Annotated in this window: 47 protein-coding genes and 1 pseudogene (1 of these 48 running past the window's edge); 22 read left to right on the forward strand and 26 right to left on the reverse strand. The window is 70.4% G+C overall.

All coding sequences use genetic code 11. From position 1 onward, the window contains the following. Positions 1 to 246 precede the first annotated feature (246 nt). Positions 247 to 672 carry a hypothetical protein gene (locus tag ACY34J_RS22010; protein ID WP_462728239.1) on the forward strand — a complete coding sequence of 142 codons (426 nt, stop codon included), beginning with the start codon at positions 247 to 249 and terminating at the stop codon, positions 670 to 672. A 71-nt stretch (positions 673 to 743) separates the two neighbouring features. Here ACY34J_RS22010 and ACY34J_RS22015 read toward each other — a convergent pair whose 3' ends face one another. After that, complete coding sequence (locus ACY34J_RS22015) at positions 744 to 1391, reverse strand: hypothetical protein (RefSeq protein WP_462728240.1); 648 nt, start codon at positions 1389 to 1391, stop codon at positions 744 to 746. A gap of 430 nt (positions 1392 to 1821) precedes the next feature. On the opposite strand from ACY34J_RS22015, the gene ACY34J_RS22020 reads away from it, so the two are divergent. Continuing rightward, positions 1822 to 2814 (forward strand): GNAT family N-acetyltransferase, encoded by a 993-nt coding sequence (locus tag ACY34J_RS22020; RefSeq protein ID WP_462728241.1) that lies wholly within the window; start codon positions 1822 to 1824, stop codon positions 2812 to 2814. 431 nt (positions 2815 to 3245) lie between these two features. Here ACY34J_RS22020 and ACY34J_RS22025 read toward each other — a convergent pair whose 3' ends face one another. Beyond that, positions 3246 to 3677, reverse strand: coding sequence for an ATP-binding protein (locus ACY34J_RS22025; protein ID WP_462728242.1), 432 nt, complete (start codon positions 3675 to 3677; stop codon positions 3246 to 3248). A 268-nt stretch (positions 3678 to 3945) separates the two neighbouring features. On the opposite strand from ACY34J_RS22025, the gene ACY34J_RS22030 reads away from it, so the two are divergent. Then, positions 3946 to 4218 (forward strand): GlsB/YeaQ/YmgE family stress response membrane protein, encoded by a 273-nt coding sequence (locus ACY34J_RS22030; RefSeq protein ID WP_462728243.1) that lies wholly within the window; start codon positions 3946 to 3948, stop codon positions 4216 to 4218. A gap of 93 nt (positions 4219 to 4311) precedes the next feature. Here ACY34J_RS22030 and ACY34J_RS22035 read toward each other — a convergent pair whose 3' ends face one another. The 5 genes from ACY34J_RS22035 to iolC form a co-directional block, all read right to left on the reverse strand. After that, on the reverse strand, positions 4312 to 5805 hold the full coding sequence (locus ACY34J_RS22035; RefSeq protein WP_462728244.1) for a CoA-acylating methylmalonate-semialdehyde dehydrogenase: 1494 nt from the start codon (positions 5803 to 5805) through the stop codon (positions 4312 to 4314). Between the two features lie 95 nt (positions 5806 to 5900). Then, complete coding sequence (iolD, locus tag ACY34J_RS22040) at positions 5901 to 7820, reverse strand: 3D-(3,5/4)-trihydroxycyclohexane-1,2-dione acylhydrolase (decyclizing) (RefSeq protein WP_462728245.1); 1920 nt, start codon at positions 7818 to 7820, stop codon at positions 5901 to 5903. A 15-nt stretch (positions 7821 to 7835) separates the two neighbouring features. After that, entirely contained in the window at positions 7836 to 8702 is an 867-nt protein-coding gene (gene iolB / locus ACY34J_RS22045) for a 5-deoxy-glucuronate isomerase (protein WP_462728246.1), read from the reverse strand. A 128-nt stretch (positions 8703 to 8830) separates the two neighbouring features. Next, positions 8831 to 9718, reverse strand: coding sequence for a Cgl0159 family (beta/alpha)8-fold protein (locus ACY34J_RS22050; protein WP_462728247.1), 888 nt, complete (start codon positions 9716 to 9718; stop codon positions 8831 to 8833). A gap of 37 nt (positions 9719 to 9755) precedes the next feature. Further along, a complete protein-coding gene (iolC, locus tag ACY34J_RS22055) occupies positions 9756 to 10796 on the reverse strand; it encodes a 5-dehydro-2-deoxygluconokinase (RefSeq protein ID WP_462728248.1) in 1041 nt (346 codons plus the stop codon). A gap of 226 nt (positions 10797 to 11022) precedes the next feature. On the opposite strand from iolC, the gene ACY34J_RS22060 reads away from it, so the two are divergent. The 4 genes from ACY34J_RS22060 to ACY34J_RS22075 all read left to right on the forward strand — a co-directional run bounded on the left by ACY34J_RS22060 (position 11023) and on the right by ACY34J_RS22075 (position 14595). After that, the gene (locus ACY34J_RS22060) at positions 11023 to 11943 is read left to right on the forward strand and encodes a sugar phosphate isomerase/epimerase family protein (protein WP_462728249.1); all 921 of its coding nucleotides are present in this window, start codon (positions 11023 to 11025) and stop codon (positions 11941 to 11943) included. 39 nt (positions 11944 to 11982) lie between these two features. After that, positions 11983 to 13002 carry a Gfo/Idh/MocA family protein gene (locus tag ACY34J_RS22065; RefSeq protein WP_462728250.1) on the forward strand — a complete coding sequence of 340 codons (1020 nt, stop codon included), beginning with the start codon at positions 11983 to 11985 and terminating at the stop codon, positions 13000 to 13002. Positions 13003 to 13192: 190 nt separating this feature from the next. Further along, positions 13193 to 14212, forward strand: coding sequence for a Gfo/Idh/MocA family protein (locus ACY34J_RS22070; protein WP_462728251.1), 1020 nt, complete (start codon positions 13193 to 13195; stop codon positions 14210 to 14212). Between the two features lie 176 nt (positions 14213 to 14388). Continuing rightward, positions 14389 to 14595: a helix-turn-helix transcriptional regulator gene (locus ACY34J_RS22075; protein ID WP_462728252.1), complete on the forward strand. Its 207-nt coding sequence runs from the start codon at positions 14389 to 14391 to the stop codon at positions 14593 to 14595. A gap of 36 nt (positions 14596 to 14631) precedes the next feature. Here ACY34J_RS22075 and ACY34J_RS22080 read toward each other — a convergent pair whose 3' ends face one another. Next, positions 14632 to 16932 carry an MMPL family transporter gene (locus ACY34J_RS22080; protein WP_462728253.1) on the reverse strand — a complete coding sequence of 767 codons (2301 nt, stop codon included), beginning with the start codon at positions 16930 to 16932 and terminating at the stop codon, positions 14632 to 14634. 197 nt (positions 16933 to 17129) lie between these two features. On the opposite strand from ACY34J_RS22080, the gene ACY34J_RS22085 reads away from it, so the two are divergent. The 3 genes from ACY34J_RS22085 to ACY34J_RS22095 all read left to right on the forward strand — a co-directional run bounded on the left by ACY34J_RS22085 (position 17130) and on the right by ACY34J_RS22095 (position 20533). Further along, on the forward strand, positions 17130 to 17756 hold the full coding sequence (locus ACY34J_RS22085; protein WP_462728254.1) for a TetR/AcrR family transcriptional regulator: 627 nt from the start codon (positions 17130 to 17132) through the stop codon (positions 17754 to 17756). A 142-nt stretch (positions 17757 to 17898) separates the two neighbouring features. Continuing rightward, positions 17899 to 18141: a heavy-metal-associated domain-containing protein gene (locus ACY34J_RS22090; RefSeq protein WP_462728255.1), complete on the forward strand. Its 243-nt coding sequence runs from the start codon at positions 17899 to 17901 to the stop codon at positions 18139 to 18141. A 52-nt stretch (positions 18142 to 18193) separates the two neighbouring features. Continuing rightward, positions 18194 to 20533, forward strand: a complete 2340-nt coding sequence (locus ACY34J_RS22095; RefSeq protein WP_462728256.1) for a heavy metal translocating P-type ATPase — start codon at positions 18194 to 18196, stop codon at positions 20531 to 20533. 560 nt (positions 20534 to 21093) lie between these two features. Here ACY34J_RS22095 and ACY34J_RS22100 read toward each other — a convergent pair. Together ACY34J_RS22100 and recD2 are read right to left on the reverse strand one after the other, a co-directional pair. Beyond that, on the reverse strand, positions 21094 to 22383 hold the full coding sequence (locus tag ACY34J_RS22100; protein ID WP_462728257.1) for a citrate synthase: 1290 nt from the start codon (positions 22381 to 22383) through the stop codon (positions 21094 to 21096). A 157-nt stretch (positions 22384 to 22540) separates the two neighbouring features. Beyond that, positions 22541 to 24781 (reverse strand): SF1B family DNA helicase RecD2, encoded by a 2241-nt coding sequence (gene recD2 / locus ACY34J_RS22105; RefSeq protein WP_462728258.1) that lies wholly within the window; start codon positions 24779 to 24781, stop codon positions 22541 to 22543. 100 nt (positions 24782 to 24881) lie between these two features. On the opposite strand from recD2, the gene ACY34J_RS22110 reads away from it, so the two are divergent. The 3 genes from ACY34J_RS22110 (at position 24882) to ACY34J_RS22120 (ending at position 27450) form a co-directional block, all read left to right on the forward strand. Continuing rightward, positions 24882 to 25820: a ribokinase gene (locus ACY34J_RS22110; protein ID WP_462728259.1), complete on the forward strand. Its 939-nt coding sequence runs from the start codon at positions 24882 to 24884 to the stop codon at positions 25818 to 25820. A 26-nt stretch (positions 25821 to 25846) separates the two neighbouring features. After that, complete coding sequence (locus tag ACY34J_RS22115) at positions 25847 to 26266, forward strand: hypothetical protein (protein ID WP_462728260.1); 420 nt, start codon at positions 25847 to 25849, stop codon at positions 26264 to 26266. Between the two features lie 386 nt (positions 26267 to 26652). After that, positions 26653 to 27450 carry a sugar phosphate isomerase/epimerase family protein gene (locus ACY34J_RS22120; RefSeq protein ID WP_462728261.1) on the forward strand — a complete coding sequence of 266 codons (798 nt, stop codon included), beginning with the start codon at positions 26653 to 26655 and terminating at the stop codon, positions 27448 to 27450. Here the strand turns inward: ACY34J_RS22120 and ACY34J_RS22125 are convergent. The 7 genes and pseudogenes from ACY34J_RS22125 to ACY34J_RS22155 form a co-directional block, all read right to left on the reverse strand. Beyond that, positions 27344 to 27920: pseudogene (locus ACY34J_RS22125) on the reverse strand (EamA family transporter); the annotation flags it as partial. The gene ACY34J_RS22120 and the pseudogene ACY34J_RS22125 overlap by 107 nt on opposite strands. A gap of 156 nt (positions 27921 to 28076) precedes the next feature. After that, on the reverse strand, positions 28077 to 29198 hold the full coding sequence (gene tgmC / locus ACY34J_RS22130; protein WP_462728262.1) for an ATP-grasp peptide maturase system methyltransferase: 1122 nt from the start codon (positions 29196 to 29198) through the stop codon (positions 28077 to 28079). Then, positions 29191 to 30177 (reverse strand): ATP-grasp ribosomal peptide maturase, encoded by a 987-nt coding sequence (gene tgmB / locus ACY34J_RS22135; protein WP_462728263.1) that lies wholly within the window; start codon positions 30175 to 30177, stop codon positions 29191 to 29193. Before tgmB ends, tgmC begins: the two co-directional genes overlap by 8 nt. Positions 30178 to 30188: 11 nt before the next feature. Then, a complete protein-coding gene (gene tgmA / locus ACY34J_RS22140) occupies positions 30189 to 30461 on the reverse strand; it encodes a putative ATP-grasp-modified RiPP (protein ID WP_462728264.1) in 273 nt (90 codons plus the stop codon). A 530-nt stretch (positions 30462 to 30991) separates the two neighbouring features. Beyond that, complete coding sequence (locus tag ACY34J_RS22145) at positions 30992 to 31267, reverse strand: DUF7848 domain-containing protein (protein WP_462728265.1); 276 nt, start codon at positions 31265 to 31267, stop codon at positions 30992 to 30994. After that, positions 31264 to 31749 carry a recombinase family protein gene (locus tag ACY34J_RS22150; RefSeq protein ID WP_462728266.1) on the reverse strand — a complete coding sequence of 162 codons (486 nt, stop codon included), beginning with the start codon at positions 31747 to 31749 and terminating at the stop codon, positions 31264 to 31266. The genes ACY34J_RS22145 and ACY34J_RS22150 overlap by 4 nt, the downstream gene beginning before the upstream one ends. A 94-nt stretch (positions 31750 to 31843) precedes the next feature. After that, positions 31844 to 33046 carry a helix-turn-helix domain-containing protein gene (locus ACY34J_RS22155; RefSeq protein WP_462728285.1) on the reverse strand — a complete coding sequence of 401 codons (1203 nt, stop codon included), beginning with the start codon at positions 33044 to 33046 and terminating at the stop codon, positions 31844 to 31846. A 421-nt stretch (positions 33047 to 33467) separates the two neighbouring features. Between ACY34J_RS22155 and ACY34J_RS22160 the strand changes: the two genes are divergently transcribed. Beyond that, positions 33468 to 35333 (forward strand): glycoside hydrolase family 3 protein, encoded by a 1866-nt coding sequence (locus ACY34J_RS22160; RefSeq protein ID WP_462728267.1) that lies wholly within the window; start codon positions 33468 to 33470, stop codon positions 35331 to 35333. An 89-nt stretch (positions 35334 to 35422) separates the two neighbouring features. Here the strand turns inward: ACY34J_RS22160 and ACY34J_RS22165 are convergent, their stop codons facing one another. From ACY34J_RS22165 to speB, 4 genes are all read right to left on the reverse strand, one after another. Then, the gene (locus tag ACY34J_RS22165) at positions 35423 to 36850 is read right to left on the reverse strand and encodes a S28 family serine protease (protein ID WP_462728268.1); all 1428 of its coding nucleotides are present in this window, start codon (positions 36848 to 36850) and stop codon (positions 35423 to 35425) included. 96 nt (positions 36851 to 36946) lie between these two features. After that, complete coding sequence (locus ACY34J_RS22170; protein ID WP_462761972.1) at positions 36947 to 37324, reverse strand: hypothetical protein; 378 nt, start codon at positions 37322 to 37324, stop codon at positions 36947 to 36949. A 140-nt stretch (positions 37325 to 37464) separates the two neighbouring features. Further along, positions 37465 to 41373: an ABC transporter ATP-binding protein gene (locus ACY34J_RS22175; RefSeq protein WP_462728270.1), complete on the reverse strand. Its 3909-nt coding sequence runs from the start codon at positions 41371 to 41373 to the stop codon at positions 37465 to 37467. Positions 41374 to 41687: 314 nt separating this feature from the next. Continuing rightward, the gene (gene speB / locus ACY34J_RS22180; protein WP_462728271.1) at positions 41688 to 42662 is read right to left on the reverse strand and encodes an agmatinase; all 975 of its coding nucleotides are present in this window, start codon (positions 42660 to 42662) and stop codon (positions 41688 to 41690) included. Between the two features lie 152 nt (positions 42663 to 42814). On the opposite strand from speB, the gene ACY34J_RS22185 reads away from it, so the two are divergent. Further along, on the forward strand, positions 42815 to 43609 hold the full coding sequence (locus ACY34J_RS22185; RefSeq protein WP_462728272.1) for a phosphatase: 795 nt from the start codon (positions 42815 to 42817) through the stop codon (positions 43607 to 43609). 76 nt (positions 43610 to 43685) lie between these two features. Here ACY34J_RS22185 and ACY34J_RS22190 read toward each other — a convergent pair whose 3' ends face one another. From ACY34J_RS22190 to ACY34J_RS22200, 3 genes are all read right to left on the reverse strand, one after another. Further along, positions 43686 to 44573 carry an acyl-CoA thioesterase gene (locus ACY34J_RS22190; RefSeq protein WP_462728273.1) on the reverse strand — a complete coding sequence of 296 codons (888 nt, stop codon included), beginning with the start codon at positions 44571 to 44573 and terminating at the stop codon, positions 43686 to 43688. Between the two features lie 29 nt (positions 44574 to 44602). Further along, positions 44603 to 45760, reverse strand: a complete 1158-nt coding sequence (locus tag ACY34J_RS22195; RefSeq protein WP_462728274.1) for an acyl-CoA dehydrogenase family protein — start codon at positions 45758 to 45760, stop codon at positions 44603 to 44605. A 163-nt stretch (positions 45761 to 45923) separates the two neighbouring features. Beyond that, a complete protein-coding gene (locus tag ACY34J_RS22200; RefSeq protein WP_462728275.1) occupies positions 45924 to 46550 on the reverse strand; it encodes an SACE_7040 family transcriptional regulator in 627 nt (208 codons plus the stop codon). 87 nt (positions 46551 to 46637) lie between these two features. On the opposite strand from ACY34J_RS22200, the gene ACY34J_RS22205 reads away from it, so the two are divergent. The 6 genes from ACY34J_RS22205 to glmS all read left to right on the forward strand — a co-directional run bounded on the left by ACY34J_RS22205 (position 46638) and on the right by glmS (position 54766). Next, positions 46638 to 48269: a carboxyl transferase domain-containing protein gene (locus ACY34J_RS22205; RefSeq protein WP_462728276.1), complete on the forward strand. Its 1632-nt coding sequence runs from the start codon at positions 46638 to 46640 to the stop codon at positions 48267 to 48269. 14 nt (positions 48270 to 48283) lie between these two features. Continuing rightward, positions 48284 to 50389 carry an acetyl/propionyl/methylcrotonyl-CoA carboxylase subunit alpha gene (locus ACY34J_RS22210; protein WP_462728277.1) on the forward strand — a complete coding sequence of 702 codons (2106 nt, stop codon included), beginning with the start codon at positions 48284 to 48286 and terminating at the stop codon, positions 50387 to 50389. Next, on the forward strand, positions 50389 to 51345 hold the full coding sequence (locus ACY34J_RS22215; RefSeq protein WP_462728278.1) for a hydroxymethylglutaryl-CoA lyase: 957 nt from the start codon (positions 50389 to 50391) through the stop codon (positions 51343 to 51345). The genes ACY34J_RS22210 and ACY34J_RS22215 overlap by 1 nt, the downstream gene beginning before the upstream one ends. A gap of 2 nt (positions 51346 to 51347) precedes the next feature. Next, positions 51348 to 52514 (forward strand): acyl-CoA dehydrogenase family protein, encoded by a 1167-nt coding sequence (locus ACY34J_RS22220; protein ID WP_462728279.1) that lies wholly within the window; start codon positions 51348 to 51350, stop codon positions 52512 to 52514. A gap of 123 nt (positions 52515 to 52637) precedes the next feature. Beyond that, positions 52638 to 52913 carry a hypothetical protein gene (locus tag ACY34J_RS22225; protein ID WP_462728280.1) on the forward strand — a complete coding sequence of 92 codons (276 nt, stop codon included), beginning with the start codon at positions 52638 to 52640 and terminating at the stop codon, positions 52911 to 52913. 38 nt (positions 52914 to 52951) lie between these two features. Next, positions 52952 to 54766 (forward strand): glutamine--fructose-6-phosphate transaminase (isomerizing), encoded by a 1815-nt coding sequence (gene glmS, locus ACY34J_RS22230; protein ID WP_462728281.1) that lies wholly within the window; start codon positions 52952 to 52954, stop codon positions 54764 to 54766. Here glmS and ACY34J_RS22235 read toward each other — a convergent pair. Both ACY34J_RS22235 and ACY34J_RS22240 read right to left on the reverse strand, forming a co-directional pair. Then, entirely contained in the window at positions 54753 to 54941 is a 189-nt protein-coding gene (locus ACY34J_RS22235) for a hypothetical protein (RefSeq protein WP_462728286.1), read from the reverse strand. The genes glmS and ACY34J_RS22235 overlap by 14 nt on opposite strands. Positions 54942 to 55313: 372 nt before the next feature. After that, positions 55314 to 55835, reverse strand: coding sequence for a universal stress protein (locus ACY34J_RS22240; RefSeq protein WP_462728282.1), 522 nt, complete (start codon positions 55833 to 55835; stop codon positions 55314 to 55316). Between the two features lie 835 nt (positions 55836 to 56670). Between ACY34J_RS22240 and ACY34J_RS22245 the strand changes: the two genes are divergently transcribed. Beyond that, positions 56671 to 57671, forward strand: partial view of a helix-turn-helix domain-containing protein gene (locus tag ACY34J_RS22245; protein WP_462728283.1) — the 5' portion only. The gene runs 247 nt beyond the window's last position; only the first 1001 of its 1248 coding nucleotides appear in the window; it begins with the start codon at positions 56671 to 56673; the stop codon falls past the right edge of the window.

Consider the following 57671-nt stretch of genomic DNA (forward strand, 5'->3'; position numbering starts at 1 on the left):
GGTCTCCTGCCGCACCCAGCACCAGGACACCAAGACCGCCACCGGCACGGGAGACCGCGAACGCAAGGTCACCAACACCGCAACTGTCAGGGGAGGCGGCGACACCACGACGCACACCGCCACCGACACCGCCACCATCAAGCACAAAGGACACTGAAACGGCCACCGGAGCTTCTACGAGTACGTAGCGGCGGACCGCAGCAGGTCCTGAGGATCACCAGGGACCGCTGATTCTCCGTACGACGCATGAATGACGAAGGCCACCCGCACGGTGCGGGTGGCCTTCGTCATAGGGCGAGTCCCAGCGTCACTACCGAGCCCGTCGAGATCGCCGATGCCACGGTCCTGGCCCACTGCGTACGCGGCCAACCGGCCATCGAAGCCCAGCACTTCGTTCGCGAAGTCACCATCGGCGAAGACGCCTCCCGGACCCGCACCGGCAGCCTGCCCCATCAGGTCCATCGGAGCGGGCCGTACCCACACCTACCCGCAGGCCACCAGCAGCTGCTGACGATGTCCGAGTCCCACGCCCGGTACATCGGGGAGCAGTGCGAGGGGAACCCGGCCGCGGACGCGGACGGCTCGCCGTGCTTCAAAGCGGCGCTGGATGTGACGGCGGGTGTGACGCTGCTGGACCCGAAGCTGATCACAGACAAGACGAAGAGGGGCTGACGGCCCGGGACACGACAGTTCCCCCGCCCGGACGATTCCGGTGCGGGGGCGCTGTGCTGGGTCCGTTGGGCCTACGGGCACGACTCCTCGAACTTCACGGCGTTCAGCGTCACCGGCTGCCCGCTCAGCTTCGCGCCGGCCGCGGGATCCTGAGAGCACACCTTCCAATTGGATTCCACCACCACCCACCGGCCCATGCCGGTGGCGTCCTTCACCGTGAGGCTCGTGTTCGACGCCAACGCCTGGCGGGCCACCTTCACCGCCTTGCCCTGGAAGTCCGGCATGGTGCCGTCGGCTTCCTTCTGCGGCTCGGCGTCCTTCGCGGGGCAGGTCTCCTCCAGCTTCACCGCACCCAGGCCGACCTTGACGTCGGTGCCGTGCCGGCCGGGCTTCGGGATCTGGGAGCAGACCTTCCAGTCGCGGTCGAGGATCTGGTTGCGGCCTCTGCCGAGCGCGTCGTGGCTGGTGAGGTAGTAGAACCCGGCGGCCTGCGCGGTGTCTTGGGCGGACTGGAGGCCCTTGCCGACGAGGTTGGGCAGGTCACCACGCTTGCCGGCCGATGTGTCGCTGTTGCCGGGGTCGTCCTGCCCGCTGGCTGTTGCGTCCTGTGCCGGTGCGGGCTTGCCGCTCGCGGGTGTGCCGCTGCTCGGCTCGCAGGCGGCCAGTGCGAGGACTGCGGCCGCGGTACATGCGGCGGAGGTAAAGGCTCGGATGCGCATAGAGCAGATGATGTCCTGTCTGATTGGGTGATGTCTGGGTTGGGAGGTTTCGTGACCGGAATGTGACGGCCTTTCGGCGGCGCGAAGAGGCCCGCCGCGGATCGTGCGGCGGGCCCCAGTCGGTGGGTCAGGAGCCGCACCATGTGTGGGCCGGCCGTCTCACGATCCCGTAGGTCGCCGACCACATCGCCGCCTCTGCCGGGCTGAAGCTCATCCCGAACACGGACAGTGCCCGCCGGGGGCGCGGCTGCGCAGGGCGTGGACGGGATCGCACACATCCGGTTCGACTGACGGCGACCGACGGACCCGGCGGTCTGGTCGCGCGGCCCCCATACTGGCGCGCATGCCGTGGGCAGGCGGCTAGAGTCGAGCAACTCTCAGTCCATGGCGATAAGTTGAGGCGAACAGGTCGGCGGGAGGGGGAACGGGGATGTTCGATGACAAGGCGGAGGAGCTCCAGATCATCCGCGCGCGCGAAGACCACCTGGAACACATCGCGGCGCTGGCCGCGTCACGGAGCCTGGAGCGTACGGACCCGCTGCAGGCCGGCCACGAAGGGTTCCTCGTTTCGGACTTCACCGTGCAGACCTACCGTGCGCGGCTGAACACCGCCGAGCACTTCTACGTGGCGGTCAAGGGCACCAACGTCCTGGGCTTTCTGCTGGCCTACAGCGATCAGCGCCTCGAAGCCGACGAGTGGCTCAACCGCCGGATCAAGACTGCCCTGGGCAGTTTCCTGGTGATCAAGCAGATCTGTGTGTCGCGGGACGCGGCCCGGCAGGGCGTGGCGTCGCGGCTGTACTACCACGTGCTGGACCAGTGGAACGAGAGCCCGGTGATCGCCGCGGTCGTCGCGGAGCCGCCCAACGAGGCGTCCACGAGGTTCCACCGCCGACTGGGCTTCGAGGAGCTGACCTGGCTGGTCCCGCCGGACGGCCGGCTGCGTGTGGTGTGGGTGCGGCGCAAGCCCCGCGAGGCACTGCTGTACTCCCAGTACGGCATCGCCGTGGATCTCTACAAGCACGAGGACAACACCAACTGGCAGAAGTTGAACAACTTCTTCTACATCACCGCGGCCCTCGCCGCTGCCATCGCCTTCGCGTTCGGCAAGGACGGGGCGGCGTCGGAGCAGATGGCCCGCGGGCTGGCCGTGATCATCGGCGTCATCGGATTCGGGACGGCCGTGGCCTTCTCCCAGATGCTCCGTTTCGGACGCCGCTATCTGCAGGCCCGTAAGAAGGCGGTCATGGAGCTGGAGGAGCACTTGGCCTGGCACGGTGGCCAGCGGATCGTCAGCAGGGACGTCGGCGAGGCGGGCAACGGGTGGCTGCAGGCCTCCCCGACCGGAATGTTCATGGTGCTACTCCCCGCGCTGGTCGCGGTGTGCTGGCTGGTCGTCATCGCCGTGGTGACCAACGGCTAGGGCTGTGACCGGGGCGGTCAGACCACCGCTGACAGTGGTCGGCCGCCCCACGTGTCGGCCCACGTAGGTGCTCAGGAGGCAGCCTCACCCCAACCCGCGACGTCGAGTCCACCGCCGCCACGTTCGGACTCCAGCTCACGCCGCTGTCCAGCATCTGGCCGCTGCCACCTGCGGACTGACCGGCCGTCACGTTACGACGACGAGGAGCGCGCTGGCTGGCCGAGGTCCGCCGAGGGGTGGCGACTTCAGCCCCGCGCCGGGAACGCCAGTGCGGGGCCGCCGCCTGGCATGACTCCAGGCCTGTTGGGCGGCTGAACGGTTGACCGGACGCACGGGCTTGGCCGGCTCGTTGGCGATGAAGTAGATACGACCGGCCAGCACGGGCTCCCCCTTCCCGGGCCATACAGGCACCGGCCGGCGACAGCGTCGCGTCAGGACTGGCGTCGCAAGGTGACGACCAAGGTCACCACGGCGCCCATCGCTCCGGCCGCGCCCGCCGCGATCTCCAGACGGTCGGTCAGTTGGCGCGTCAGCCACAGCCCCCGGCCGCCCTCACCGCTCAGCACGCCCGGTGGCTCCGGCGGGATGACGTCTTCGCTGAACCCGGGGCCGTTGTCGGTGACCCGGCAGCGCAGTGCGCCGCCGCTGCGGTAGAGCAGCAGCCGGCCTTCGCCGCCCCCGTGCTCGATGGCGTTGCATGCGACCTCGTGGACGGCGAGGACGAAGTCGCTGCGGCGGGGCTCCTCGAGCCCTGCCTGGGCCGCGCACTCCGTGATGCGCAGCCGCAGCTTGGGTACGTCCTCACCGGCGAACAGCAGCTCCAGGAGCCTCTCCTCCGGCAGATCCGCCACCTCCGCGTTCATGCCTTCGTCACCTTGACCTCCGTCAGAAATCAACCGCCCGGCATGTGCCGCTGCCCCATGCCTCTGCAGCCGGCGAAGGAATGCGATCCGTACAGGACGCTACTCCGCGTCACACATCACCACCAGGAGTCACCGCAATTGGGCAGACTCGCACAGAAGTTGATCGAAGAAACCGTGGAGACGATCGAAGGCGTCCTCTCAGTGTTCGTACGTGGCGTCCAGCAGCACAATTCCGCATGGACTGCCGCCACCTGGGGAGGACCTCGTCATGGGCATCATCAGCTGGATCACCCTGGGCCTCATAGCCGGGGTCATCGCCAAAGTCCTTTTGCCGGGACGGGACCCGGGTGGCCTCGTCGGCACCACCTTCATCGGCGTGGCCGGGGCGTTCATCGGCGGCTGGCTGTCGGCGACGTTCCTCGACCGGCCGATCAACCGCGACTTCTACGACCCGAAGACGTGGCTCGCCGCCATCGCGGGCGCGCTGGTCCTGCTGATCGCCTATCGCCTGCTGTTCGGCAACTCCCGCGAGCGCCGCTGACGCGAGGTCCGGGGAAGCCCACCGCACCCACGAAAGAGCCGTCGGCCGTGCCCTTGGCACGGCCGACGGCTCTCTCAGGTGCGGGCCACTGGCTCAGTGGTTCTTGGGGAAGCCCAGGTCCACGCCGGCGTCGCTCGGGTCCGGCCACCGCGTGGTGACGACCTTGCCGCGCGTGTAGAAGTGCACGCCGTCGTTGCCGTAGATGTGGTGGTCGCCGAAGAGCGAGTCCTTCCAGCCACCGAAGGAGTGGTAGCCCACCGGCACCGGAATCGGCACGTTCACGCCGACCATGCCCGCCTGCACCTCCAGCTGGAAGCGCCGCGCGGCCCCGCCGTCCCGGGTGAAGATCGCGGTGCCGTTGCCGAACGGCGACTCGTTGATCAGCCGCACGCCGTCCTCGTACGTCTCCGCACGCAGCACACACAGCACCGGGCCGAAGATCTCGTCCCGGTACGCGTCCGAGTCCGTCGAGACCTTGTCGAGCAGCGAGAGACCGATCCAGTGGCCGTCCTCGTAGCCCTCGACGGTGAAGCCGGTACCGTCGAGCACGACCTCGGCGCCCTGGGCGGCCGCGCCGGTGACGTACGAGGCGACCTTGTCGCGGTGCGCCTTGGTGATCAGCGGGCCCATCTCGGACGCCGGGTCGTCGCCGGGGCCGATCTTGATCTTCTCGGCGCGTTCGCGGATCTTCTCCACGAGCTCGTCCCCGGTGTCCCCGACCGCGACGACCGCGGAGATCGCCATGCAGCGCTCACCGGCCGAGCCGTAGGCGGCGGACACCGCAGCGTCCGCGGCCGCGTCCAGGTCGGCGTCGGGCAGCACCAGCATGTGGTTCTTGGCGCCGCCCAGGGCCTGTACGCGCTTGCCGTGCGCCGAGGCGGTCTGGTGGATGTAGCGGGCGATCGGGGTCGAGCCGACGAAGCTGACGGCGGCGACGTCGGGGTGCTCCAGCAGCCGGTCGACCGCGACCTTGTCACCGTTGACCACGTTCAGGACGCCCTCCGGGAGGCCCGCCTCGGCCGCCAGCTCGGCCAGCTTGATCGCGGCCGACGGGTCCTTCTCGCTCGGCTTGAGCACAAAGGTGTTGCCGCAGGCGATGGCCAGCGGGAACATCCACATCGGCACCATGGCCGGGAAGTTGAACGGCGTGATGCCCGCGACTACGCCGAGCGGCTGGCGGATCGCGGCCACGTCCACGCGGTTGGAGACCTGGGTGGACAGCTCGCCCTTGAGCTGCTGCGGGATGCCACAGGCCAGCTCGACGATCTCCAGGCCGCGGGCTACCTCGCCGAGCGCGTCGGAGTGCACCTTGCCGTGCTCGGCGGTGATCAGCCGGGCGAGCTCGTCGCGGTGCGCGTCGATCAGCTCGCGGTACTTGAACAGCACCGAGGTGCGCATCGCGAGCGAGGAGGTGCCCCAGGTCTGGTACGCGGCCTTGGCCGCGGCGACCGCACGGTCGACCTCCTCCACGCCGGCCAGGGCGACCCGAGTGGTCTGCGCGCCGGTCGCGGGATCGGTGACGGGCCCATAGTTGCCGGACGCTCCTTCAACGGCCTTGCCGTCGATCCAGTGGTCGATGGTCTTCATTCCTGCGTGGCCTTTCTCAACTGGAGGACTCGGGATCCGGCAGGCACTTCCGCGCCGTCGGCACGGTCCGGTGGCCCGGTCCGTGCGCGGCAGCGCTAGAGGTGGCGGCGCCGCCCGGCCGCCTGGCGGTCGTACTCCTCCCGCGCCTTGACGGCTGCCGGCCGGGTGGCGGTCTGGGCTACCGGAACATCCCACCACGCCTGGGCGGCAGGCGCGCCGGACACTGTGTCGGCTGTTTCGGTCTCCACATAGACACATGTGGGGCGGTCGGAGGCACGGGCTGTCGCCAGCGCTTCCCGCAGCTCACGTACGGTCGCGGCGCGGATCACGGCCATGCCCAGGCTGGCGGCGTTGGCGGCGAGGTCGACCGGCAGCGGGGCGCCGGTGTACGTGCCGTCCTCGGACCGGAAGCGGTAGGCGGTGCCGAAGCGCTCCGCGCCGACCTGCTCGGAGAGCCCGCCGATGGAGGCGTAGCCGTGGTTCTGGATCAGCACCATCGTGAAGTTGATGCCCTCCTGGACCGCGGTGACGATCTCGGTCGGCATCATCAGATACGTGCCGTCGCCGACGAGGGACCATACGGGGCGGTCGGGGGCGGCGAGCCGGACGCCGATGGCGGCGGGGATCTCGTAGCCCATGCAGGAGTAGCCGTACTCGAGGTGGTACTGGCGGGGCGAGCGGGCCCGCCACAGCTTGTGGAGGTCGCCGGGGAGCGAGCCGGCCGCGTTGATGATCACGTCCTCGTCGCCGACCACCGCGTCCAGGGCGCCGAGCACCTGGGCCTGGGAGGGGCGGGCGTCCTCGTCCTCCGCGGCGTACGCGCGCTCGACCACCTCCTCCCAGCGGGCCTTGCCGGTGCGGTACTCCGCTTCGTAGGTCTCGTCCACCCGGTGCCCGGCAAGGCCCTGGTGCAGCGCTTCGAGCCCGGCTCGCGCGTCGGCGACGAGCGCGAGGCCGCCCATCTTGTGGGCGTCGAACGGGGTGATGTTGAGGTTGACGAAGCGCACCCCGGGCGCGGCGAAGAGGGTGGCGGAGGCGGTGGTGAAGTCGGTGTAGCGGGTGCCGATTCCGATGACCAGGTCGGCGGTGCGCGCGAGGTCGTCGGCGACCTCCGTGCCGGTGTGCCCGATGCCGCCGACGTCGCAGGGGTGGTCGTAAGGCAGCGAGCCCTTGCCTGCCTGGGTGGAGGCGACGGGGATGCCGGTCGCGTCGACGAGCGCCTTGAGCGCGTCCTCGGCCTCGCTGTGGTGGATGCCGCCACCGGCGATGATCAGGGGCCGGGCGGCGGAGCGTACGGCGTGGACGGCGTCGTCGAGCGCGGAGGCGTCGGGCGCGGGGCGGCGTACGTGCCAGACCCGGTCGGCGAAGAACTCCTCAGGCCAGTCGTACGCCTCGGCCTGGACGTCCTGGGGCAGGGCGAGGGTGACGGCGCCGGTTTCGACGGGGTCGGCGAGAACGCGTACGGCCTGCAGCGCGGCGGGGATCAGCGCCTCGGGCCGGGTGACCCGGTCGAACCAGCGGGAGACGGGGCGCAGGCAGTCGTTGACGGAGATATCGCCCGCGTACGGGACTTCGAGCTGCTGCAGTACCGGGTCGGCGGGGCGGGTGGCGAAGGTGTCCCCCGGCAGCAGGAGGACGGGCAGCCGGTTGACGGTGGCGAGGGCGGCGCCGGTGACGAGGTTGGTGGCGCCGGGGCCGATGGAGGTGGTGACGGCGTGGGTGGACAGCCGGCCCGACTGCCGGGCGTAGGCGACGGCGGCGTGCACCATGGCCTGCTCGTTGCGGCCCTGGAGGTACGGCATGGTCTGCCGCCCGGACTCCAGCAGCGCCTGGCCGAGCCCGGCCACATTGCCGTGGCCGAAGATGCCCCAGCAGGCGCCCACCAGCCGGTGCCGCCGGCCGTCCCGCTCGGTGTACTGGTGGGCCAGGAACTCCACCAGCGCCTGGGCGACGGTGAGCCGGCGGGTGGGGCTGCCTTCGCTGGTCAGGCTGGTCGGGCTGGTCGGGCGGCTCATCGGGACCTCTCAGGGTTAGAGCGGGAGGCGGGGGTCGACGGGCTGGTCGGACCAGATGGAGCGGATCCAGGCATGCTCGGGGTGGTCGCAGATCAGCCACTCCCGTTTCTCCCCCGGTCCGGCCATGACGTTGAGGTAGTACATGCCGTGGCCGGGGGCGGCGATGGACGGGCCGTGCCAGCCGTTCGGGATGACGACGGCGTCGCCGGTGCGCACCTCGGCGAGGACGTCGGTCTCCCTGCCCGGGCCGGAGGGGCTCACGCGCTGGTAGCCGAAGCCCTGGGTGCCGTGGGACTGGGCGATCTCGAAGTAGTAGATCTCCTCCAGCTCGGACTCCTCGCCGGGGCGGCACTCGTCGTGCTTGTGCGGCGGGTAGGAGGACCAGTTGCCGCCGGGGGTGAGGACTTCCACCGCGATGAGCTTGTCGCATTCGAACGCGTCTGCCGCGGCGAAGTTATTGACCTGGCGTGAGCACATTCCGGCTCCGCGCAGCTCGACGGGGACGGCGGAGGCGGCCCCGTAGCGGGCGGGCAGGCGGCGCTCGCAGCGGGCGCCGGTCAGCGCGAAGCGGCCGCCCTCGCGGGAGGCGAGGGAGACCTGGGCGTCGCGCGGGACGTAGGCGAAGTCCGTCACCCCGGCGAAGACATTCTCCCGGCCGCGGAGGGCGAAGGTCTCTCCCCCGGTCGCCACGGTGCAGGCGCCGGACAGCGGCAGCACGATCCACTCACTGTCGCGGCTGTCGAAGCTGTGCCAGCCGCCGGGCGGCAGGTCGAGCACGCGCAGGCTGCAGTAGCCCCAGCCGGCCCGCTGGGGGTCGATGTGCAGGGTGTACGGTCCCTTGCCTGCGCTTCCGGCCGGGAAGTGGAAGCTGTTGGCGGTCATGGGTGGAAGTCTCCTGGGTCGGAGTGGCTGTTCGGGGCGGCGGGCGGAGCGACTTGTTCAACGGAGCGACTTGTTCAGCGGAGCGACTTGTTCAACGGACCTGCCAGAGGGCCTGTTCGGGAACCTGTTCACAGGAGCGAGACGGCGGTGTCGACGGCCGCGGCCACATCCCCGTCGGCCGGGTAGAGCAGTGACCGGCCGACGACCAGGCCCTGCACGGTCGGCAGCCGCAGCGCCTTGCGCCACTTCTCGTATGCCCCGGCCTGGTCTTCGGCAGAGGTGCCGACGTCGCCGCCGAGCAGCACCGCGGGCAGGGTGGAGGTCTCCATGACGGCGGCCATGTCGTCCGGGTTCTCGGTGACCGGAACCTTCAGCCAGGTGTAGGCGGAGGTGCCGGCGAGGCCGGAGGCGATGGCGACGGACTTGGTGACCGCCGCGCGGCTGAGGTCGTTGGTCACCCTCCCCTCCACCCGGCGGGATATGAACGGCTCGACGAAGACCGGCAGCCGGCGGGCGGCCATGTCGTCGATGGCGCGGGCCGTGGACATCAGGGTGGCGAGCGAGCCGGGGTCGTCGTAGTCGATGCGCAGCAGCAGCTTGCCCGCGTCGAAGCCGAGCCGCTCGATGTCCTCGGCCCGGTGGCCGGTGAACCGGTCGTCCATTTCGAAGGACGCGCCGGCGAGTCCGCCGCGGTTCATCGAGCCCATGACGACCTTGTCGTCGAGGGCACCGAGCAGCAGCAGGTCGTCGAGTATGTCGGCGGTGGCGAGCACGCCGTCCACTCCGGGCCGGGACAGCGCCAGGCACAGCCGCTCCAACAAGTCGACGCGGTTGGCCATGGCCAGTTCCTGGCCGCCGACGGCCAGGGCGCCGCGCGCTGGGTGGTCGGCCGCGACGATCATCAGCCGGCCGCTGTCGCCGATCAGGGGGCGGCGGATGCGACGGGCCGCGGCCTCGGCGATGGCCTCGGGGTGCCGGGTCCGCACCCGCACGATGTCGGAGATACGGATGCTCAAGAGTGGCTCTCTCTCGGGTTCGTGGGCCGCGGTGGGGTCACGGGCGCGCGAGGGACTCCGCGCCTCGGGCGAGGGCCTGCTCGACCTCGGCCTGGGTGGGCATCGCGGAGGAACAGGCGAGGCGGGAGGCGACGATGGCGCCCGCGGCGTTGGCGTAACGCATGGTGCGTTCCAGGTTCCAGCCGGCGAGCAGGCCGTGGCACAGCGAGCCACCGAACGCGTCGCCGGCGCCGAGTCCGTTGACGACCTCGACCGGTACGGGCGGCACTTCGGCGGTGCTGCCGTCGCGGTGCACGGCGAGGACGCCTTTGGGGCCCTGCTTGACGACGGCGAGTTCCACACCCGCGTCGAGCAGGGCGTGGGCGCAGTCCTTGGGCTCGCGGACGCCCGTGGCGACCTCGCACTCGTCGAGGTTGCCGACCGCGACCGTCGCGTGCGCGAGCGCCGCCTCGTAGTACGGGCGGGCGGCGGCCATGGCGGCGGTTCCGGTGCGGCCGCCAGCGCCGGACGCGCCGCCTTCCCCGCCCCAGAACATGGGACGCCAGTCGAGGTCGAAGACCGTGATCCCGGGGCCGCCGTCGGGCCTGGGCCGACGCGCCTGCGTCCGTGCCGCCACGGCGGCCAGCGTGCTGCCGCGGCTGGGCTCCTCGCACAGACCGGTGCCGGTCACCCAGAAGACGCGGGCGGTGCGGATGGCGTCCAGATCGAGTTCGTCCGCCGCGATCTCCAGGTCCGGTGCCTTGGGCTGCCGGTAGAAGTACAGGGGGAAGTCGTCGGGCGGGAAGATCTCGCAGAAGGTGACCGGGGTGGGGTACCGCGGCACCGCGGTGACCCAGCGGTCGTCCACGCCGAACTCGCGCAGCGCCTGATGGATGTAGTCGCCGAACGGGTCCTGGCCGGTGCGGCTGACGACCGCGGTGCGGCGGCCGAGCCGGGCGGCGGCCACCGCGACGTTCGTGGCGGAGCCGCCGAGGAACTTGCCGAAGGACTCGACCTTCGCCAGCGGTACACCGGTCTGCAGCGGATAGATGTCCACCCCGATCCGGCCCATCGTGATCAGGTCGTACGGCTCGCTCATACGCGCCCCTTCGGATTCGGCTCTGGCACAGGTCTAGTCGGGCCCGCGGAACCCTGTCAATAGTTTGTCCTAACATATTGACTTGTCTTGAAACGAGGGAGTGACGTTAAGTCCTAATGTCAGGACACAGTCTTGACACCCCTTGGGAGGGGCATGAAAGCTACCGAGCAGCCCCGACGTATGCCCTTGCCCGGTCACTGCCGACCGGCGAGAGGAGAGCCGCCGCATGACCGCCGTCACGCCCTCATCTCCCAGCCTGCACCGCATCAGGGTCGGATCCGCACCGGACTCCTGGGGGGTGTGGTTCCCGGACGACCCCGAGCAGGTGCCCTGGGAGCGCTTCCTGGACGAGGTCGCCCGGGCCGGGTACTCCTGGATCGAGCTGGGCCCCTACGGGTACCTCCCCACCGATCCGGCACGCCTGACCGAGGAGGTCTCCCGCCGGAACCTGAAGGTCTCGGCCGGCACCGTCTTCACCGCGCTGCACCGCGGCCCGGCCGTCTGGGACGCCACCTGGCGGCATGTCGCCGAGGTCGCGGGGCTCGCCCAGGCCTTGGGCGCCCGTCATCTCGTCGTCATCCCGGCCTTCTGGCGCGATGACAAGACGGCCGAGCTGATCGAGAGCCCGGAGCTGACGCCTGGCCAGTGGCGCGATCTGACAACCGGCATGGAGCGGCTGGGTCGGCAGGTGCGCGAGCAGTTCGGCCTCGACATCGTCGTCCACCCGCACGCGGACACCCACATCGACGGTGAGGAGAACGTCGCGCGGTTCCTCGACGCCACCGACCCCGGCCTGGTCAGCCTCTGCCTGGACACGGGGCACTACGCCTACTGCGGCGGCGACAGCGTCAAGCTCATCGAGACCTACGGCGAGCGGATCGGCTACCTCCATCTCAAGCAGGTGGACCCGGAGATCCTTGCCGACGTGGTCAAGAACGGCACGCCCTTCGGGCCGGCCGTGCGCCAGGGGGTGATGTGTGAGCCACCGAAGGGGGTACCCGCGCTGGAGCCCGTCCTGGTCGCGGCACAGAATCTCGGCGTCGACCTGTTCGCGATCGTGGAGCAGGACATGTACCCCTGCCCACCCGACCGGCCCTTCCCGATCGCCGAGCGGACCCGGCGCTTCCTGCGCTCCTGCGGAGCCTGACCCCGCCTGACGTCAACGACGGAAGAGGAGAGACACACCATGACGCAGCAGGGGACGCTCGGGGTCGCGGTCATCGGGACCGGGAAGATGGGCGCCGACCACGTACGCCGGATCAACGAGGTCATCAGCGGGGCCCGGGTGACCGCGGTCGTCGACATCGACGCGGAGCGCGCCAAGCACATCGCCGACGGCATCGAGGGCTGCAGGGCCCACACCGACCCGGCAGCGGCCATGGCCGCCGATGACGTCGACGCGGTACTCATCGCCTCGCCCGGCCCGGCTCACGAGGGCGCGCTGCTCCAGGCGTTCGAACACGATCTGCCGGTGCTGTGCGAGAAGCCGCTCACTCCGGACTCCGCGTCCGCGCTCCGGGTGCTGGGGGCCGAACAGAAGCTGGGCCACCGCCGGGTGCAGGTCGGCTTCATGCGCCGCTATGACTCCGAGTACATGAGGCTCAAGTCGCTGCTCGCGAGCGGCGAGCTCGGCCGGCCCCTGATGCTGCACTGCCGTCACCGCAACGCCTCGGTGCACCACTACTTCACCAACGAGATGCTCATCAACGACTCTGTGGTGCACGAGATGGACTGCGCCCGCTGGCTGCTGGAGCAGGAGATCACCGCGGTCACCGTGCTCCGCCCGAGCCCCAACTCCGGCGCGCCGCACGGCCTCAGCGACCCGCAGCTGGTCCTGTTCGAGACCGATGGCGGGGTGATCGTCGATGTCGAGATGTTCGCCACCTGCGGCTTCGGCTATCAGGTGCAGGCCGAGGCGGTCTGCGAGAACGGCACCGCGCGCATCGGCGAGGCACACGGCCTGATGACCAACACCGCGGGCCGCTGGGGTGGCGAGATCGCACCCGACTTCGTGGCCCGATTCGAGGAGGCGTACGACCGTGAGGTGCAGCGCTGGGTGAACGCGACCCTGCGGGGCGAGGTCGAGGGGCCCAGCGCCTGGGACGGCTACGCCGCGGCCGCCGTCTGCGAGGCCGGCGTACGGGCCCAGGCCACTGGCGAGCGCACCGCCGTCAGCATGATCGAGCGGCCTGCCTTCTACAGCTGAGCGCCCGCCGAGCCGATGAGCTGTTACGCAAGCCTGCGGGCCCGTGCCGTCCGCGGGTCGCCTTCCCACCCGCCTGCCCTGTAGAGCCGCGGATGGATGGGCGAATCCCCGGCGCGAGCGCCGGGCCGGCGGCTTGGACGCCCACGCTCGTACCCAACAACCGTCCACCCACTCATCAAGGGAACCGCTGATGCGTATCGGATTTCTCGGCGCGGGCCGGATCGGTGCCTTCCATGCCGCCGCCCTGGCGGGCATGGACGGCGTCGATGAGCTGCTGATCGGCGACGCCGACCGCGGGCGCGCAGCCGAGCTCGCTCAGCGGATCGGCGCCCGGGCGGCGGAGTCGGTGGACGCCGTGTTCACAGCGGGGGTTGACGCGATCCTGATCGCCACCGCCACCGCCTCGCACGCCGAACTCATCACCCGCGCGGCGCGCGCCGGGCTGCCCACGTACTGCGAGAAGCCCATCGCCCTCGATCTGGCCGGCACGGTGCGCGCGCTGCGGGAGGCCGAGGCCGCCGGGACGCTGCTGCAGATCGGCTTCCAGCGGCGCTTCGACGCCGGGTACCGGGCGGCCAAGGAGGCGTACCGCTCCGGGCGGCTCGGCCGGGTGCACACCATCCGGGCCATCACCTCCGACGCCGCGCCGCCGCCCCCGGAATTCGTCCCGCTGTCCGGCGGGCTGATCCGGGACTGCCTGGTGCATGACTTCGACGCCGTGCGCTGGCTGACCGGGCGGGAGGTCGTCGAGGTCTTCGCGACCGGCTCGGTCGGCGGAGCGGCGTTCTTCCGCGAGGCAGGCGACGTGGACACCGCCGCCGCCCTGCTGACCCTGGACGACGGCACCCTCGTCACCGCCACCGCCACCCGCTACAACGGCGCCGGCTATGACGTGCGCATGGAACTGTCCGGCGAGCGCGACCAGTTCGTCGTCGGCCTGGACGACCGTACGCCCTTCACCTCCGCCGAGCCCGGCGGGCCCGCAGCCCCAGCCCGCCCCTGGACCGGCTTTCTGGATCGGTTCGACGGCGCGTACCGGGCGGAACTCGAGGCCTTTGTACGGGCCGCGCGGGGCGATACTCCAAACCCCTGCTCCGGCCATGAGGCGTTGTACGCCCTGCTGGTCGCCGAGGCCTGCGAGCTGTCCCGGACCGAGCACCGGGCCGTACAGCTCAGCGAGATCACCAAGCGGATCGCCGAAATCGTCTGACTCTCGCCACAGTTGTCACCGCCCTGCGAGTTCCGCGTCACAGACCTTCAACAGGGCCTTCCTCCTCTCGCTGTATGTCGTTGTCCGGACACAGGGTGAAGATCACCAGCGGAAGTGCCGCAGCCGTCCCGTCGGTCCCCCAGCCGACGCTGCGGTCCCGCGAGGAGGTGCGAGAGATGACTCACCGGAAGCTGTGGTCGTACAAGGAGATCGCCGCGCACATCCGCGTGCAGACCGCCACCGTCCGTTCGTATCGGAAGCACGGGCTGTTGCCACCCCCCGACCTGATGGAGGGTGGCAAGCCCTACTGGTTCGCTGACACCATCCGTGCGTGGGTCGCCAGCCGGCCGAGGAACCGCGGCCGCCAGGAACCCCTGCCTTAGTGACCAGAGTTGGCGTGAGGCAGCCCCCCGGCTGCCTCAGGTGGTGCGGGCAGCGCCCACCGGGTCCCGTTCCATGTCCTTGGGGCGGGACTCGGTGCCGCCTGCCGACGGGCTCTCCCCCTCGCTCAGCCCGATACGGCCGTGCAGCCGGCGCAGCGGTCCCGGCGCCCACCAGGTGGCGCGCCCGGTGAGCCGCATCACCGCGGGTACCAGCAGACTCCGGACGACCATCGCGTCCATGAGGACAGCCAAGGCAATCCCCAGGCCCAGCATCTTGGTGTTGGTCACCCGCGAGGTGCCTATGGCCACCATGACGACGGCCAGGATGACCGCGGCAGCGGTGATCAGCCCGCCGGTCCGCTGGAGGCCGAAGACCACCGCACCCCGGTGATCGCCGGTCCGGTCGTACTCCTCCTTGATCCGGGAGAGCAGGAAGACGCCGTAGTCCATGGACAGTCCGAAGGCGACGCAGAACATCAGCACGGGAAGCGTGGTCTCGATGTCGCCGGTGGAGGTGAAGCCCAGCGGCCCGGACAGATGCCCGTCCTGGAAGACCCATACCACGGCGCCGAACATCGCCGTAAGGCTGAGCGCGTTGAGCACGACGGCCTGAAGCGGTATCAGCACACTCCCGGTGAGCAGGAAGACCAGCAACAGGGTGACGACCACGATGATCGCGGCGGCCCACGGCAGCCGCTCGCCGATGGCGTCCTTGGAGTCCACCAGGACAGCGGCCGTGCCCGTGACCGAGGTCTTGAAGGGCGCCGGCTCGGACCGTATCTCCCGCACCAGGTCCTGGCTCGCGGCGTCCACCGCCTCCCCTCGTGGCAGCACGCCGATGTGGGCGATCTCTCCGTTCGACCGGGCCGCTTCAGCCGGTCCGGGCTCCCCGATGAGCTGCCCGCGGACGTACTGCCCGGTCGGGCCGTCCACCCTCAGCACGTCGGGGAGCCGGGAGATCCGGCTGCTGTAGTCCGCGAGCTCCGAGGCCGACGGCCCGCCCTCGGTGAGGACTTGCACCGCCCCGCCGGGGCTGCCCGGGAAACCGTCCCGGATGTGCTGCTGGACGACATGGGACTCGGCCGTCGAGGGCAGCTGCCGGTCGTCGGCCGTGCCGAACCGTACGCCGAGGAAAGGCAGCCCGAGCAGCACCAGACCAGCGGTGGTGGCGACAGCGAAGACGGGCGCCCGCCGCATCACCAGCCGGGTGGCCCGGGCCCAGCGCGATCCGTGCTCTTCCGCCGATGCCGAGGGGAAGTCTCCCGGAACGGTGCGCCGCCCCCGCGAGAACAGCTTGCGCAGATCCAGCGCATTCACGCGCTCACCGAGCAGCACCAGTGCGGCGGGCAGGATGACGAGCGCGGCAGCCGCGGCCAGCAGCACCACGGCGATGCCGGCATAGGCGAAAGAGCGCAGGAAGTACTGCGGGAAGACGAGCATCGCGGCGAGCGAGACGGCAACGGTGAGCGCGGAGAACAGAACCGTACGCCCCGCGGTGCGCAGGGTCGTCCCTACGGCTGCCCCTGGCAGCGCCCCGCCGGCCAGCTCCTCGCGGAACCTCCGCACGATGAACAGGGCATAGTCGATGGCCAGTCCCAGGCCCAGCGCGGTGGTGAGGTTCTGCGCGAAGACGGAGACATCGGTGAACTCGGTGAGCCCGCGGAGCACGGCGTTGGTGCCGAGGATCGCCACGATGCCGATGCCCAGCGGCAGCAGCGCGGCGACCGCGCTGCCGAAGACCATGACGAGCAGCACCAAAGTGACCGGGAGGGCGATCAACTCCGCCCGCATCAGGTCTTCCTGAATGGTCGTCTGCAACTCGTCCCGCACCGCCACCGGACCGCCGAGCGAGACCTCCACCGGGCCGTGCCGCCCGCGGAACTTCGGCCCGATACGGTCCAGGACCCGCGACTGCGCCTGCTCGTCGCCCTCGATCCGCGCGGTGATCAACGCCTCATGGCCGTCCTTCGCCCGCAGCGCCGGCGAGCGGGTGCCCCAGTAGGAGCCGACACCGCTGACCGACTTCTCCCGCTCCAGATTCCGGGCGAGCCGGCCGGCCTCCGCGGCCACGGCCGGATCGTCGACCTTCGCGTCGCCGCTGTCGACGAGAAGCATCAGATTCGGCTGAGCGGCCGGGAAGGCGCGCTCCAGCGCCTTGGTGGCATACGACGATTCGGCGTCCGGCGCCTGCCACCCCCCGCTGCCCATCCGGTCGGCCACACCGCTCCCGGCGACCACGGCCAGCGCGGTGAACAGCAGAGCAAGCAGCAGCGACAGCCGTGGCCGGGCGGTAACCGCCCTGGTCCAGCCCCCCATCGGCTGGTTGACAGCAGGCATGGCGCAGGTGTCCCCTTCCCCCTGGTTGCCAATAAACTGGCAAACACGAGCGACCACTCGCGTCTCCAGGGCTAAAGAATGCGAGCGAGCACTCGTGTTTGTCAACGCCCTTTGAGATCTTGGGGATACGCGTGCCGGACACCAAGCCAGCAGAGCCCGAGAAGCCTCGCCGCAGGCAGGCGCGAGGAGAGCGCCGCATGGCGCAGTTGCTCGAGGCCGCGGCCCGCGTGTTCTGCAAGGCCGGCTACACCGCGGCCAGCACCAACGCCATCGCCCGCGAGGCCGGCGTCTCCCCCGGCACGCTGTACCAGTTCTTCCCCAACAAGGAGGCCCTCGCCGTCGAGCTGGGGCGGCGCCTCACCGAGCAGATGCGGCAAACGCACGGCCAGGTCTTCACGTTCACGGACGCCTCACTGCCGCTGGCCGAGACACTGGAGGCAATCCTCGACCCACTGATCGAGTTCAACTGCCACCACCCCGCGCTCCTCGCCCTGATCCACAGCTCCGACGTGCCCGGAAAGTTCGTGGAGGAGCACGACGCACTGCACGCCTCCCTGCTGGACCGCGTCGAGAACCTGATCTCCCTCTACGCCCCCGGACTGCCCGACGCCCACCGCGCCCGTGTCGCGAGGATGAGTTTCGCCCTCTTCAAGGCCGGCCTGGAGCTGGTTCTCGCTCACGAGGGCGAGGAACGGGAGGCCTACATCGCCGAATTGAAGGCCTCGCTCCACCGCTACCTCGCCCCTCTCGCCGACACCGAGGCCGCACCCTCCTCCCCGCAAGGCCCCCGAGGGTCACCGGCATCAGCCGAGAATTCACACTGAACGCCTACGTGGCGGCCGGCCGTACGTAGCGCTGAAAGCGACGGGCAGCGCGTAATGGAATACCCCCTAGGGGTACTGTGTTGTCCATACGTACGTCACCACGAACGCGAAGACGTGAACAGCCCACAAGGAGAGAGCGCTCATGACCGCCGAGACGACGACCGAGACCAGCGGGTCGACCATCACCTACCGGGTGAGCGGGATGTCGTGTTCCCACTGCGAGAACGCGATCTCCCAGGAGGTCTCCGCCCTCCCCGGCGTCAGCTCCGTCCAGGCCGTGGCCGCCACCGGCCTGGTCACCATCACCTCCATGGCCTCGCTGGACGAGGAGGCCGTCCGCGCCGCCATCGACGAAGCGGGCTTCGAGCTCCAGGGCCGGGCCTGACGCTCGAGCGGTCCCCTGACACTCACCCGACGCTCCGAAGCCAGAGGTAGACATGACCGATACGGCCACTGGGACCGAGGCACGACGCCCGGCCACGGCGCAGGTGGACCTTGCCGTCGGCGGTATGACCTGCGCCTCCTGCGCTGCCCGCATCGAGAAGAAGCTCAACCGGATGGACGGCGTGACCGCCACCGTCAACTTCGCCACGGAGAAGGCCCGAGTGTCGTACGGCGACGGGGTCGAGGTCGCCGATCTCATCGCCACCATCGAGCGGACGGGCTACACCGCTGAGCCGCCCCCGGTGCGCGCGCCTCAGTCCTCCATCGAGGCCGAGGCCGAGTCCGAGTCCGAGTCCGGGACCGAGGCCGGGACCGATGGTGAGCCGGGGACAGCGCCGGACGGTGACGAAGGGGCCGAGCTGCGCGCGCTGCGCCGACGGCTGCTCGTCTCGCTCGTGCTGTCCGTGCCGGTGGCGCTGATGGCGATGGTTCCGCCGCTGCAGTTCGACTCCTGGCAGTGGCTGTCCCTGTTCCTCGCGGTCCCCGTCGTGGTGTGGGGCGGACTGCCCTTCCACCGGGCCGCCTGGACGGGCGTCCGGCACGGCGCCGCCACCATGGACACCCTGGTCTCGGTCGGCACACTGGCGGCCTTCGGCTGGTCGCTGTGGGCGCTGTTCCTCGGCCACGCCGGGACGCCCGGGATGCGGCACGAATTCGCCCTCACCGCAGCCCCGGCCGACCCGGCCTCGACGATCTATCTCGAGGTCGCGGCCGGAGTGACCACCTTCATCCTGCTCGGCCGCTATCTGGAGACGCGGTCCCGGCGCCGGGCGGGCGCGGCCCTGCGGGCACTGATGGAACTCGGCGCCAAGGACGTGGCCGTGCTCCACCCTGATGGGCACGAGGAGCGTATTCCGGTGGCGCGCCTGGCGATCGGGGACCGCTTCGTCGTCCGTCCCGGCGAGAAGATCGCCACGGACGGCACGGTCGTCGAAGGCAGCTCGGCTGTGGACGTCTCGATGCTCACCGGCGAGTCCGTTCCGGTCGACGTCAGCGTCGGCGACGGGGTGACGGGCGCGACGGTGAACACCTCGGGCCGGCTGGTCGTCGAGGCCACCCGGGTCGGCGCGGACACCCGGCTGGCACGGATAGCGCGGCTCGTGGAGGACGCGCAGAACGGCAAGGCCGAGGTGCAGCGGCTCGCCGACCGGATCTCCGGGGTCTTCGTGCCCGTGGTGCTGCTGCTCGCCATCGGCACCCTGGTCGGCTGGCTGCTGGTGACGGGGGATGCGACGGCCGCGTTCACCGCCGCGGTGGCCGTACTGATCATCGCCTGCCCCTGCGCCCTGGGGCTGGCGACGCCGACGGCGCTGATGGTCGGTACGGGCCGCGGCGCCCAGCTCGGCATTCTGATCAAGGGCCCGGAGGTGCTGGAGTCCACCCGCCGGGTCGACACCGTCGTCCTCGACAAGACCGGCACGGTGACCACCGGGACAATGGCCCTGCAGCGTGCCGTCACGGGCGACGGGGTTTCCGAGCGCGACCTGCTGCGGCTCGCCGGCTCCCTTGAGCACGCCTCCGAGCACCCCATCGCCCAGGCGATCACGACCGGCGCGCGGGAACGGGTGGGCTCGCTTCCCGTCCCCGAGAGCTTCGAGAACGCAGCCGGACTCGGCGTCCGGGGTGTCGTCGGCGGACACAAGGTCCTCGTCGGGCGCGAGAAGCTGCTCGCCGAGTACGACGTCGTGCTGCCGGACCGGCTCGCGGAGGCCAAGGCCGCGGCGGAGGCGGAGGGGGACACAGCGGTGGCCGTCGCCTGGGACGGCGAGGCCCGCGGCGTCCTCACCGTCTCGGACGCCATCAAGGACACCAGCGCCCAGGCGGTGGCGGAGCTGCGCGCCCTGGGCCTGACGCCGGTACTGCTCACCGGCGACAACCGGCTCGTGGCCGAGTCGGTGGCACGCGCGGTGGGCATCGACGAGGTGATCGCGGAGGTTCTGCCACAGGACAAGGTGACGGTCGTACGGAGACTGCAGAGCGAAGGCGGTACGGTCGCCATGGTCGGCGACGGCGTCAACGACGCTGCCGCGCTGGCAGCGGCGGATCTCGGCCTGGCCATGGGCACCGGCACCGACGCGGCCATGGAGGCGGGCGACCTCACGCTCGTAAGCGGCGACCTGCGCGTCGCGGCCGACGCGATCCGGCTCTCCCGCCGAACCCTCGGCACGATCAAGGGAAATCTGTTCTGGGCGTTCGGCTACAACGTGGCCGCGCTGCCGCTCGCCGCGGCCGGAGCGCTCAACCCGATGATCGCGGGCGCGGCGATGGCGTTCTCGTCGGTCTTCGTGGTGATGAACAGCCTCCGACTGAGGACCTTCACACCATCCCCATAAGTGGCACCACATCCTCACTTGATGGTGCGGATCTTTATTTGGAGGGTGTTGCCCTCGTTGGTGCACTTATGGCAAGAGACCCAGATCACATCCGGCTGAACGTAACCATCCGCAGGGGTCGCGAGTCTAACCTTGCGATGTCGCGCTCCCGGCGGAGCGAGACATTGGCCAGGCCGGATCGTCTTGGGGGACGAGCCGACCGTGCGTTGGCCGGGACACGTGCCCGGGGAGCTTTGAGCGGCCCTCCCGTACGTACGCGTCCCGGCAGAGCGTCAGGCAGACCGTGAGCTTCTGCGGCCAGCAGACGCCCGGCCGGATCCCGTGGGGGGAATCCGATCCGGGAATGGAAAGCGCCCCGCTCCGACCCGTGGGGGGATCAGAGCTGGGGCGCTTTTCGCTTCGCTGGGCACCCCGCCCCGACCCTCCCTGCTACCGCAGGGGCCCAAGCATCGGAACCAGGACGCCATTCACTTCACCAGGCACCCCGCCCCGACCCTCCCTGCCACCGCAGGGGCCCAAGCATCGGAACCAGGACGCCATTCACTTCACTCGGCGCCCGGTCAGCGCTTTTCGAGCGGGATGAAGTCGCGCTCGACCACACCCGTGTAGATCTGGCGCGGACGGCCGATACGGGAGCCCGGCTCCTTGATCATCTCGTGCCACTGCGCGATCCAGCCGGGAAGCCGGCCCAGCGCGAACAGCACCGTGAACATCTCGGTCGGGAAGCCCATCGCCCGGTAGATCAGACCGGTGTAGAAGTCCACATTCGGGTAAAGCTTGCGCGAGACGAAGTAGTCGTCGGCAAGGGCGTGCTCCTCGAGCTTCAGCGCGATGTCCAGCAGCTCGTCGCTCTTGCCGAGTGCCTCGAGGACATCGTGCGCCGCAGCCTTGATGATCTTCGCCCGGGGGTCGAAGTTCTTGTAGACGCGGTGCCCGAAGCCCATAAGCTTCACGCCGTCTTCCTTGTTCTTCACCTTGCGGATGAAGGTGTCGACATCGCCGCCGGCGTCCCGGATGCCCTCCAGCATCTCCAGCACCGACTGGTTGGCGCCGCCGTGCAGCGGACCCCACAGCGCGCTGATGCCCGCCGAGACGGAGGCGAACATGTTGGCCTGCGAGGAGCCGACCAGGCGCACGGTCGAGGTCGAGCAGTTCTGCTCGTGGTCCGCGTGCAGGATCAGCAGCTTCTCCAGGGCGTTGACCACAACCGGGTCCAGCTCGTACTCGGCGGCCGGCACAGAGAAGGTCATGCGCAGGAAGTTCTCGACATATTCGAGGTCATTGCGCGGGTAGACGAACGGGTGGCCGACCGACTTCTTGTATGCGTACGCCGCGATGGTCGGAAGCTTGGCCAGCAGCCGGACGGTCGACAGGTTGCGCTGCTGCTCGTCAAACGGATTGTGGCTGTCCTGATAGAAGGTCGACAGCGCGCTGACGACGGAGGACAGCATCGCCATCGGGTGGGCGTCACGCGGGAAGCCGTCGTAGAACCGCTTGACGTCCTCGTGCAGCAGGGTGTGATGGGTGATCTCGGCCTTGAACTCCGCGAGCTCATCGGCCGTCGGAAGCTCGCCGTTGATCAGCAGATAGGCCACCTCGAGGAAGGTGCTGCGCTCGGCAAGCTGCTCGATGGGATAACCGCGGTAGCGCAGAATGCCCTGTTCACCGTCGAGGTAGGTGATGGCCGATTTGTACGCGGCGGTGTTGCCGTAGCCGCTGTCCAGGGTCACCAGACCGGTCTGGGCTCGGAGCTTCCCGATGTCAAAGCCCTTGTCGCCGACAGTGCTGTCGACGACCGGGAAGGTGTACTCGCCGTCCCCATACCGCAGTACTACAGAGTTGTCGCTCACGTCATCCCTCACCGACGTTGTGCCTCTTCTTCGAGGTGCCCTGACTATCTCTACCTTCCCCCATTTGGCGCGATGCCGTGCACTCGGGGTCGGCTGCAAGGTCTATGGATGGCACGCAGTGCCACGTGCGGGGACCATCCTGCTCCTATTTGATCGATCAGGAAAGCCGATCGGCCTGGGAACCTCCCCCGATGGCCCCGCTGAGCCGGTGATCGAGAGCTGTACAGCGCCGTCCGGCGGAGACCGTGCGCACCGCCTGACCGATGGCCCTACGCGAACCCACCAGCACGACCAGGCGTTTCGCCCGTGTGACCGCCGTATACAACAGATTGCGCTGGAGCATCATCCAGGCTCCGGTGGTGACAGGAATCACCACGGCCGGATATTCGCTGCCCTGCGAGCGATGGATGGTCACCGCGTAGGCGTGGGCCAGTTCGTCCAACTCGTCGAAGTCGTAGCCCACCTCCTCGTCTTCGTCCGTCAAAACGGTCAGCTGCTGGTCGACCAGATTCATTGCGGTGACGACGCCGACCGTGCCGTTGAAAACTCCGTTGGCCCCCTTTTCATAGTTGTTCCGGATCTGGGTGACCTTGTCGCCCACGCGGAAGATCCGCCCTCCGAACCGCCGCTCCGGCAGGTCGGGGCGCGCGGGGGTGACGGCCTGCTGGAGGAGCCCGTTGAGCGTCCCCGCCCCGGCCGGGCCGCGGTGCATGGGCGTGAGCACCTGGACGTCGCGCCGCGGGTCCAGCCCGAACTTCGCGGGGATGCGGCGGGCCACCACATCGACCGTCAGCCGCCCCGCCTCCTCGGTGTCATCCTCGGTGAACAGGAAGAAATCGGGAAGCCCCTGTGTGATGGGCGGCACACCGGAGTTGATGCGGTGGGCGTTGGTCACCACGCCCGACTGCTGGGCCTGCCGGAAGATCCGGGTGAGCCGTACGGCCGGCACCGGGCTGTCGGGCGCCAGCAGGTCGCGCAGCACCTCGCCCGCGCCCACGGACGGCAGCTGGTCCACATCCCCCACCAGCAGCAGATGAGCGCCCGGCGGCACGGCCTTCACCAGCTTGTTGGCGAGCAGCAGATCGAGCATCGACGCCTCGTCGACGACCACCAGATCGGCCTCCAGCGGCCGGTCCCGGTCGTACGCGGCGTCGCCGCCGGGCTTGAGCTCCAGCAGCCGGTGCACGGTGGAGGCCTCCGCCCCGGTCAGCTCGGACAGCCGCTTGGCGGCCCGCCCGGTCGGCGCCGCCAGGATCACCCGGGCCTTCTTCGCCCGCGCCAGCTCGACCACCGACCGCACGGTGAAGGACTTGCCGCAGCCCGGCCCACCGGTCAGCACCGCGACCTTCTCGGTCAGGGCCAGCCGCACCGCCTGCTCCTGCTCGGGCGCCAGCTCCGCGCCCGTGCGGTCCGCGAGCCAGGACAGGGCCTTGTCCCACTCCACCGACCGGAAGGCGGGCAGCCGGTCCTGGTCGGTGCGCAGCAGCCGCAGCAGCTGCCCGGCCAGGGAGATCTCGGCGCGGTGGAAGGGCACCAGATACACGGCGGAGACGGGCTCGGTGCCGTCCCCTCCCGGCACCTTCTCCCGTACGACGCCCTCCTCGTCGGCCGCCAGCTCTCCCAGGCAGTCGATGACCAGGCCGATGTCCACCTGGAGCAGCTTCACCGCGTCGGCGATCAGCTGCTCCTCCGGCAGATAGCAGTGCCCATTGTCGGCGGACTGCGAGAGGGCGTACTGCAGGCCTGCCTTGACGCGGTCCGGGCTGTCGTGCGGTATGCCGACCGCCTGGGCGATCCGGTCGGCGGTGAGGAACCCGATGCCCCACACGTCCGCCGCCAGCCGGTACGGCTGATTCCGTACGACCGAGATGGAGGCGTCGCCGTACGTCTTGTAGATCCGCACGGCGATGGAGGTCGAGACGCCGACGCCCTGCAGGAAGACCATCACCTCCTTGATGGCCTTCTGCTCCTCCCAGGCCGCGCCGATGAGCCTGGTGCGCTTGGGGCCGAGGCCGGGCACCTCGATCAGCCGCTTCGGCTCCTGCTCGATGACGTCGAGGGTGTCGGTACCGAAGTGGTCGACGATCCGCTCGGCGATCTTCGGCCCGATGCCCTTGATCAGGCCGGAGCCCAGATAGCGCCGGATGCCCTGGATCGTGGCGGGCAGCACCGTGGTGTAGTTCTCCACCGTGAACTGGCGGCCGTACTGCGGGTGGGAGCCCCAGCGGCCCTCCATCCGCAGCGATTCGCCCGGCTGCGCGCCGAGCAGGGAGCCGACCACCGTCAGCAGCTCACCACCGCCACGGCCCGTGTCGACCCGGGCGACCGTATAGCCGTTCTCCTCGTTGGCGTACGTGATCCGCTCCAGGACGCCCTCGACCACTGCCAGTTGCACCATGCAGTGACGGTACCGCCGGGTGCCGACACCCCGTTCGGCCTGTGGACAACCCAGCCCGCGGGCCGAACCGCATTAGGCTGCGGCGGGAGGAGGGACCGATATGCGGGGTTACGACCTGCTGGTTGTGGGCTCGGCCAACGCCGACCTGGTGGTGGGCGTCGAGCGCCGCCCCGGGGCCGGCGAGACCGTGCTCGGCTCGGACCTGGTCATCCACCCGGGCGGCAAGGGCGCCAACCAGGCTGTCGCCGCGGCCCGGCTCGGCGCCCGTACCGCGCTGCTGGCCCGGGTTGGCGACGACGCCCACGGCCGCCTGCTGCTGGACTCGCTGCGCGCGGCGGGAGTGGACGCCGTCGGCGTCCTGGTCGGCGGCGCACCCACCGGCGTGGCCCTGATCACCGTGGACCCGTCGGGCGACAACAGCATCGTGGTCTCCCCCGGCGCCAACGCCCGCCTCACGCCGGAGGACGTACGCGCCGCCGGCAGCCTGCTGTCCGCCGCCCGCATGATCTCCCTGCAGCTGGAGATCCCACTGGAGACGGTCGCCGAGGTCGTGCGCGCCGCCTCACCCGGCACGCGCATCGTCCTCAACGCCTCGCCGCCCGCTCCCCTGCCGCCCGAGGTGCCGCCCGCCTGCAACCCGTTGGTGGTCAACGAGCACGAGGCCCGGTTCCTGCTGGCCGGGGACCCGGCCGCGCGGTTCGACGACCCGGAGGTATGGGCCCGGGCGCTGCTCGCTCGCGGCCCGCGCTCGGTGGTGGTGACCTTGGGAGCGCAGGGCGCGCTCGTCGCGGACCCGGGGGGCGATCCCACCGGGCTGAGGACCGGGGCAGCGTGCATACGGGTGCCCAGCGTCCCTGTGAACCCCGTGGACACCACCGGCGCGGGCGACGCGTTCACGGCCGCGCTGGCCTGGCGGCTCGGCGCCGGGGACAGCCTGGAGGCGGCCGTACGTTTCGCGGTCCGGGTCGGCACGGCCGCCGTCACCCGGGCCGGGGCACAGGAGTCGTTCCCGACTGCCGAAGAGATGGGCCGACCGTAGAGCTGATGGTTTCCTGAGGGAGAACGATGACATCTCAGGCAGATCACCATCACGGCTATGTGTGGCTGGGCAGCGGGCTCGAGCTGCTCAGGGACGGGCCGCGCAGGCCCGAGGATCCCGAATTCACCACCAGCAGGGTTCCGCCGCTGGAGCTGGCCCACTGGCTGCTCAAGCCGCGCGGCCTCATCCAGGGCACATGGACGGATGCGCGGGAAGCCGCCGCATGGTTCGGCGCCCAGGCCCGGGAGCACGCCGCCGCGTTCTCCTCCGGGCACGACCGCGACATCGAGGTGATCGCAGCAAAGGTGCAGAGCGCGGCCGAGGCCGTCGCCCGTGGGGAAGATGTCGTCGGCGGCTGGTATCTGACGGGGCAGCGGTTCCTGTCGGTCTGCCTGATCGCCTGCCCGCACCGCTTCCGGCCCGAATACCCGTGTCCTCAGCGATGACCCCCGAACGCCCTGGCGGACACGGCTGAGGGGCCCGGTCCATGGACCGGGCCCCTCGCGAGGTCCCCCCTCCAAGGCTTCTCCAATCCCCCCTGGATCCCCCTGGGAAGCCTGATGCCACGTATGACCCATGACGGCCCAGGAGGGTTGCACCAAGGTCTCGAATTTATCGTTCCGTTACCTGCGGGGTCTGGGCACGAAGACTCGGCGGGCGCCGGATGAAAACCGCTTCCCGGGCAACCCGGTTCGTGCCTCACCGCCTCGGGAGCTGATATGCAGGGCGCACGGCACCGTTTCGCGGCGTCGCGGACAAAACATGAGATCCCACCCTTGGCTCTGCCAGGGGGACCCGTCGACCGGGAACTCGGTCTGTTCCAAGGAGTCAGATGAAACTCGCCTTCTCGACCCTCGGTGTCCCCGGCATGCCCATCCCGGAGGTGGTACGGCTCGCCGCCGAGAACGGCTTCCACGGGGTGGAGCTGCGCGCCCACCCGGAGGAGCCCGTGCACCCTGGAATCGGGCTCTCCGAACGCGTCGATGTGGTCGAGGAGTTCAAGAACGCCGGGGTACGGATCCTCGCCCTGGCCGGGGATACGAAGGTCGCCGCGCCCGGCGACGACGAGGCCGTACTCGACGAGCTGCACCAGCTGCTGGCGCTCGCCCGCGACCTCGGCACCCGCCGCGTACGGGTCTTCCCCGGCGGCGGGGGCCAGCCGGCCGAAGAGGCGGACGCGCTGGCCGCCCGCCGCCTCGCCGCAGCCGCCCCGCGTGCCGCCGACCTGGGCGTACGGCTACTGCTGGAGACACACGACTCGCACAGCCGGGGCCTCGACGTGGCACGTGTCCTCGGACTCGTCGGACATCGCATGGTCGGCGCGGTCTGGGACCTGATGCACCCTTGGCTCAGCGGTGAGGAACCCGCCACCACCCTGGCGGTGCTCGGCCCGCACCTGGACTACGTCCAGGTGAAGGACATCGCCTCTGCCGAGGACACCACCCCGGTCGCCCTCGGCAAGGGCATCCTGCCGCTTGCCGAGTGCATCGAGCTGCTCACCCGCGCGGAGTGGGACGGCTGGCTCAGCTGGGAGTACGAGCAGCGGTGGTACCCGCAGGCAGTGGAGTTGCCGCGGCTCCTGGGGCCGGCGCGCGACCATCTGGCCCGGCTGCTCGCCCAGTCCGCCTGAGCCGGCCGGCGCCGCCGAGCGAGGTGACGGCGACCCCGCCCACCAGCAGGGCCGCCGCACACCAGCGCAGCGGCCCGGCCCGCTCGCCGACCAGCAGCGCCGCCGACGACATCCCGAAGACGGGCACCAGCAGCGAGAACGGCGCGACGGCGGAGGCGGCGTACGTACGCAGCAGGAAGCCCCAGGCGCCGAAGCCGAACACGGTCGTCACCCACGCCACGTAGACGACCGTGCCGGCCCCGCTCCAGGTCGAGCGAACGCAGTGCGCCGAGGTCGGCGTCAGGGCCTTCAAGGAGCAGGGACAGGGCGAGCAGCGGCAGGACGGGCACCAGGCTGGCCCACACCATGAAGGCCAGGGCGTCGCGCGGCGCTGCCTTGCGGGTGAGGACGTTGGACACGCCCCAGAACGCGGCGGCCGCGACGACCAGGACGAAGCCGAGCAGTGGAAAGCCGTTCGCGTGCTCGCCGACGAGGGGACCGTGTTCGTCGTCCCGCAGCGCGGCGCGTTCGTCTCCGCCCCCGAGCAGCCCGGCAGCGAGGGCGCGGGCGCATAGCGGGGAACCCCGCCCGTCCGCCATGGGCGGAACGACGGACAGGCGGGGCAGCATGGGGGTGTCAGCTCGCGGTCACGCCCAGGTGAGGCGTTGCCCGCCGGGGCCGACGTGCAGCCGCATACGGTCGGCCGACGGGCATCCGTCCGCCTGCCACTGTGCAAGGCGCTCGGTGATCTCGTCCCACAAGCGCGCCGCGCCACCCTGCCGCACCATCCACCGCGCGCCGTCTTGGAAGACGACCGCCCACGCCTCGGCGTCCACGTCGATCACGACGTGTTCCGTCCGGCCGTCACGTTCCAGCGTGAGCCGCTGTGCGCGCGGCGCGGCGAACTGTGCGACGAACCGGGCCGTCCAGTCGTCGAGCACACCCGCGCCCAGCTCGGCGGGCACCGCGTCGCCCTCGCTGAGGTTCGGCAGGATGCCCAGCGGGGGCGGACGGTGGGGACGAGCCAGCATGAACGAGACCTGTCCGCTGAGAACCGGGCCGCTGGCCGTGCCATCGTCGGCGACCGTGAGCCGTACGAGTTCGGATGCGTGCATCCACCCGCCGACCGTGACCAGGACCTCACCGCCGGGCCGTGTCTGAGCGAGCCAGTCAGCCGGCACGGTGTGCACGCCGCACGTAGCGATCACGCGGTCATACGGGTTGCCCTCCTTGTAGCCCGCCAGTCCGTCACCGACCACGTGGGTAGGCCAGTATCCGGCGCCCGCGAGTGCCATTCCGGCACGGGCGGACACCTCGGCGTCGACCTCGACCGTGGTCACGTTGTCCTCGCCGACGACATGGCAGAGCAGCGCGGTTGAGTAGCCCGTACCCGTGCCGATCTCAAGGACGTGCGTTCCCTCGGTAGCCCGCAGGTCTTCGAGCATCCGCACGACCAGACTCGGCAGAGTGGACGACGACGACGGGGCCGCGGCGATGCGCCCCTCGACCTGGTCGGGGAAGACGCCCCCGGCGACCTGTGTCACGAGGGTGTCGTCTTCGTAGATCCGCGCGAGTCCTTCCGGGGAGTCCCCGGCCGCAGGCCTGTACCAGCCGCCCTCTTCGTACTCGAACCAGCCGCGCGAGAGGAACGCCTCGCGGGGCACCGACATGACGGCCGCCTCCCATTCGGGGCTGTGCAGAGTGCCGGACTTGGACAGACGCCGCGCGAGGTCGGCCCGTAGGTGTTCCGAGTGCAGGGGGTCAGTCATGCTGGCTCGCTCCGTTCTCCAACAGGTCTGCGATTGCGTTTGTGATTGGCAGTCCGGCCGCGTCTTCGAGCCACGCCCATTGGCCGTTGGGGTTGCACTCCAGGAACCACCATGCGCTGTCCGCAGTCACGGCGAAGTCGAAGGCGCCGAAGTTCAGCCCGAAGTCGGCGAGGAACCGCGCCAGCGCCCCGCGCATCTCGTCCGGGCAGGCGACCGGCTCATAGGTGAGGCTGTGGTACTCGGCTCTCCAGTCCACGACCCCAGGCGGCGCGGTAATTCGCGCGCTGAACACCTGCTCGCCGACGACGACCGCCCGTACGTCCGCCACCTTCGGCACCTGCGCTTGAAACAGGTGCGCGCTGTGGCTCACCGCGCCGTCGATCTCGCCCGCCTCGACCGGGGCGGCCCAAATTCCGACGGGCTCGCCCTCGATTTCGTACGCCCCCGCGTGCAACGGCTTGTAGATCGTGGGCCATTCGGCACAGAACTGTTTGGCCTCCCTCGGGTCGTTCGTGATGAGGGTGGCCGGGACCGTGAGCCCTACGCGGGTCGCGGCGTCCAACTGCGCGGGCTTGTACTCAGCCCGTGCGATGGCCTGCGGGTGACTCAGGTACAGGCACCCCGGCAGTGCCCCCAGCACGCCGCCCAAGCCGCGCCGGTTCTCCTGCGCGGCGAACCGGGCCGCCTGCTCGCCGCTACCCGTCGGGTAGGGGCTCGGCCGACGGTGGTACAGGGCGCGTACGGCGGAGAGGTCGGCCGTACGCTCCCCGACCGTCAGTCGCCCGCCCCATCCTCCCCCAGACTTCGTCCGGGAGGTACCCCCAGCCCCGATTCGCGCGGCGAGCACCACGGGCGCCGGGAAGTCGCGCCCCGGGCCGAACCGGAGGACGGGCACCCGGCGCCGGTTCAGTTCCGCGATGACCAGATCAGCGGTTGCGTCCTCGTACTCCGTGCAGACCAGCACCGGGCGCCCGTCCATAGCGCTACCCCCTAGTCCTGTGTCGCGTCGTGGCCGGAGTCGGCATCTACCTTGCCGTCCTTGCCAACCTGCGTGGGCGGGTAGGTGTTCACGCTCGTTCCGTGCTTGCCGAGTTCGGCCGGCGTCATCGCTCCGTCCTCCCCGACCCATCGGCCGGTCTGCGTGGCCGGGTCAATGCCCGCGTATTGCCACGGCGAGGGAGAACCGTTGCACAGCGGAGCCATACGGCGCAGCCCCCACGGGGCGGGTGCGGTGGTCTCCGTACCTGCGAGGCTCGATTGCAAGTCTCCTCCTTGGTCGCTTCGTACGGTGGTGTCGTGCAGGACCCGCCCCGGCAGGCGCTCGACCTGTCCAAGGGTTGCGGGCGGATGATCCAACCGGGGCGGGGTGGTTCCCGCTCCCCTGCCGGGGGTTCGTGTGGGAGAACCGGTCAACAGGTCATCCCCGGCAGGGGGCGGAGTCTTCAGCGGCGGGGTAGTCGGTGACGGCCCCGGACGCGCCCGCGGGCAGGGCGCGGGGCAGGGTGTGTGCGCGGGCACGGTGAGCGTGGCGGACTGTACGGCGCGGTCGGCGATTCGGTCCCGGTCATGCGACTGGACGCGCACCATGTGGTCAAGCTCCGCGATGCACGGGCCGCACGCGTACACGTCGCCCGTCGCGCCGGGCGTGGTCACGGAGCCGACCCACAGCACGCGCACGCCCTCCCGTCGGCAGTACAGCCAACAGGCGCCGGTCACCCACTGGTTCCCGTCGTCCGTCTGCGCGATGAGCGGCCATACATCGCGCCACGGGCGCGCGATGGCCGGGGCGAAGGTCACGCCGTGCCCCCGTTCGCCCGCGCGAGTTCGGCGAGCTCCGCCGGGGACTGCATCACCGCGTAGTCGCCGAGGTTCCGGCGGTAGCGCCGGTGCCCGGTCTCCTGCGTGTGCCTACGCTGCCACTCCTCGACCGGCCCCGGGTCGCGGTGCGTGCCGGACTCCGCGCCGCACTCGGTTTCGTAGCCGGACACGCACCGGGCCTCGTACTCCGGTTCTGCCGGCTGGTCCTGCTCGATGGTGAACGGGACGTAGCGGAACACGCGCCGGGTCACCGCGCCGCCCCCTGCTCGCTGCGCGCCGAGTCCTTGACGTGCAGGAAGCCCCCTGCCCTCTCGATCTCGCGCGCTACCTCGTCGTACTCCTGCGGAACAGACGAGATCATCGAGCGCCACGCCGTGAGCACCGCCCCAGCCTCGCCGCTCTTGATGCGCTCGACGGCCTGCCCCAGCCCGTCACGACCTTGCGGCGGCAGCAACCCCGCGCGTTCCTCGATCACGTCCGTGATCTCCCACCCGAACGCCTCGGCGTACTCCGTGCACTCCTTGCGAGGTGCCGCGATGTTCGTGTTGGGAGCACCGCACAGGTAGATCACGCAGCGGAACCGCTCGATCTTCGCGGCCTCGGCCGGTACATCGGCCTCGCCCGGCGTGATACCCGCCGCCGCGTCCGCCAGTGCCTGACGCCGTCTCAGGTCGCCCTCGGTACGACGGATCTTGGTCCGTCCCTGCCTCTGCCCGCTCGCGTCGCTGACCATGCATCAATCGTGCCTGCCTGATCACGCAGGGTGAAGTGATGAGGCGTAGGGCCGGGCTAGGTCGCCCGGCCCTGACTCGTACGCCCCGTAGGACTCACGCGATCAAGGGCACGCCGATGAGTTCGCTGATGTTCCGCACGCGGGCCGTGGACACCTTCGCAAGACGCTTCCCGATCACACCGGGCAACGCCTGATGCTTGACCCACTCCGGGGCGTCGAGCCCTACCTCGACCAGCGTGTCTCCCGCCTGGTCATAGAGGCCGGCCGCGCACTGCGCGAGAGCGACGTCGAGTTTGTAGCGGTTGCGGGCGAGTTTGGGCATGGAGCGGGGCAGCTCGGTGTGCGCGGCCAGGGTCAGAGCCCTTCCGTAGTTCCCGAGTGCCACAGCGATTCCTACGGCCTCGGTGTTCGCCGCCGTAGGGCCGAAATGTGTGCCGTACAGCGCCTTGTCATCACCGAGCCGGGCGGCTGCCGCATGCGCCTGTGACAGGTAGTCATCCGCGGAGACGGCGTCTCCCCGGCGCGAGGCGGCCACGGCTGCGGAGATCATCAGCCGTCCATACGCGAACAGTTGAGGATGGGGAGCCCTGCTGAACGACGGCTCGATCCGCAAGGCCGCCTGCTCGGCGACAGCAACCGCCCGGGGAACTCTCGCGCTCCGCAGATAGATCCATGACAGCGTTGACTCCAGGAGCGCGGTCAGCACGGCATCTCCGGAACTCTCTGCCAGGTGACGCGCGGAGGTGAGCGCACTCAAGGCGAGATCGCGCTGCCCGAGCAGGATCGCGGCCGAGGACGCGAACTGGTAGGTGCTTGCGAGGATCGAGCCCAGACGTTCGCGTTCGTAGCCCGTGGCTTGCCCGTACCGAACGCTCCCTTCGAGCAACACCTTGGCGATGAGTTCGCTCAACTCCTGGTATTCACCCCGCCAGTAGGTGGCGCACACACGATCATGAGCAGTCGACAGTTCGGTGAGCGTGCTGGGTTCCTCGACGCCTTCCCACGCTCCGAGGGCGCTGTCGTGCACTGCGTCGGAAAGCCGCCGTACAGCAGCCCTGGCATCCCTGCTCATCCCTCGGCGTGGCGCCTGCTGGCCGAGGATCACGGATACGTCCGTGTTCAGTGCGTGGGCGAGTTTGAGCAGCGAACCGAGGGACAACTCGCCGCGGTCCTGCTCGGCTTTCTGCACCAGGGCGAGGGACAGCCCCGCAGCATCGGCGAGCCCCTGCTGTGTCAGATCGGAGCCCCGTAGGTGCTTGATGCGCTTACCGTTCGTAAGGTCGGCCCAGTTGCTCAAGATCACCCCAGTGCGTTTGCTCAGGCTGCTGTACTTCGATGGTAGGTCCCGACGCCCGGACGCCCAGAGCGAACGGAACAGACGCAAGGCCCGAGCGCACTCGGCCCAGCCCTCACGGTGAACGTTTCCCGCCTCACGTCGACCCGCAACACCGCTCCGCCTTGCTCGCCAGTGCCGCGGGGTTGCTTTCAAGGGTTGGCAGCGCCACAGCCCGGTTGGCCTAGGAGTTTCGGCCTGCCAGTGCCCGGGGGTTGCCAAGAACGGTTAGCAACGGCCAATGCCCGGGGCCGCCCCCATTGACTGGAACTAACTTTCCGGCTATCCGTGTTGCCTTGGAAGTTTCCTTCATACCTGGGGCGCCCTGGGGCACCCCCAATCCACACGGAGTCCGGGGGAGCACCTCCTCCTGGAAGGAGTGCACGTGCACCACGACGCAGCGCCTCCCGCCAACCCGCTTCCCGCGAGCAGACCGAGCCCTTCCCGCCGCGCCGTCCTGGCCGGTGCCGTCGCGGCATCGCTGGCCGCGACCGGATCCGCCGCCTTCGCGGCCGTCCCCGGGGGCACCACCGACCGCGATGCGCTCCGCGCCCTGATCTCCCGGATGACCCTGGAGGAGAAGGTCGGCCAGCTCTTCGTGATGCGGGTCTACGGGCACTCGGCCACCAACCCCGACCCCGCCGATGCCGCCGCGAACCTCAAGGAGATCGGCGTCTCCAGCGCCGCCGAACTCATCGCCCGGTACCACGTCGGCGGCATCATCTACTTCGCCTGGGCGCACAACACCCGCGATCCGCACCAGATCGCCGACCTCTCCAACGGCATCCAGCGGGCCGGACTCGCCCAGCCCACACCCGTACCCCTGTTGATCTCCACTGACCAGGAGCACGGCATAGTCGCCCGGGTCGGCGCCCCGGCCACCCTGATGCCGGGCGCCATGGCCCTCGGCGCGGGCGGCTCTTGGCCCGACGCCCGCAGAGCCGCCTGGATCGCCGGGACCGAGCTGGCCGCCATGGGCATCCGCCAGAACTACGCCCCGGTCGCGGACGTCAATGTGAACCCGGCCAACCCGGTCATCGGCGTACGGTCCTTCGGCGCCGACCCGCAGGCCGTCGCCCGACTCGTCGCCGCCCAGGTGCAGGGCTACCAGGGCGCCGGGATCGCCTCCACCGCCAAGCACTTCCCCGGCCACGGCGACACCGCCACCGACAGCCACTACGGCCTTCCGCTGATCACCCACAGCGCACAGGAGTGGGAGCGGCTGGACGCCCCGCCCTTCAAAGCCGCGATCGCGGCCGGCATCGACTCGATCATGACCGCCCATCTGCTGGTCCCCGCCCTGGACCCGGCCGACGACCCGGCCACCCTGTCGCGCCCGATCCTCACCGGAATCCTGCGCGAGAGGCTGGGCTACGACGGCGTGGTGGTCACCGACTCGCTCGGGATGGCCGGGGTGCGGCAGAAGTACGGCGACGACCGCGTACCGGTGCTGGCGCTGAAGGCGGGCGTCGACCAGCTGCTCAATCCGCCGAATCTGCCGGTCGCCTGGAACGCCGTCCTCACGGCCGTCCGGAGCGGGGAACTCAGCGAGGCGCGGCTCGAGGAGTCCATCCTCCGGATCCTCGAACTCAAGGCGCGCCGGGGCCTTTTCCGGCAGCCGTACGTCAGCCATGAGGGCGTACAGCGGGCGGTTGGCACCCGTTCGCATCTGATGGCCGCCGACCGGATCGCCGAGCGCACCACCACCCTGCTCGTCAATGAGGGCGGGCTGCTGCCGCTGTCCGGCCGCAGCCGGCGGAACCTCCTGGTCGTGGGCGTCGATCCGGCCGCGCCGTCGGGCACCGGCGGGCCGCCGACCGCCGTCCTCGCCAGGGCACTGACCGAGCTGGGCTGCCCGGCGACCGCGCTGTCCACGGGCACCGGCGCCCGGCCCGATCCGACGCAGGCGCAGATCGACCAGGCGGTGGCGGCCGCCGCGGAACGGGACGCGGTGGTGGTCGCGACGTACAACGTCGGCCCCGCGTCCTCGCAGCGGAATCTGGTGTCGGCGCTCGCCGCGACCGGCATACCCGTGGTCCACCTGGCCATCCGCAACCCGTACGACATCGCGCGGCTCAGCGGCGTCACGGCGTCGCTGGCCGGCTACTCGTGGACGGATGTCGAACTGCGCGCCGCGGCCCGGGTGATCGCGGGGGCGGCGGCTCCCAAGGGCCGGCTGCCGGTACCCGTCCCCCGCGCGGACGACCCGGCGCAGGTGCTGTACCCCATCGGTTACGGCCTCTCGTACTGACCGGCGACGCGCTCCGCGCGCCGCTGGGACGGGACCGCCCACCCGCCCCGAACCGGGGCGGGGCGGGTGGGCACATGACGCGCCGCGGCCTACGGCCGCAGGTCCCGCATGCGCTCCTTCTTGTCCAGCTTCGCGTTGTACGGCGCCAGCGGCTTGGCCGTCGCCTCGCCCTGCCGGACGGCGGCCGGAGCAACCCCCGCCCACTTCAGCACCTCAGCGGTCGCCCTCTCCTTCTCCGCCGCCACGAGGCCGGCGATGTTCGCCCCGTGGTTGGCGCCGGGGGCGAAGAAGCGGTAGCTGTCCCTGGATCCGTAACCGAGCCGGAAGGGCTCAGCGCCCCACGGGTCGTTCTGCCCGTAGACGAACAGCATCCGGGTGGCGTGGTGGCGCACCCAGCGGTCCACATCGCGCATGACTCCCTCGTGCCACGTCATCGGGATCTCGCGCGGCACGAACGTCCGCGGCGTGAACATGCCGGGGTAGCGCAGCAGACCGTCCAGGTGCGGGGTCTGGACCGTGGGAGCGCCCAGTTCGGTGCCCGCCTGGTAGTAGTACGGCGTGTAGGGCGCCAGGCCCTGGTCGGTGTAGAAGGAGAAGCCGGAGATCTCATCGACGAAGGAGTACAGATCGTCGGTGGACACCGTTGCCGGGTTGGGCACGTTCGCGCAGTCCGACTCCTTGCTGTACTGCCAGAAGGCCCACACCAGGTCGAGAACGACGCTCTCGTAGGCCTGGTCGAGGCTGCCGACGGTCTTGAAGGTGGCCCCGTTGGCGTCCGCCCACTTCTGGTAGCGGTCGGTCATCTCCTTGCGCCGTACGAGGGCTTCACGCTGCACGGCGTTCAGGGCGTTGCGGCACTCCTCCGTGCCGACCTCGCGGAAGAACTCGTCGTAGGCCGAGTCCTCGTCGTTGACCACGTCGTTGGGCGCGACGTACGCCACCACGCCGTCCATGTCGCGCGGGTAGAAGCGCTCGTAGTAGGTGGCGGTCATACCGCCCTTGCTGCCGCCGGTCGCCAGCCACTTCCGGTCGTAGATCGGCTCGAGGGCCTTGAAGAGCCGGTGCTGGTCGCTGGCGGCCTGCCAGATGTCGAGCTTGGACCAGTCGGCCGGGTTCGGCCGGGAGGGCGTGAAGAACCGGTACTCCATCGACACCTGGTTGCCGTCGACGATCTGGGTCGGCTCGCTGCGCCGCGGGTTGGTGTTGACGTTGTAGCCGGAGGTGAAGAACACCGTCGGCCGGTCGGTGGACTTGTGCAGCAGGGTGAACCGCTGCTGGAAGGTGCCCGCGGACGGGTGCCGGTGGTCGGTCGGCTGGGTGTAGTTCAGGACGAAGAAGCGGTAGCCGTCGACCGGCTTCTCCTCGATCAGGCTCATCCCCGGGATCGCGAGGATGCGGTCCTTGATGTCCGTGGTGTTCGGCTGCGCGGCGGTGGCCGCACCGGCCGAAATACCGCCGGCGCCAAGGGTGCTGATGAGCACCACAAGCGACAGCAGCCATCTGAGCGTTGTGCGCATGCGCCCTCCCCTAAGGCTCGCAATAGTCGCCGCGAACCTATCGGGCCAACGGACGCATCACCAGACCCAGTTGACTCATCAGTAGAGAAGGGAAGTTCAGCAGAGCGTCCAGCCGGTGCTGACCGAAACGCCGGCCACCGACCCGCGGACCAGGACGCACCGGGTGGTGGCGGCCACCCGCACCGGCCCGGCCCGGAGGGTGTAGTAGCCGCTGTCCACGCGGGGCCTGCTGCCGCGCGCCTGGATGCTGACGCTCATCGGCCGCCGTTGGCCCGGATGCTTGGCGAAGGTGACCGCGCACGCGTAACTGTGGCTCTTGTAGAGCCTCAGCTCGCCGGTGGCGAAGGGCAGCGTCCGCACTCTCCGGCCGTCACACCGCGCGACCGCGGCCTCCGCCGAGGCCGGAGCGGCCAGCCCGACTGCACCGAAGGCCATGAGAGCCGCGACTGCCAGCGCTGTCCGACGGCGTGTCACACCTGTGCGCACTGTGCCTCCCCAACGGATGGGCTCACGCGCCCTGGTTTCGTACATACGGGCGACGACACCGTACACGCGGGGGCGGTGGGATTGGTTCCGGGGTCTCCCGAGGATCCGGCGAGACGTCAGCGCTTCGGTCAGGCCGCGGCCGCCTCCGGCTCGCCGACGAAGGTGCGCCACAGCTGGGCGTAGCGCCCGTCGGCCGCGAGGAGTTCGCTGTGCGTGCCGTCCTCGACGACGCGGCCGCGGTCCAGGACCACCACCCGGTCCGCACGGGCCGCGGTCGTCAGCCGGTGGGCGACAACCAGCGTGGTGCGCTTCCCGGCCAGACGGTCGGTGGCCTGGTTGACCAGGGCCTCCGTCGCCAGGTCAAGGCTGGCGGTGGCCTCGTCGAGCAGCAGGACATCGGGGTCGACGAGTTCCGCGCGGGCGAGGGCGATCAACTGCCGCTGCCCGGCTGAGAGGTTGCGTCCGCGCTCGGCGACCGGGTGGAGGTAGCCGCCGTCGAGGGAGGCGATCATCTCGTGGGCGCCGACCGCCCGCGCCGCAGCCTCCACCTCGGCATCGGTGGCACCGGGGCGGCCGTACGCGATCGCGTCACGCACCGTCCCGGGGAAGAGGTACGACTCCTGCGGTACGACACCGAGCCGGCGCCGGTAGCCGGTGAGATCCAGCTCGCGCAGGTCCGTACCGTCGACGAGGACCGCGCCGGAGGACGGGTCGTAGAACCGGGCGACGAGCTTGACGAGCGTCGACTTGCCCGCGCCGGTCTCACCGACGAAGGCGACCGTCTGCCCGGCCGGGATCCGCAGGCTGACCCCGGACAGGGCCTCCTCGCCCTCGGTCCCGTAGCGGAAGTGCACATCGTCGAAGACCAACTCGCCGCGCAGCGACCGCACCTGGCGCGGCCGGTCCGGGACCGCCGTGGTGGTCGGCTCGCGCAGCAGCTCCTGGATGCGCCTGAGCGACACCGTCGCCTGCTGGTAGCCGTCGAAGACCTGGGACAGCTGCTGGATGGGGGCGAAGAACAGGTCGATGTAGAGCAGGTACGCCACCAGGGCGCCCGCCGTCAGCGTGCCGGCGCTCACCCGTCCCGCGCCGACGATCAGCACCAGAGCGGCGGCGACGGAGGACAGCAGCTGGACGAAGGGGAAGTAGACGGAGATCAGCCACTGGCCGTGCACCCGGGCCTGCCGGTAGCCGTCGCTGCGGGCGGTGAAGCGCTCGATGGAGCCGCGCTCGCGGCGGAAGGCCTGCAGGATGCGCAGCCCGGCGACGCTCTCCTGCAGATCGGCGTTGACCACGCTGACGCGCTCACGGGCGAGTTCGTACGCCTTGACGCTCTGGCGGCGGAAGAACACCGTGCCGATCGCCAGGAGCGGCAACGTCGCGAAGACCACCATGGCCAGTTGGACATCGAGGGCCAACAGGGCGACGAGAATGCCGAGGAAGGTGAGGACGGAGACGACGGCGGTGACCAGTCCCGTCTGCAGGAACGTGGACATCGCGTCCAGATCGGTCGTCATCCGGGTCATGATCCGGCCGGTCAGCTCACGCTCGTAGTAGTCCAGGCCGAGCCGCTGGAGCTGCGCGAAGATCTTGACGCGGAGGGCGTAGAGAATGCGCTCCCCGGTGCGGCCGGTCATCTGGGTCTCCCCGAACTGCGCGGCCCACTGGGCGAGTACGACCCCCAGGCCGAGCGCGGACGCGGCCCAGACCGCGCCGAGCGCGAGCCGCCGCACGCCGTCGTCGATGCCGTGCCGGATCAGGATGGGCAGCAGCAGGCCCGCGATCGCGTCGACGGCGACCAGCAGCAGGCTGATCAGCAGGGGTGTGCGGAAGCCGCGGAGCAACTGGCGGAGCCCGTAGTCCCGTTCGGGGCGGGCGGCCTGTTCCTCGTCGACGTCGGGGGTGTCGGTGGCGGGCGGCAGCGCGGCGACCTTCGCCAGCAGCTCGGGCGTGGCCGGCATCCCGGCCAGGGCGGTGGCCATTCCGGGCGGCCCGGCGGGTGCGCCTGCGGCGGGCTGCGGAGCCCCCGCAGCGCCCGCACCGATCCGGTCCGCCGCCGGACGGCCTGCGGCACCGTCCGTGCGCCGCCACAGCTCCGGGGTGATGCCGTCGACGACACGGCGCTTGGCGCTGACGGGCTCGGACTCCATCTCGGCCTCGACCTCTATGTCGACGTCGAGGCGCAGCTCGGGATCCGCGAGACCGGTCGCCGCCGCCTCGCCGCCGAAGCCGCCGGCCGGTGCCGCGCGGCCGGCCGGGTCGCGTTCGACGTTGCCCAGCTCGTCCGGGTCGGTCAGCAGCCTGCGGTACAGCGCACAGCGCTTCTCCAGCTCCTCATGCGTACCCACATCCGCCAGCCGCCCGCCGTCGAGGACGGCGATGCGGTCGGCGAGGGAGAGCGTGGAGCGGCGGTTGGCGATCAGCAGAGTCGTCCGGCCCGCCATCACGCTGCGCAGCGCCTCGTGGATCTCGTGCTCGACCCGTACGTCCACGGCCGAGGTGGCGTCGTCCAGGAGCAGCAGGCGCGGGTCGGTGAGGATCGCGCGGGCGAGGGCGATGCGCTGACGCTGGCCGCCGGAGAGGGTGAGCCCCTGTTCGCCGACCTTGGTGTCGTAGCCGTCGGGCAGCGCGGAGATGAAGCCGTCGGCCTGGGCAATGCGTGCGGCGGCCCGGATCTGCTCGTCGGTCGCCTCCGGCAGCCCGTAGGCGATGTTGGCGCGCACGGTGTCGGAGAAGAGGAAGCTGTTCTCCGGTACGAGCCCGATGGCGGCGCGCAGCGACTGGAGGGTCAGGTCCCGGACATCGTGCCCGCCGACCCGTATGGCGCCGCCCGTGACGTCGTAGAAGCGGGGCAGCAGCAGGGAGATCGTGGACTTGCCGCTGCCGGAGGCGCCGACGACGGCGACGGTCTCGCCGGGGCTGAGGCTCAGCGAGAGCTCGGAGAGGACGGGACGCTCGGGGTCGTAGCCGAAGGTGACCCGGTCGAATTCGACCGTGGCGGGTGCGTCAGCGGGCAGCTCGTGGGCGTCCGGCCGCTCCTCGATCACCGGCTCGGTGTCGATCAGCTCCAGCACGCGCTCGACGCCGGCCCGAGCCTGCTGGCCGACGGTGAGGACCATGGTGAGCATGCGGACCGGGCCGACGAGCTGCGCCAGGTAGGTGGAGAAGGCGACGAAGGTGCCGAGGGTGATCTGGCCGCGGGTGGCCATCCAGCCGCCGAGCGCGAGCATCGCGACCTGGCCGAGCGCGGGCACGGCCTGCAGCGCGGGCGTATAGCGGGCGTTCAGGCGTACGGTCCGCAACCGACCGGCGAACAGCTTGCGGCTGACCTCCCGCAGTTTCCCGGTCTCCTGCTCCTCCTGCCCGAAGCCCTTGACGACGCGGACTCCGGTGACGGCGCCGTCCACGACGCCCGCGACGGCCGCGGCCTGGCCCTGGGCGTACCAGGTGGCGGGGAACAGACGGGTGCGGCTGCGCTGGGCCAGCCACCACAGGGCGGGGGCGACGGCCAGCGCCACGACGGTCAGCAGCGGCGACAGCCAGGCCATCACGGCCAGCGAGATCACGAAGAGCAGCACATTGCCGATCATCATCGGCAGCATGAACAGCAGGCTCTGGATGAGCTGGAGGTCGCTGGTGGCGCGGCCGACGACCTGGCCGGTGGACAGCTCGTCCTGCCGCCGGCCGTCCAGCCGGGCCAGCGACTGGTACATCTCGGTGCGCAGGTCGTGCTGGACGTCGAGGGCGACCCGGCCGCCGTAGAAGCGGCGTATGTAGGTGAGGGCGTAGACGGCGACCGCGGTGCCGATCAGCAGGGCCGCCCAGGGGCCCATGGGACGGGTGTGCGCGACGACGACGTCGTCGATGATCAGCTTGGTGACCAGCGGGACGAGGGCCATCAGGGCCATCCCGGCGAGCGAGGACCCCAGGGCCAGCAGGACGTGGCGGCGGTAGCGCCAGGCGTATCCGGTCAGCCGCCTCGCCCAGCCGGCCTGCCGCTGCCCAGCGTCCTGTTCTCCTGCCGTCCCGTCGACCACCGGTCTTTCCCTCCGTCGTCTGCGACTCTCCTGGCGCTGTGGGAGCCCACAACGCCAGGATGCAGAACACCGGCGGTGCCCGGTTTTGTTTCAGTAGTACGTACGCAATATGTCTCGGGGTGGGGTGCGACCCCAGACCTACATAGCCGCCGGCAGGGGGAGTCGGCCCCATTTCACCACCCGCACTGCCGCCTGAGCCGGTGCGTCGGCTCTCGGCCAACGGCGAGACGTCCGCCCTCACGCGAGCATCAGGGATCGCATTGGATCATCAACGCCCCCTGTTTTACGGCCGCAGTCAGCAGGACGGCGAAGGATCAGCCCTCGGCGTTCTCGCCGCGGGCGGCGGCGATCTGGCGGGACATGATCGTCGTCAGCTCGTACGCCGTGTGGGAGGCGGCCACACTGGTGATCTCGGCGTGGTCGTAGGCCGGCGCGACCTCGACGAGGTCGGCGGAGACCAGGTTGCAGGAGGCCAGGCCGCGCAGGATCTCCAGCAGCTCGCGGGAGGTGATGCCGCCGGCCTCCGGCGTGCCGGTACCGGGCGCGTGCGCCGGGTCCAGGACGTCGATGTCGATGGAGATGTACAGCGGGCGGTCGCCGATGCGCTGGCGGAGCTGGTCGGCCACCTCGTCCACGCCGCGCCGCATGACGTCGGCGGAGGTGACGATGCCGAAGCCCATCTTCGCGTCGTCGTCCAGGTCCTGCTTGCCGTAGAGCGGGCCGCGGGTGCCGACGTGGGAGAGCGCTGAGGTGTCGAGGATGCCCTCCTCGACCGCGCGGCGGAACGGCGTGCCGTGGGTGTACTCGGCGCCGAAGTAGGTGTCCCAGGTGTCCAGGTGGGCGTCGAAGTGCAGCAGGGCGACCGGGCCGTGCTTCTTCGCCACCGACCGGAGCAGCGGCAGCGCGATGGTGTGGTCGCCTCCGAGGGTCATCATGCGGGCGCCGGTGCCGAGCAGGTCGTCGGCCGCGGCCTCGATCGTCTCGACGGCCTCGTTGATGTTGAACGGGTTCGCGGCGATGTCACCGGCGTCGGCGACCTGCGCGAGGGCGAAGGGGGAGGCGTCCTGCGCCGGGTTGTAGGGGCGCAGCAGGCGGGAGGCCTCGCGGATGGCGTTGCCGCCGAAGCGGGCGCCGGGCCGGTAGGAGACACCCGTGTCGAAGGGCACGCCCACGACCGCGACATCGGCGGTTCCGACCTCGTCCATCCTGGGCAGCCGCGCGAAGGTCGCGGGTCCGGCGTAGCGCGGGATCCGGGAAGAGTCGATGGGGCCACGGGGTGCTGTGCTCATGCGCCTGCTGCCTCTCGGCGGTGAGGGTCATCTGCGGTACGGGACCGAGGGTAGGCAGGGCTGCGGATTCCGCACATGTACGTTTCCGAGGAGCCGAAGTCGCTATTTGGACATCGCGTCCATCGAGCGCATGTACGCGTCACAATGGCCGCATGCCGACAGCCAGCCCTGCCCCCAGCCGAGCCGAACTCATCGAGCATCTCGTCCGTACCCGGGTCGCCGGCGAGGTCGCCACGCCCCGGGAGAACAACCTGCTGCACTACCGCAGACTCGCCAACGGAGACCGCCACTACTGGTTCGGTCTGGAGCTGGGCGACCGGTGGACGGACGAGCAGGACGTGCTGGCCGTGATGTCGGAGCGCTGTGGCGTCGTCGACGACCCTGAGCACCGTACCGGCCAGGACACCATCGATCCGGAGCTGACGGTCGGCGCCCTGGACCGGGCGGGGGCGGTGCTGCGCAAGGCGGCCGCGGACCGCAAGCGGGTGCTGTTCGCGACCGGGCACCCGGGCGGCCTGCTGGAGGTGCACGCGCGCGTGGCGGCCGCGTTGCGGGCCGAGGGGTGCGAGATCGTGGTCATCCCGTCGGGGCTGCGTACGGAGGAGGGGTACGTCTTCCAGTTCTGCGGCGTGGCGATGCTGGAGCGCGGTGCGACGCTGTGGCACACCCACTCCCCCGATCCGATGGCCGCGATCCTGGACCGGCTTGCCGAGGAGGGGCGGCCGCTGCCGGAGCTGGTGGTCGCCGACCACGGCTGGGCGGGGTGCGCGGGGCAGCGCGGCATCGACGCGGTGGGCTTCGCGGACTGCAACGACCCGGCGCTGTTTCTGGGCGAGGCGGAGGGCACGATCTCCGTCACCGTCCCGCTCGACGATCATGTGCTGGACCCGCGCTACTACGACCCGCTGACGGCGTACCTGCTGGCGGCCGCCGGGCTCACGCCGTAAGCGTGAGGGCTCGCCCTGAGCCCCACTCTCACGAAGCCGAGGGTGCCCCGGCGCGCGCAGCGCCAGGTGCGCCCCCTCAGTCGCGCGGGCGCGGTACCCGCACAACCCCCTCCTGGATGACGGAGACGGCGAGCCGCCCGTCGGCCGTCCAGATCCGGGCCTGGCCCAGCCCCCGCCCACCCGAGACGGACGGGCTCTGCTGGTCGTAGAGCAGCCACTCGTCGGCCCTGAAGGGCCGGTGGAACCACATCGCGTGGTCCAGGCTCGCTCCCACGACGTCCCCGACGGCCCAGCCGCCCCGCCCATGGGCGAGGAGCACCGAGTCGAGCAGCGTCATGTCGGAGACGTACGTGGCCAGGCAGACGTGCAGCAGCGGCTGGTCGATGGCGCCGTCCAGTTTGCCGTTGGTCCGGAACCAAACCTGTGACCTGGGTTCGCGCCGCTGCCCGGCGGTGGCGTACGGCGGCTCCTCGACGTACCGCAGATCAACCGCCGCCCGGGCCTCGAGCAGGCGGTCGACCACCGAGGGGTCCCAGAAGCGGTCCGCGTAGCGGGGCAGGATCTCGGCGCCCGTCGGCAGCGTCCAGGGGTCGGGCGCGGCCGGCATGGACTCCTGGTGCTCCAGCCCCTCCTCGTACACCTGGAAGGACGCGGACAGGTGGAAGATCGGCTGCCCGTGCTGGACGGCGACGACCCGCCGGGTGGTGAAGGACCGCCCGTCCCGGATCCGGTCGACGGTGTAGACGATCGGGGCCCCCGGGTCGCCGGGGCGCAGGAAGTACGCGTGCAGCGAGTGGGCCGCACGGTCCTGTGGGACGGTACGGCCCGCGGCGACAAGCGCCTGGGCGGCGACCTGGCCGCCGAAGACGCGGGGCACGACGGAGGCGTGGCTGTGGCCACGGAAGATGTTCTCCTCGATCCGCTCGAGGTCGAGCAGATCGAGGAGACCTTGCAATGAGCTCATGACGCGGATGTCCTGAGTGCCGCTTCTCCCTACAGCCCCATCGACTTGGCGATGATCATCTTCATGACCTCGCTGGTGCCGCCGTAGATGCGGTTGACGCGGTTGTCGGCGTACAGACGCGCGATCGGGTACTCGTTCATATAGCCGTAGCCGCCGTGCAGCTGCAGGCACTTGTCGATGACGCGGTGCGCGACCTCGGTGCAGAACAGCTTGGCGGAGGCGGCCTCGGCGGCGGACAGCTCACCGGCGTCGAAGGCCTCCATCGCGCGGTCGACGACGGCCTCGGCGGCGTCCACCTCGGCCTTGCAGGCGGCCAGTTCGAACTTGGTGTTCTGGAAGGCGGCGACCGGCTTTCCGAAGACGGTGCGCTCCTGGACGTACTGCTGGGCGAACCGGACCGCGGCCGCGGCCTGGGCGTAGGCGCCCACCGCGATGCCCAGCCGCTCCGACGGCAGGTTCTGGCCCAGGTAGTAGAAGCCCTTGTTCTCCTCGCCCAGCAGGTCCTCGACCGGCACCTTGACGTCGGTGAAGGAGAGCTCGGCGGTGTCGGAGGTCTTCAGACCCAGCTTGTCCAGCTTGCGGCCGACCGCGTACCCCTCGGACTTGGTGTCCACTACCAGGAGGGATATGCCGTAGCGGCGGTCCTCGGCGGACGGCGGGGCGGTACGGGCGCAGACGATCACGCGGTCGGCGTGGACGCCCCCGGTGATGAAGGTCTTCGCTCCGTTGAGGATGTAGTGCGTGCCGTCCTCGGACAGCTTGGCGGTGGTCTTCATGCCCGCCAGGTCGGAGCCGGTACCCGGCTCGGTCATGGCGATGGCGTACATGGTCCTGCCGCTGACGAAGTCGGGCAGCCAGCGCTTCTTCTGCTCCTCGGTGGCGAATGCCTTCAGGTACGGCAGGCACAGACCGACGTGGACGCCGCTGCCGCCGAAGGAGACACCGGCGCGGGCGCACTCCTCGGTGAGGACCGCCTGGAACTTGAACGACTCCTCGCCGGCGCCGCCGTACTCCTCCGGCACCTCGATGCCGAAGATGCCCAGCTCACCGAGCTTGTAGTAGAAGTCGCGGGGCGCCTGGCCGGCCGCGTACCACTCGTCGTAGACGGGGACGACCTCAGCCTCGATGAAGGCGCGGATGGTCTCCCGGAACGCCTCGTGGTCCTCGTTGTACACCGTTCGACGCACCGCGCGCCTCCTTGTGCTGGGGCGTGAGCCTCATGTCTAAGCGCTTGCTCAGCAAAAGCTACCCGCGAGTCAGGTCACCTGTCCAGAGGGTCCCGGTCACAACGTCAGCGGCTGCCGGCGACCGGCGCTCGCCCGGGCGACAGTAGGCGCAGGTCAACGGCGGTCAGCGGGCGGACAGGGCGTCGAACGCGCCATGCGCCAGGCGGCGCAGCAGATCGGCGGTCGCGGCCCGGCTCGGCAGCGCCCCCGGCCGCCCCAGGTGCGGGGTGGAGTTGAGCAGGCCGAAGACGGCATGCACGGCGGCCCGGACGTCGGCCTCGGGCACATCCGGATGCAGCCGGCGCACGACATCCACCCACAGCTCGACGTACTGCCGCTGCAGCTGGCGCACCAGCTTGCGGTCGCTGTCCCGGAGGCGGTCCAGCTCACGGTCGTGCAGAGTGATGAGCGAACGGTCGTCGAGAGCGAAGTCGATGTGGCCCTCGATGAGCGAGTCGAGTGCGGCGGCGGGGTCGAAGCCGTCGGCACCATTGGCCGCGGTGGCCTCGGCGATCCGGCGCTTGCCGCCGGCCAGCAGCCGGCCGCTGATACCGACGAGCAGTTCGGCGAGCATGGCGTCCTTGCCGGCGAAGTGGCGGTAGAGGCCGGGGCCGCTGATGCCCACCGCGGCACCTATCTCGTCCACACCGACGCCGTGGAAGCCGCGCTCGGCGAAGAGGCGCGCGGCCTCTTTGAGGATCTGCTCGCGGCGAGTCGGGGCCGCGGTCCTGGCGGCAGCGTTGGTGCTCATGAGGATTCATTCTAGACAGCCGGGTTAGCGCTCGTTAACCTGAAGGAAAGCGTTAACGCTCATTAACCGGGCAAGGGGGCTCGAGGAATGCAGCAGGCACCAGTGCTGAGCAGCGCCGCCGATCCGGCGTCCGATGCCTGGCGGGCCAATGTCACGGCGCATCGCGAGCTCGCAGCGACCCTGCGAGAGAAGCTGGCGACGGCGCGGCTGGGCGGTGGCGAGAAGGCGCGCGCCCGGCATACGGCGCGCGGCAAACTGCTTCCGCGCGACCGGATCGACGCCCTCCTTGACCCCGGATCGCCCTTCCTGGAGCTGGCGCCTCTGGCGGCGGACGGGATGTACGGGGGGCAGGCCCCGGCGGCCGGAGTGATCGCCGGCATCGGCCGGGTCTCGGGCCGCGAGGTGGTGGTCGTCGCCAACGACGCCACGGTCAAGGGCGGCACGTACTACCCGATGACGGTGAAGAAGCACCTCAGGGCCCAGGAGGTGGCCCTGGAGAACCGGCTGCCGTGCGTGTATCTGGTGGACTCCGGCGGCGCCTTCCTGCCGATGCAGGACGAGGTCTTCCCCGACCGCGAGCACTTCGGGCGGATCTTCTACAACCAGGCGCGGATGTCCGGCGCGGGCATTCCGCAGATCGCGGCCGTGCTCGGCTCCTGCACGGCGGGCGGGGCGTACGTCCCGGCCATGAGCGACGAGGCCGTGATCGTCCGCGGGCAGGGCACGATCTTTCTCGGCGGGCCGCCGCTGGTGAAGGCGGCGACGGGCGAGGTGGTGACGGCCGAGGAACTGGGCGGCGGCGAGGTGCACTCGCGGACGTCCGGAGTCACCGACCATCTCGCGGAGGACGACGCCCACGCGCTGCGGATCGTCCGGACGATCGTCTCCACGCTGCCGGAGCGCGGGCCGCTGCCATGGCATGTGGAGCCGGTGGAGGAGCCCAAGGCCGACCCCGAGGGGCTGTACGGCGCGGTTCCGGTGGACTCCCGCACGCCGTACGACGTGCGCGAGGTGATCGTGCGGCTGGTGGACGGCTCCCGGTTCGCCGAGTTCAAGTCCGAGTTCGGCACCACCCTGGTCACCGGCTTCGCCCGGATCCACGGCCACCCGGTCGGCATCGTCGCCAACAACGGCATCCTCTTCTCCGAATCCGCCCAGAAGGGCGCCCACTTCATCGAGCTGTGCGATCAGCGGGGCATCCCGCTGCTGTTCCTCCAGAACATCTCCGGCTTCATGGTCGGGCGCAGTTACGAGGCGGGCGGCATCGCCAAGCACGGCGCGAAGATGGTGACGGCCGTGGCCTGCACGCGGGTGCCGAAGCTGACCGTCGTCGTCGGCGGCTCCTACGGCGCCGGCAACTACTCGATGTGCGGCCGCGCCTATTCGCCGCGCTTCCTGTGGATGTGGCCGAACGCCAAGATCTCGGTCATGGGCGGTGAGCAGGCCGCCTCGGTGCTCGCGACCGTCAAGCGGGACCAGTTGGAGGCCCAGGGCGAACAGTGGAGCGCGGAGGACGAGGAGGCCTTCCGGGCCCCGGTCCGCGAGCAGTACGAACGCCAGGGCAACGCCTATTACGCGACCGCTCGGCTGTGGGACGACGGCGTGATCGACCCGCTGGAGACCCGGACCGTGCTGGGTCTCGCGCTGACCGCGTGCGCCAACGCACCACTGCCCGACAAGGACCCGGCCGCGCCCGGCTACGGCGTCTTCCGGATGTGAGGGGGATATCCGAGATGTTCGATGCTGTTCTGGTCGCCAACCGGGGCGAGATCGCCGTACGGGTCATCCGTACGCTGCGCCGGCTGGGCGTGCGTTCGGTCGCCGTGTACAGCGACGCGGACGCGGACGCCCGGCACGTGCACGAGGCTGACACGGCCGTGCGCATCGGCCCGGCGGCGGCCTCCGAGAGCTATCTGTCCATCGACCGGCTGCTGTCGGCCGCCCGGCGGACCGGCGCCACGGCGGTACACCCCGGCTACGGATTCCTCGCCGAGAACGCGGCCTTCGCCCGGGCCTGCTCCGATGCCGGGCTCGTCTTCATCGGCCCGCCCGCGCAGGCCATCGAGCTGATGGGCGACAAGATCCGCGCCAAGGAGACGGTACGGGCAGCGGGAGTGCCCGTGGTCCCGGGCTCGGCGGGCAGCGGTCTGGACGACGCCGCACTCATGGACGCGGCGCGCGAGATCGGGGTGCCGGTGCTCCTCAAGCCCTCGGCGGGCGGCGGGGGCAAGGGCATGCGGCTCGTACGGGCCGAGTCGGCACTGGCGGAGGAGATCGCCGCGGCGCGGCGTGAGGCGCGCGGCTCCTTCGGCGACGACACCCTGCTCGTGGAGCGCTGGATCGACCGCCCCCGGCACATCGAGATCCAGATCATGGCGGACCGCCACGGCAATGTCGTCCACCTCGGCGAGCGCGAGTGCTCGCTGCAGCGGCGCCACCAGAAGATCATCGAGGAGGCGCCCTCCCCGCTGCTCGACGAGACCACGCGTGAGGCGATGGGCGAGGCGGCGGTGCAGGCCGCGCGTTCATGCGGCTACACGGGCGCGGGCACGGTGGAGTTCATCGTCCCGGGCGACGACCCGTCGGCCTACTACTTCATGGAGATGAACACCCGGCTGCAGGTCGAGCACCCGGTGACGGAACTGATCACGGGCCTGGATCTGGTCGAGTGGCAGCTGCGGGTCGCCGCCGGCGAGCAACTCGCATACAAGCAGTCCGACATCACCCTGACCGGGCACGCTGTGGAGGCCCGGATCTGCGCCGAGACCGCCCGGGTGACGGGCGACCGGGTGGACTTCCTGCCGTCGGCGGGCACCGTGCACGCCCTGTACGAGCCGGAGGGCCACGGGGTGCGGGTGGACTCCGGGCTCTCGGCAGGTACGGAGGTCGGCACCGCATACGACCCGATGCTCGCCAAGGTCATCGCCCACGGTCCGGACCGGGCCACGGCGCTGCGGCTGCTGAGCACGGCCCTGGCCGGGACCGCCGTCCTCGGCGTCGAGACGAACACCGGTTTTCTGCGCCGGCTGATCAACCACCCGGCGGTCGCCGCGGGGGACTTGGACACCGGCCTGGTCGACCGCGAGGCGCGGACGCTTGTCCTGGCCGACGTGCCTGACGAGGTGTACGGGGCCGCCGCACTGCTGCGCCAGGCCGAGCTGCGCTCCGCGTCGAGCGCGATCGCGCCTGGAGCAGCACAGTCCGGCGCAGCCGGCGGGGGCTGGACCGATCCCTTCTCCGTGCCGAGCGGGTGGCGGCTCGGCGGCGAGCCCGCCTGGACCGTGCACCATCTGCGGGTGCCCGGGCACGAGCCGGTGGCCGTACGGGTACGGGGCAGCGCTGTGGACGGCGCCGCGGTGCGCATAGGCGATGCCGAGCCGGTGCGCGCGCGGCTCGTGGCGGCGGGTGCCGCCGCGGACGAGGCAGCCGCGGCGGCACCCGCCCGGGTGCTGCTGGAGTGGGACGGTGTCACCCACGCCTTCACCACCCCGCCCGGCGCGGAGGGCACCTGGCTGGCGCATGACGGCGACAGCTGGCATGTGCAGGACTACGACCCTGTGGAGGCCACCCTTCGGGGCGCCGCCGGGGCGCACGGCGTGGACGCGCTGACCGCGCCCATGCCCGGCACGGTCACCGTCGTCAAAGCCGCCGTGGGCGATGAGGTGGCAGCCGGCCAGAGCCTGCTGGTCGTCGAGGCGATGAAGATGGAGCACGTCATCTCCGCCCCGCACGCCGGCACCGTCACCGAAATCGATGTGACCCCCGGCAGCACGGTCGCCATGGACCAGGTGCTGGCCGTGGTCACGCCGTTCGAGGCCCCGCTCGAGGAGGGCGCGTGATGATCGACGAACTGCCCATGCGGGTGCCCGCGGCCGGGCTTCCGGCCCGGGTCCGTATCCACGAGGTCGGTGCCCGGGACGGCCTGCAGAACGAGCCGGCGGTTGTCCCGGTCGAGGTGAAGGCCGAGTTCGTCCGGCGCCTCGCCGACGCTGGGCTGACGACGATCGAGGCGACGAGCTTCGTGCACCCCAAGTGGGTGCCCCAACTCGCCGACGCCGAGCAGCTGATGCCCATGCTGGACGGCCTGAGCGGACCGGACGGCCAGGCCGTACGGCTTCCGGTGCTGGTGCCCAACGAGCGCGGCCTGGAGCGGGCCCTGGCGCTGGGTGTCCGGGAGGTCGCCGTGTTCGCCAGTGCCACGGAGTCCTTCGCCAAGGCCAATCTCAACCGCACGGTGGACGAGTCGCTCGCCATGTTCGCGCCCGTTGTCTCCAGGGCCGCCGAGCAGGGCGTCCGCGTGCGCGGCTATCTGTCCATGTGCTTCGGCGACCCCTGGGAGGGGCCGGTCCCCGTCACCCAGGTCGTGTCCGTGTGCCGGCGCCTGCTGGACCTGGGCTGCGACGAGCTGAGCCTGGGCGACACCATCGGCGTCGCCACCCCTGGGCACGTACTGGAGCTGCTGACCTCCCTCAACCAGCACAGCGTCCCCACCGGCAGCCTCGCCGTGCACTTCCACGACACCTACGGCCAAGCCCTGTCCAACACCCTCGCCGCGCTCCAGCACGGCGTCACCACCGTCGACGCCTCCGCCGGCGGCCTCGGCGGCTGCCCGTACGCCAAGAGCGCCACCGGAAACCTCGCCACCGAAGACCTCGTGTGGATGCTCCACGGCCTCGGTATCGAAACCGGGGTCGACCTCGGCCGACTCACCGCCACCAGCGTGTGGATGGCCGACCGGCTGGGCCGTCCCAGCCCCTCCCGCACCGTCCGTGCCCTCTCCCACAAGGAGCGCTAGCCATGTCGCTCGACCACCGACTCTCCCCCGAGCACGAGGAACTCCGCCGCACAGTCGAGGAGTTCGCACACAAGGTCGTCGCACCCAAGATCGGGGAGTTCTACGAGAACCACGAGTTCCCCTACGAGATCGTGCGCGACATGGGCCGGATGGGCCTGTTCGGCCTGCCGTTCCCCGAGGAGTACGGCGGGATGGGCGGGGACTATCTGGCACTCGGCCTGGCCCTGGAGGAACTGGCCCGCGTGGACTCCTCGGTGGCGATCACCCTCGAGGCCGGGGTGTCGCTCGGCGCGATGCCGATCTTCCGCTTCGGCACCGAGGAGCAGAAGCAGCAGTGGCTGCCGCGGCTGTGTTCCGGGGAAATGCTCGGCGCCTTCGGCCTGACGGAACCCGAGTGCGGCTCGGACGCGGGCGGCACCCGCACGACCGCAGTCCTTGACGAGAACACGAACGAATGGGTGATCAACGGCACCAAGTGCTTCATCACCAACTCCGGCACGGACATCACCGGTCTGGTGACCGTCACGGCTGTCACCGGCCGGAAGCCGGACGGCCGCCCGGAGATCTCCTCGATCATCGTCCCGTCCGGGACTCCCGGATTCACCGTCGCCGCCCCGTACTCCAAGGTCGGCTGGAACGCCTCGGACACCCGTGAACTGTCCTTCACCGACTGCCGGGTTCCCGCGGCGAACCTGCTCGGCGAAAAGGGCCGCGGGTACGCCCAGTTCCTGCGGATACTGGACGAGGGCCGGATCGCGATCTCGGCGCTGGCCACCGGGCTCGCCCAGGGCTGCGTCGACGAGTCGCTGTCGTACGCGCAGACCCGCCAGGCGTTCGGCAGGCCGATCGGTGCCAACCAGGCGATCCAGTTCAAGCTGGCGGACATGGAGATGCGCGCCCACACCGCCCGTCTGGCGTGGCGCGACGCCGCGTCCCGCCTGGTGCGCGGCGAGCCGTTCAAGAAGGAGGCGGCGCTCGCAAAGCTGTACTCGTCGGAGATCGCGGTGACCAATGCGCGTGAGGCCACCCAGATCCACGGCGGCTACGGCTTTATGAACGAGTATCCGGTGGCCCGTATGTGGCGGGACTCCAAGATCCTCGAGATCGGCGAGGGCACCAGCGAGGTCCAGCGCATGCTGATCGCCCGCGAACTCGGCCTCGCGGGCTGACGCGGTCGCGCCACCCGCCGCTGGACAAGGAAAAAACCCGCCGACTCCTGCGATCTCGGGGTCGCTGCCCGATATCGGGCAGGATTCTTGCAAAACCAGCCCCCCAACCCTCAATATCGACGGGTGCTCGAGCGCCCCACCTCCCACGACGACCTCGTCGACCACCTGGTCCGCAGCACGCCGCTGCAGCGCGGCGAAGCTGCCAGGGTGGTTCTGGACGTGCTGGCGTACTTCGACGAGACGACCGAGGAGTTCGTCCGCCGCCGTCACCGCGAGCTGCAGTCCCGAGGGCTGACGAACGCGGAGATCTTCGAGCGGATCGCGGCCGAGCTGCCGCACCGCGCCGTGGCGCCGCCGGAACTCTCGCAGCGGCAGCTGCGCCGCATCGTCTACGGCTGAGCGAGCCCGGAAAGTACCCGAACCAGGGAGGGACCTCTATGTGCGGGATCGTTGGATATATCGGTAAACGAGATGTGGCTCCGCTGCTGCTGGAGGGCCTCCAGCGCCTGGAGTACCGCGGTTACGACTCCGCCGGTCTCGCCATCAGCGGCAAGAGCGGCGGCCTGAAGACCGTCAAGGCCAAGGGCCGCGTCCGTGAGCTCGAGAGCAAGCTCCCCAAGCGCTTCGCCGGCACCACCGGTATCGCCCACACCCGCTGGGCCACCCACGGCGCACCGAACGACACCAACGCGCACCCGCACCTGGACGCCGACGGCAAGGTCGCCATCGTCCACAACGGCATCATCGACAACGCCGCCGAGCTGCGCGCCAAGCTGACCGCCGACGGCGTGGAGCTCGCCTCCGAGACCGACTCCGAGGTGCTCGCCCATCTGATCGGCCGCTCGCAGGCCGAGACCCTGGAGGAGAAGGTCCGCCAGGCGCTGCGCCTGGTCGAGGGCACGTACGGCATCGCCGTGCTGCACGCCGGCTTCCCGGACCGGATCGTCGCCGCCCGCAACGGCTCCCCCGTGGTGCTGGGCATCGGCGAGCGCGAGATGTTCGTCTCCTCCGACGTCGCCGCCCTCGTCAGCCACACCCGCCAGGTCGTCACCCTCGACGACGGCGAGATGGCCACCCTCAAGGCCGACGACTACCGCACGTACACCACCGAGGGCAGCCGTACCTCGGCCGCGCCGACCACTGTGGAGTGGGAGGCCGAGTCATACGACATGGGCGGCCACGACACGTACATGCACAAGGAGATCAGCGAGCAGCCGGACGCTGTGGACCGGGTGCTGCGCGGGCGGATCGACGACCGCTTCTCCACCGTCCGCCTCGGCGGGCTGAACCTCGACGCCCGCGAGGCACGCGGCGTGCGCCGGGTGAAGATCCTCGGCTGCGGCACTTCGTACCACGCCGGCCTGATCGGCGCGCAGCTGATCGAGGAGCTGGCCCGTATTCCGGCCGACGCGGAGCCGGCGTCCGAGTTCCGCTATCGCAACCCGGTGGTGGACCCCGACACCCTTTACGTCGCGGTCTCCCAGTCCGGCGAGACCTACGACGCCCTCGCCGCCGTGCAGGAGCTCAAGCGCAAGGGCGCCCGCGTGCTGGGCGTGGTGAACGTGGTCGGTTCGGCGATCGCCCGCGAGACCGACGGCGGCGTGTACGTGCACGCGGGCCCCGAGGTCTGCGTCGTCTCCACCAAGTGCTTCACCAACACGGTGGTGGCCTTCGCGCTGCTGGCCCTGCACCTCGGCCGGATCCGGGACCTCTCGGTCGCCGACGGCAAGCGGCTCATCGCCGGTCTGCGCAAGCTGCCGGAGCAGATCTCCGAGATCCTGGCTCTGGAGCCGGAGATCAAGAAGCTGGCGGACGAGTACGCGAACGCCACGTCGATGATGTTCATCGGCCGGGTCCGCGGCTACCCGGTGGCCCTCGAAGCCTCCCTGAAGCTCAAGGAGATCAGCTACATCCACGCCGAGGCATATCCGGCCTCGGAGTTGAAGCACGGCCCGCTCGCGCTGATCGAGCCCGCGCTGCCGACGGTCGCGATAGTGCCGGACGACGACCTGCTGGAGAAGAACCGCGCCGCGCTGGAGGAGATCAAGGCCCGCAGCGGCCAGATCCTCGCGGTCGCCCACCAGGAGCAGGAGAAGGCCGATCACACCATCGTGGTGCCGAAGAACGAGGTCGAGCTGGACCCGATCCTGATGGGCATTCCGCTGCAACTCCTCGCCTACCACACGGCCTTGGCCCTCGGCCGGGACATCGACAAGCCCCGAAACCTGGCCAAGTCGGTCACCGTGGAGTAACCCGGCTGGACTCCAGCACCCACCCCTCGCCGCCCGCAGGGCCCGGGTCGGCCGCTGCCGCGTCGAGCAGCTGGTAGCGGTCGATCGCCTGCTTCAGCGCCGAGCGGTCGATCTTGCCCTCCTTGGCCAGCTCCGTGGCTTGGAACTCCAGTACCCACCACTGGAACTCCAGCAACCCTCAATCGAGCAACCCCTACGGCGGGCCACCACCTCCGCGAGAGCGGCTGGGGGCAGCTCCCAGCGGTAGTCCCCCTGGGCCTGACGGCCCGGGAGGTGCCTCCAGGGGGAGGTTCAGCCGCACAAGGGCCCCCCGCGCTGGCCACCGGCGCGCGGGGGACCGCCTCCCCCTGGCGCCGGCATCGCCCAACACACCTGCCAGGAGGGCCGCCTGCCCAGGGACCCGTCACCCCCCGAGCGGCAGCACGATTGCGGCACGGTGTCCCGTATCTACCCGGCGGGGCAGCGCCATGCACGCGTTACGCATGGGTAGATCTATCGACTTCAGGGCTGCCGGGAGTACATTCCGCTTCCTCGCGGCGGAGTTGAGCTAAGGGATCACGACAACGGGACGCTGCGCGCGCCGCGCGAGCCGCCCCGCGACGGAGCCGAAGATCCGGCCCACGATGCCGTGCGTGGAGCCGACCACGATCGCGTCGGCCGCGTACTCCCGGCCGACCTCCTCCAGCTCATGGCAGATGTCCCCGCCCCGCTCGACAAGGATCCAGGGCACCTCGCTGAGGTGGTCCGCACAGGCCAGCTCCAAGCCGAGCACCTCGGTGCGGTGATCGGGCACATCCACGAACACCGGCGGCTCACAGCCCGCCCAGACAGTGGTCGGCAGCCGGTTGGCCACATGCACGATGATCAAGCCGGATCCGGACCGCCGCGCCATGCCGATGGCGTAGGCGAGGGCGCGTTCGCTCGATGTCGAGCCGTCGAAACCGACGACCACGCCGTGCTGGAACGCCGGATCACAAGGGTGGCGCGCCTGCTCCTCCGCCTCGAGGTGCGCCATCTGATCGGCGACCCGCTTGCGGTCCGCTGGTTCGTGGAATTCGTGACGGGCCATCGGTGTCTCGGCGAAGGATGTCCTCTTGGGAGGGAACGACGGTTGCGGGACGGGCTCGCAGCGGGTGCTGCACATCACGGGACGCGACCCCGGACCCCCGGGTGTGTCCGGGAATCATCTTCCCAAGCCCTTACCCACAAGGGTACGGCGACACTCCCCGCCTGCCCAGAGCCCGCCCCGGCGTTCGGGGGCGGCCACCGTGACAGCCGCTCGCGCGGCTTCCGGGGAGCATGCCGGAGCCGCGCCCGTAGCGCAATGCCCCCTCGCACGCCCAGCGGTGGAAAGCCATACGGAGGCCTGGGTTCCCTGGTGACAGGGTCACCCCGTCACCACTCCGTTGAGTGACCCCACCGCCCCGTTGAGCGACATCACCCGCAGGCGCGCCGACGGCGACAACCAGCGCGCCCAGTCGGGCCTACGGACCTGGAGCCGGACAGCGGCGGACAGGACATACGCCAGGAGAACGACCGGCTCGTACAACTGAGCCCGACCTTTTTCGGCCAACTTCCAGTCGCGTTACAACCGTTGACGGTGGCTGCTTCCGCGCCCTTCGGGCCTGCGGGGAAAGGACCGTAGGGGGCTCGGGCACCCTACGAGGACGGGGCTGGGACGGTGAGGCGCACTTCCCAGCGAAGCTGTCGAGTGCGACGCTTCGTGATCGAATGCTTCACGCCAAGTTGTCATGTCGACATACGGGTGGGTGGTGAACTTGTCACGCCAACCTCATACGACACAGTAGATTCGATCTTGGCCATTCACGGCGGGGGACTTGTGCAGGACCGAGGGGAAACGTGCAGGACCGAGAGGACGCGACCACCGAGGGGGGCTTAGATCCATGAGCCAGGACTCCACGACCGTACCGGAGGCCGCGCGGAAACTTTCCGGGCGACGTCGCCGGGAGATCGTCGCAGTGCTGCTCTTCAGCGGCGGGCCCATCTTCGAAAGCTCCATCCCACTTTCCGTGTTCGGCATCGACCGCCAGGACGCGGGCGTCCCGCGCTACCGGCTGCTGGTGTGTGCCGGCGAGGACGCGCCGCTGCGCACCACCGGGGGACTCGAACTGACGGCGCCGTACGGGCTGGAGGCGCTGTCACGGGCGGGCACGGTCGTCGTACCGGCATGGCGGTCGATAACCGCGCCGCCACCGGAGGAGGCCCTGGACGCGCTGCGCCGGGCACACGAGGAGGGCGCCCGGATCGTCGGGCTGTGCACCGGCGCCTTCGTGCTGGCGGCAGCCGGGCTGCTGGACAGCCGGCCCGCGACCACCCACTGGATGTACGCGCCGACGCTCGCCAAACGCTATCCGTCCGTCCATGTCGACCCGCGCGAGCTGTTCGTGGACGACGGCGACGTGCTCACCTCCGCCGGGACCGCCGCCGGCATCGATCTGTGTCTGCATATCGTGCGCACCGATCACGGCGCGGAGGCGGCCGGAGCCCTGGCCCGCCGGCTGGTCGTACCGCCGCGCCGCGGCGGGGGACAGGAGCGATATCTGGACAGGTCTTTACCAGAGGAGATCGGCGCGGATCCGCTGGCTGAGGTTGTCGCCTGGGCGCTTGAGCATCTGCATGAGCAGTTCGACGTGGAGACCCTGGCCGCCCGCGCCTATATGAGCCGCCGCACCTTCGACCGGCGGTTCCGGTCGCTCACGGGGAGCGCTCCCCTGCAGTGGCTGATCACCCAGCGCGTGCTCCAGGCCCAGCGGCTTCTGGAGACCTCGGACTACTCGGTGGACGAGGTCGCCGGGCGCTGTGGCTTCCGCTCGCCGGTCGCGCTGCGCGGGCACTTCCGGCGGCAGCTGGGGTCCTCCCCCGCGGCGTACCGGGCGGCGTACCG

This window comes from Streptomyces sp. HSS9-12, from assembly GCF_054963655.1.

Coding starts and splice junctions, on each gene's coding strand:
- ACY34J_RS22015 (WP_462728240.1), bottom strand. CDS start 1,391: ATGCGCATCCGAGCCTTTACCTCCGCCGCATGTACCGCGGCCGCAGTC.
- ACY34J_RS22020 (WP_462728241.1), top strand. CDS start 1,822: ATGTTCGATGACAAGGCGGAGGAGCTCCAGATCATCCGCGCGCGCGAA.
- ACY34J_RS22150 (WP_462728266.1), bottom strand. CDS start 31,749: ATGGTCAGCGACGCGAGCGGGCAGAGGCAGGGACGGACCAAGATCCGT.
- tgmC (WP_462728262.1), bottom strand. CDS start 29,198: ATGACTGACCCCCTGCACTCGGAACACCTACGGGCCGACCTCGCGCGG.
- ACY34J_RS22220 (WP_462728279.1), top strand. CDS start 51,348: ATGTCGCTCGACCACCGACTCTCCCCCGAGCACGAGGAACTCCGCCGC.
- iolD (WP_462728245.1), bottom strand. CDS start 7,820: ATGAGCCGCCCGACCAGCCCGACCAGCCTGACCAGCGAAGGCAGCCCC.
- iolC (WP_462728248.1), bottom strand. CDS start 10,796: ATGAGCGAGCCGTACGACCTGATCACGATGGGCCGGATCGGGGTGGAC.
- speB (WP_462728271.1), bottom strand. CDS start 42,662: ATGAGCACAGCACCCCGTGGCCCCATCGACTCTTCCCGGATCCCGCGC.
- ACY34J_RS22200 (WP_462728275.1), bottom strand. CDS start 46,550: ATGAGCACCAACGCTGCCGCCAGGACCGCGGCCCCGACTCGCCGCGAG.
- recD2 (WP_462728258.1), bottom strand. CDS start 24,781: ATGGTGCAACTGGCAGTGGTCGAGGGCGTCCTGGAGCGGATCACGTAC.
- glmS (WP_462728281.1), top strand. CDS start 52,952: ATGTGCGGGATCGTTGGATATATCGGTAAACGAGATGTGGCTCCGCTG.
- ACY34J_RS22070 (WP_462728251.1), top strand. CDS start 13,193: ATGCGTATCGGATTTCTCGGCGCGGGCCGGATCGGTGCCTTCCATGCC.
- tgmB (WP_462728263.1), bottom strand. CDS start 30,177: ATGGACGGGCGCCCGGTGCTGGTCTGCACGGAGTACGAGGACGCAACC.
- ACY34J_RS22025 (WP_462728242.1), bottom strand. CDS start 3,677: ATGAACGCGGAGGTGGCGGATCTGCCGGAGGAGAGGCTCCTGGAGCTG.
- ACY34J_RS22080 (WP_462728253.1), bottom strand. CDS start 16,932: ATGCCTGCTGTCAACCAGCCGATGGGGGGCTGGACCAGGGCGGTTACC.
- ACY34J_RS22165 (WP_462728268.1), bottom strand. CDS start 36,850: ATGCGCACAACGCTCAGATGGCTGCTGTCGCTTGTGGTGCTCATCAGC.
- ACY34J_RS22010 (WP_462728239.1), top strand. CDS start 247: ATGAATGACGAAGGCCACCCGCACGGTGCGGGTGGCCTTCGTCATAGG.
- ACY34J_RS22095 (WP_462728256.1), top strand. CDS start 18,194: ATGACCGATACGGCCACTGGGACCGAGGCACGACGCCCGGCCACGGCG.
- ACY34J_RS22065 (WP_462728250.1), top strand. CDS start 11,983: ATGACGCAGCAGGGGACGCTCGGGGTCGCGGTCATCGGGACCGGGAAG.
- ACY34J_RS22090 (WP_462728255.1), top strand. CDS start 17,899: ATGACCGCCGAGACGACGACCGAGACCAGCGGGTCGACCATCACCTAC.
- ACY34J_RS22030 (WP_462728243.1), top strand. CDS start 3,946: ATGGGCATCATCAGCTGGATCACCCTGGGCCTCATAGCCGGGGTCATC.
- ACY34J_RS22240 (WP_462728282.1), bottom strand. CDS start 55,835: ATGGCCCGTCACGAATTCCACGAACCAGCGGACCGCAAGCGGGTCGCC.
- ACY34J_RS22075 (WP_462728252.1), top strand. CDS start 14,389: ATGACTCACCGGAAGCTGTGGTCGTACAAGGAGATCGCCGCGCACATC.
- ACY34J_RS22115 (WP_462728260.1), top strand. CDS start 25,847: ATGACATCTCAGGCAGATCACCATCACGGCTATGTGTGGCTGGGCAGC.
- ACY34J_RS22085 (WP_462728254.1), top strand. CDS start 17,130: ATGGCGCAGTTGCTCGAGGCCGCGGCCCGCGTGTTCTGCAAGGCCGGC.
- ACY34J_RS22060 (WP_462728249.1), top strand. CDS start 11,023: ATGACCGCCGTCACGCCCTCATCTCCCAGCCTGCACCGCATCAGGGTC.
- ACY34J_RS22205 (WP_462728276.1), top strand. CDS start 46,638: ATGCAGCAGGCACCAGTGCTGAGCAGCGCCGCCGATCCGGCGTCCGAT.
- ACY34J_RS22120 (WP_462728261.1), top strand. CDS start 26,653: ATGAAACTCGCCTTCTCGACCCTCGGTGTCCCCGGCATGCCCATCCCG.
- ACY34J_RS22185 (WP_462728272.1), top strand. CDS start 42,815: ATGCCGACAGCCAGCCCTGCCCCCAGCCGAGCCGAACTCATCGAGCAT.
- ACY34J_RS22035 (WP_462728244.1), bottom strand. CDS start 5,805: ATGAAGACCATCGACCACTGGATCGACGGCAAGGCCGTTGAAGGAGCG.
- ACY34J_RS22210 (WP_462728277.1), top strand. CDS start 48,284: ATGTTCGATGCTGTTCTGGTCGCCAACCGGGGCGAGATCGCCGTACGG.
- ACY34J_RS22110 (WP_462728259.1), top strand. CDS start 24,882: ATGCGGGGTTACGACCTGCTGGTTGTGGGCTCGGCCAACGCCGACCTG.
- ACY34J_RS22215 (WP_462728278.1), top strand. CDS start 50,389: ATGATCGACGAACTGCCCATGCGGGTGCCCGCGGCCGGGCTTCCGGCC.
- iolB (WP_462728246.1), bottom strand. CDS start 8,702: ATGACCGCCAACAGCTTCCACTTCCCGGCCGGAAGCGCAGGCAAGGGA.
- ACY34J_RS22190 (WP_462728273.1), bottom strand. CDS start 44,573: ATGAGCTCATTGCAAGGTCTCCTCGATCTGCTCGACCTCGAGCGGATC.